At 37.0% G+C, this 57,671-nt stretch carries 47 protein-coding genes and 1 tRNA gene (2 of these 48 running past the window's edge); 37 read left to right on the forward strand and 11 right to left on the reverse strand.

Annotated features, from left to right (window positions below; genetic code table 11):
• From D9782_RS11480 to carB, 11 genes are all read left to right on the forward strand, one after another.
• Positions 1-699: the 3' portion of a sensor histidine kinase gene (locus tag D9782_RS11480; RefSeq protein WP_240455728.1), read on the forward strand. The gene continues 465 nt to the left of window position 1, outside the view; the window shows 699 of its 1,164 coding nt (coding positions 466-1,164); the start codon falls outside the window, past its left edge; the stop codon is at positions 697-699.
• Between the two features lie 16 nt (positions 700-715).
• Positions 716-1,357 carry a response regulator transcription factor gene (locus tag D9782_RS11485; RefSeq protein ID WP_026679958.1) on the forward strand — a complete coding sequence of 214 codons (642 nt, stop codon included), beginning with the start codon at positions 716-718 and terminating at the stop codon, positions 1,355-1,357.
• Between the two features lie 193 nt (positions 1,358-1,550).
• Positions 1,551-2,483: an ABC transporter ATP-binding protein gene (locus tag D9782_RS11490; RefSeq protein ID WP_121604817.1), complete on the forward strand. Its 933-nt coding sequence runs from the start codon at positions 1,551-1,553 to the stop codon at positions 2,481-2,483.
• Positions 2,484-2,495: 12 nt separating this feature from the next.
• Positions 2,496-3,749, forward strand: coding sequence for an ABC transporter permease (locus tag D9782_RS11495; protein ID WP_026679956.1), 1,254 nt, complete (start codon positions 2,496-2,498; stop codon positions 3,747-3,749).
• Positions 3,746-4,861, forward strand: a complete 1,116-nt coding sequence (locus D9782_RS11500; RefSeq protein ID WP_026679955.1) for an ABC transporter permease — start codon at positions 3,746-3,748, stop codon at positions 4,859-4,861. Before D9782_RS11495 ends, D9782_RS11500 begins: the two co-directional genes overlap by 4 nt.
• A gap of 510 nt (positions 4,862-5,371) precedes the next feature.
• Positions 5,372-7,534, forward strand: coding sequence for a YhgE/Pip domain-containing protein (locus D9782_RS11505; RefSeq protein ID WP_026679954.1), 2,163 nt, complete (start codon positions 5,372-5,374; stop codon positions 7,532-7,534).
• 51 nt (positions 7,535-7,585) lie between these two features.
• Positions 7,586-8,074 carry a DinB family protein gene (locus D9782_RS11510; protein WP_051388248.1) on the forward strand — a complete coding sequence of 163 codons (489 nt, stop codon included), beginning with the start codon at positions 7,586-7,588 and terminating at the stop codon, positions 8,072-8,074.
• A 569-nt stretch (positions 8,075-8,643) separates the two neighbouring features.
• The gene (locus D9782_RS11515; protein ID WP_026679952.1) at positions 8,644-9,600 is read left to right on the forward strand and encodes an alpha/beta hydrolase; all 957 of its coding nucleotides are present in this window, start codon (positions 8,644-8,646) and stop codon (positions 9,598-9,600) included.
• A gap of 594 nt (positions 9,601-10,194) precedes the next feature.
• Positions 10,195-11,076 (forward strand): AraC family transcriptional regulator, encoded by an 882-nt coding sequence (locus tag D9782_RS11525; protein WP_026679950.1) that lies wholly within the window; start codon positions 10,195-10,197, stop codon positions 11,074-11,076.
• Positions 11,077-11,833: 757 nt separating this feature from the next.
• A complete protein-coding gene (locus tag D9782_RS11530) occupies positions 11,834-12,934 on the forward strand; it encodes a carbamoyl phosphate synthase small subunit (RefSeq protein WP_026679949.1) in 1,101 nt (366 codons plus the stop codon).
• On the forward strand, positions 12,913-16,146 hold the full coding sequence (gene carB, locus D9782_RS11535; RefSeq protein ID WP_121604819.1) for a carbamoyl-phosphate synthase (glutamine-hydrolyzing) large subunit: 3,234 nt from the start codon (positions 12,913-12,915) through the stop codon (positions 16,144-16,146). Before D9782_RS11530 ends, carB begins: the two co-directional genes overlap by 22 nt.
• A gap of 291 nt (positions 16,147-16,437) precedes the next feature.
• Here the strand turns inward: carB and D9782_RS11540 are convergent, their stop codons facing one another.
• Both D9782_RS11540 and D9782_RS11545 read right to left on the reverse strand, forming a co-directional pair.
• Positions 16,438-18,441, reverse strand: coding sequence for a S9 family peptidase (locus D9782_RS11540; RefSeq protein ID WP_121604820.1), 2,004 nt, complete (start codon positions 18,439-18,441; stop codon positions 16,438-16,440).
• An 89-nt stretch (positions 18,442-18,530) separates the two neighbouring features.
• Complete coding sequence (locus D9782_RS11545) at positions 18,531-19,034, reverse strand: DNA topology modulation protein (RefSeq protein ID WP_121604821.1); 504 nt, start codon at positions 19,032-19,034, stop codon at positions 18,531-18,533.
• 74 nt (positions 19,035-19,108) lie between these two features.
• Between D9782_RS11545 and D9782_RS22900 the strand changes: the two genes are divergently transcribed.
• Positions 19,109-19,255 carry a hypothetical protein gene (locus D9782_RS22900; protein WP_162986387.1) on the forward strand — a complete coding sequence of 49 codons (147 nt, stop codon included), beginning with the start codon at positions 19,109-19,111 and terminating at the stop codon, positions 19,253-19,255.
• Between the two features lie 48 nt (positions 19,256-19,303).
• Here the strand turns inward: D9782_RS22900 and D9782_RS22905 are convergent, their stop codons facing one another.
• From D9782_RS22905 to D9782_RS22910, 3 genes are all read right to left on the reverse strand, one after another.
• Positions 19,304-19,465, reverse strand: coding sequence for a hypothetical protein (locus D9782_RS22905; RefSeq protein WP_162986388.1), 162 nt, complete (start codon positions 19,463-19,465; stop codon positions 19,304-19,306).
• A gap of 302 nt (positions 19,466-19,767) precedes the next feature.
• Positions 19,768-20,643 carry a D-amino-acid transaminase gene (dat, locus tag D9782_RS11550; RefSeq protein ID WP_121604822.1) on the reverse strand — a complete coding sequence of 292 codons (876 nt, stop codon included), beginning with the start codon at positions 20,641-20,643 and terminating at the stop codon, positions 19,768-19,770.
• Between the two features lie 123 nt (positions 20,644-20,766).
• Positions 20,767-20,946: a hypothetical protein gene (locus D9782_RS22910; protein WP_162986389.1), complete on the reverse strand. Its 180-nt coding sequence runs from the start codon at positions 20,944-20,946 to the stop codon at positions 20,767-20,769.
• Between the two features lie 173 nt (positions 20,947-21,119).
• Between D9782_RS22910 and D9782_RS11555 the strand changes: the two genes are divergently transcribed.
• From D9782_RS11555 to D9782_RS11595, 9 genes are all read left to right on the forward strand, one after another.
• Positions 21,120-21,193, forward strand: a tRNA-Gly gene (locus tag D9782_RS11555).
• A 420-nt stretch (positions 21,194-21,613) separates the two neighbouring features.
• Positions 21,614-23,317, forward strand: coding sequence for an ABC-ATPase domain-containing protein (locus D9782_RS11560; RefSeq protein ID WP_121604823.1), 1,704 nt, complete (start codon positions 21,614-21,616; stop codon positions 23,315-23,317).
• Positions 23,318-23,337: 20 nt separating this feature from the next.
• Positions 23,338-24,483: a tRNA epoxyqueuosine(34) reductase QueG gene (gene queG, locus D9782_RS11565; RefSeq protein ID WP_121604824.1), complete on the forward strand. Its 1,146-nt coding sequence runs from the start codon at positions 23,338-23,340 to the stop codon at positions 24,481-24,483.
• Between the two features lie 85 nt (positions 24,484-24,568).
• Positions 24,569-25,411 carry an amidase domain-containing protein gene (locus tag D9782_RS11570; protein WP_121604825.1) on the forward strand — a complete coding sequence of 281 codons (843 nt, stop codon included), beginning with the start codon at positions 24,569-24,571 and terminating at the stop codon, positions 25,409-25,411.
• Positions 25,412-25,459: 48 nt separating this feature from the next.
• The gene (trmL, locus tag D9782_RS11575; protein WP_026683003.1) at positions 25,460-25,933 is read left to right on the forward strand and encodes a tRNA (uridine(34)/cytosine(34)/5-carboxymethylaminomethyluridine(34)-2'-O)-methyltransferase TrmL; all 474 of its coding nucleotides are present in this window, start codon (positions 25,460-25,462) and stop codon (positions 25,931-25,933) included.
• A 541-nt stretch (positions 25,934-26,474) separates the two neighbouring features.
• Positions 26,475-29,327: a 2-oxoglutarate dehydrogenase E1 component gene (locus D9782_RS11580; RefSeq protein WP_121604826.1), complete on the forward strand. Its 2,853-nt coding sequence runs from the start codon at positions 26,475-26,477 to the stop codon at positions 29,325-29,327.
• Positions 29,320-30,570, forward strand: coding sequence for a 2-oxoglutarate dehydrogenase complex dihydrolipoyllysine-residue succinyltransferase (gene odhB, locus D9782_RS11585; RefSeq protein WP_121604827.1), 1,251 nt, complete (start codon positions 29,320-29,322; stop codon positions 30,568-30,570). The genes D9782_RS11580 and odhB overlap by 8 nt, the downstream gene beginning before the upstream one ends.
• Positions 30,571-31,108: 538 nt before the next feature.
• Complete coding sequence (locus D9782_RS11590) at positions 31,109-31,306, forward strand: hypothetical protein (RefSeq protein ID WP_121603754.1); 198 nt, start codon at positions 31,109-31,111, stop codon at positions 31,304-31,306.
• A gap of 421 nt (positions 31,307-31,727) precedes the next feature.
• Complete coding sequence (locus D9782_RS11595) at positions 31,728-32,915, forward strand: NupC/NupG family nucleoside CNT transporter (protein WP_121604828.1); 1,188 nt, start codon at positions 31,728-31,730, stop codon at positions 32,913-32,915.
• A 293-nt stretch (positions 32,916-33,208) separates the two neighbouring features.
• Here D9782_RS11595 and D9782_RS11600 read toward each other — a convergent pair whose 3' ends face one another.
• The gene (locus D9782_RS11600) at positions 33,209-34,570 is read right to left on the reverse strand and encodes an MATE family efflux transporter (protein ID WP_026682768.1); all 1,362 of its coding nucleotides are present in this window, start codon (positions 34,568-34,570) and stop codon (positions 33,209-33,211) included.
• A gap of 104 nt (positions 34,571-34,674) precedes the next feature.
• Between D9782_RS11600 and D9782_RS11605 the strand changes: the two genes are divergently transcribed.
• Complete coding sequence (locus tag D9782_RS11605) at positions 34,675-35,751, forward strand: undecaprenyldiphospho-muramoylpentapeptide beta-N-acetylglucosaminyltransferase (RefSeq protein ID WP_121604829.1); 1,077 nt, start codon at positions 34,675-34,677, stop codon at positions 35,749-35,751.
• Between the two features lie 81 nt (positions 35,752-35,832).
• Here the strand turns inward: D9782_RS11605 and D9782_RS11610 are convergent, their stop codons facing one another.
• Genes D9782_RS11610 through D9782_RS11620 form a run of 3 tightly spaced genes read right to left on the reverse strand, consistent with a single transcriptional unit; the run spans position 35,833 to position 39,594 of the window.
• Positions 35,833-36,972 carry a Ger(x)C family spore germination protein gene (locus D9782_RS11610; RefSeq protein WP_080668752.1) on the reverse strand — a complete coding sequence of 380 codons (1,140 nt, stop codon included), beginning with the start codon at positions 36,970-36,972 and terminating at the stop codon, positions 35,833-35,835.
• A complete protein-coding gene (locus D9782_RS11615) occupies positions 36,962-38,083 on the reverse strand; it encodes a GerAB/ArcD/ProY family transporter (protein ID WP_121604830.1) in 1,122 nt (373 codons plus the stop codon). The genes D9782_RS11610 and D9782_RS11615 overlap by 11 nt, the downstream gene beginning before the upstream one ends.
• 8 nt (positions 38,084-38,091) lie before the next feature.
• Positions 38,092-39,594, reverse strand: coding sequence for a spore germination protein (locus D9782_RS11620; RefSeq protein WP_121604831.1), 1,503 nt, complete (start codon positions 39,592-39,594; stop codon positions 38,092-38,094).
• 681 nt (positions 39,595-40,275) lie between these two features.
• On the opposite strand from D9782_RS11620, the gene D9782_RS11625 reads away from it, so the two are divergent.
• The 4 genes from D9782_RS11625 to D9782_RS11640 all read left to right on the forward strand — a co-directional run bounded on the left by D9782_RS11625 (position 40,276) and on the right by D9782_RS11640 (position 45,684).
• The gene (locus tag D9782_RS11625; protein WP_121604832.1) at positions 40,276-42,024 is read left to right on the forward strand and encodes an ABC transporter ATP-binding protein; all 1,749 of its coding nucleotides are present in this window, start codon (positions 40,276-40,278) and stop codon (positions 42,022-42,024) included.
• Complete coding sequence (locus D9782_RS11630; protein WP_121604833.1) at positions 42,024-44,054, forward strand: ABC transporter ATP-binding protein; 2,031 nt, start codon at positions 42,024-42,026, stop codon at positions 44,052-44,054. Before D9782_RS11625 ends, D9782_RS11630 begins: the two co-directional genes overlap by 1 nt.
• Before the next feature lie 23 nt (positions 44,055-44,077).
• Entirely contained in the window at positions 44,078-44,893 is an 816-nt protein-coding gene (locus D9782_RS11635; protein ID WP_121604834.1) for a S1 family peptidase, read from the forward strand.
• Positions 44,894-44,958: 65 nt separating this feature from the next.
• On the forward strand, positions 44,959-45,684 hold the full coding sequence (locus tag D9782_RS11640; RefSeq protein ID WP_205388390.1) for a PRC-barrel domain-containing protein: 726 nt from the start codon (positions 44,959-44,961) through the stop codon (positions 45,682-45,684).
• A 461-nt stretch (positions 45,685-46,145) separates the two neighbouring features.
• On the opposite strand, the gene D9782_RS11645 is transcribed toward D9782_RS11640, so the two are convergent.
• On the reverse strand, positions 46,146-47,738 hold the full coding sequence (locus D9782_RS11645; protein ID WP_026682761.1) for a BCCT family transporter: 1,593 nt from the start codon (positions 47,736-47,738) through the stop codon (positions 46,146-46,148).
• Positions 47,739-47,987: 249 nt separating this feature from the next.
• Here D9782_RS11645 and D9782_RS11650 point away from each other — a divergent pair, with 249 nt between their 5' ends.
• The 6 genes from D9782_RS11650 to D9782_RS11675 all read left to right on the forward strand — a co-directional run bounded on the left by D9782_RS11650 (position 47,988) and on the right by D9782_RS11675 (position 53,562).
• Positions 47,988-48,548 carry a GbsR/MarR family transcriptional regulator gene (locus D9782_RS11650; RefSeq protein WP_121604835.1) on the forward strand — a complete coding sequence of 187 codons (561 nt, stop codon included), beginning with the start codon at positions 47,988-47,990 and terminating at the stop codon, positions 48,546-48,548.
• The gene (locus D9782_RS11655) at positions 48,541-49,434 is read left to right on the forward strand and encodes a beta-keto acid cleavage family enzyme (protein WP_121604836.1); all 894 of its coding nucleotides are present in this window, start codon (positions 48,541-48,543) and stop codon (positions 49,432-49,434) included. The genes D9782_RS11650 and D9782_RS11655 overlap by 8 nt, the downstream gene beginning before the upstream one ends.
• A 6-nt stretch (positions 49,435-49,440) precedes the next feature.
• Positions 49,441-50,424: a 3-hydroxyacyl-CoA dehydrogenase NAD-binding domain-containing protein gene (locus tag D9782_RS11660; RefSeq protein WP_121604837.1), complete on the forward strand. Its 984-nt coding sequence runs from the start codon at positions 49,441-49,443 to the stop codon at positions 50,422-50,424.
• Complete coding sequence (locus tag D9782_RS11665) at positions 50,411-50,914, forward strand: thioesterase family protein (protein ID WP_240455729.1); 504 nt, start codon at positions 50,411-50,413, stop codon at positions 50,912-50,914. Before D9782_RS11660 ends, D9782_RS11665 begins: the two co-directional genes overlap by 14 nt.
• Positions 50,915-51,628: 714 nt before the next feature.
• Positions 51,629-52,357, forward strand: coding sequence for an RNA polymerase sigma factor SigI (gene sigI, locus D9782_RS11670; RefSeq protein ID WP_034678168.1), 729 nt, complete (start codon positions 51,629-51,631; stop codon positions 52,355-52,357).
• Positions 52,354-53,562 (forward strand): anti-sigma factor domain-containing protein, encoded by a 1,209-nt coding sequence (locus D9782_RS11675; RefSeq protein ID WP_026679648.1) that lies wholly within the window; start codon positions 52,354-52,356, stop codon positions 53,560-53,562. Before sigI ends, D9782_RS11675 begins: the two co-directional genes overlap by 4 nt.
• A 124-nt stretch (positions 53,563-53,686) precedes the next feature.
• Here the strand turns inward: D9782_RS11675 and D9782_RS11680 are convergent, their stop codons facing one another.
• Entirely contained in the window at positions 53,687-53,923 is a 237-nt protein-coding gene (locus D9782_RS11680) for a YhdB family protein (RefSeq protein WP_026679649.1), read from the reverse strand.
• A gap of 161 nt (positions 53,924-54,084) precedes the next feature.
• On the opposite strand from D9782_RS11680, the gene D9782_RS11685 reads away from it, so the two are divergent.
• The 5 genes from D9782_RS11685 to D9782_RS11705 all read left to right on the forward strand — a co-directional run.
• Positions 54,085-54,672 (forward strand): YhcN/YlaJ family sporulation lipoprotein, encoded by a 588-nt coding sequence (locus D9782_RS11685; RefSeq protein WP_026679650.1) that lies wholly within the window; start codon positions 54,085-54,087, stop codon positions 54,670-54,672.
• 137 nt (positions 54,673-54,809) lie between these two features.
• Complete coding sequence (locus D9782_RS11690; protein WP_121604839.1) at positions 54,810-55,448, forward strand: class I SAM-dependent DNA methyltransferase; 639 nt, start codon at positions 54,810-54,812, stop codon at positions 55,446-55,448.
• A gap of 13 nt (positions 55,449-55,461) precedes the next feature.
• Entirely contained in the window at positions 55,462-55,923 is a 462-nt protein-coding gene (locus D9782_RS11695) for an S-ribosylhomocysteine lyase (protein WP_121604840.1), read from the forward strand.
• 15 nt (positions 55,924-55,938) lie between these two features.
• Positions 55,939-56,859, forward strand: a complete 921-nt coding sequence (locus D9782_RS11700; protein WP_121604841.1) for a PLP-dependent cysteine synthase family protein — start codon at positions 55,939-55,941, stop codon at positions 56,857-56,859.
• Positions 56,860-56,920: 61 nt separating this feature from the next.
• On the forward strand, positions 56,921-57,671 hold the 5' portion of the coding sequence (locus D9782_RS11705) for a bifunctional cystathionine gamma-lyase/homocysteine desulfhydrase (protein ID WP_026679654.1). Its footprint extends 383 nt past the window's final position; the window shows 751 of its 1,134 coding nt (coding positions 1-751); the start codon lies at positions 56,921-56,923; its stop codon lies beyond the right edge, outside the window.

A 57,671-nucleotide genomic window follows, 5' to 3' on the forward strand; every position in this document is an offset into this window, starting at 1 on the left:
ATCATTCTTATTTTATCTTTAAATCATCACGTGGTGATGCGACACGAGCAAAGAGAGTTGTATGATCAATTATTGGGAGAATATCGTAAATCGAAACGTTTAAACCTTTCTGCACAACGAAATGCACGCTTGGAGGAAAGAACAAAAATTGCAAGAGATATGCATGATTCTGTTGGTCATCGATTAACAGCTTTGATTATGAAATTAGAAATGTTATCCATAACACATCAGGATGCAGATTATCAGGATTTAAAAGAGATGGCAATGAAAAGTCTGGAGGAAACTAGACAGGCAGTATCGGCATTACAAACAGAAGAGCATGAGGGTATTTCTACAGTTGTCCATTTAATTCGCAAATTAGAAGCAGAAAGTCATATGCTTGTTCAATTCACAGTGAAACAGGGTGTCTTATCCATACCGTTAACCAATCAAAAAAGTGTTGTTCTATACCGTGTTATTCAAGAAGCATTAACAAATGCAATGCGACATGCCCAGTCACGGGAAGTCGACGTTACCTTAGGAAAAGCAGCTACTGGAGCTGTTTCATTTGAAATTAGTAATGCTGTATTTGACTCTGAACCGTTCACTGAAGGGTTTGGATTAACAAATATGAAAAAACGGGTGGATGAAGTTAAGGGGAGTATGGAAATATATCGCACAGAAAAGAAATTCATTGTTTCTGGAATGATACCTGTTTAGTAAAGGGGAAAATTAAATGTGGCGTGTTCTATTAGTTGAAGATCAGGTTATGGTGCGACAAGGGCTGAAAGTCATCCTTGAGCAGGATGAACAGATTCGCGTGACACATGAAGCAAGTAATGGAAAAGAGGCAATAGAGATATTACATAAGCATTTCATCGATTGTATTATGATGGATGTACGTATGCCTGTCATGAATGGGATCGATGCTACTAGAGTCATCAAACAAAATTGGCCAAATGTAAAAATTCTTATATTAACAACATTTAATGATGAGACTTATGCATTGGAGGCTCTTAAGGAAGGCGCAAATGGATTTTTATTGAAAACGTCTGAATCAACAAAGCTCATTGATTCTGTATATAGCTGTATGCATGGAGGTATGACACTTCATGATGAGGTAGCAGCAAAAGTAGTACCACAATTACTCCAACGTTCCCGTGAAGAGCAAGCATCATTAGATGTTTCTTTAACTGAAAGGGAACTATGCATTACCAGATTAATTGGTGAAGGAAAAACAAATAAAGAAATTGCTTTGGAGCTACATCTATCTATTGGAACAATTAAAAATTACCTTACGCAAATTTTACAAAAAACGGGGTTGAGGGATCGTACCCAACTGGCCATATTTGCAGTTAAACATGATATTACAGAATAAGTTTTAGGGAGATCAAAACGTGCTTAGGGATATCTATTCTTTATCCTATAGCACGTTTTTTAATGTGTTAGATAGTATGTTTCTAATACTTCATGGTGACCTCCGTCATATAAATTACCAGATAATCCATGACTTCAGATAGTATGGTATTTGTGGCAATTCACGTAAACTAAGGATAAGGGAGGAGATGCAGGTGCTTGAATTAGTAGATCTAACCAAAAGATTTAAACAGCAATATGCAGTCAAAAATTTAAATATGTTTATTGAAAAAGGGGAAATTATAGGACTGCTTGGACCAAACGGTGCAGGAAAATCGACAGCTATATCCATGATGTCATCATTGGTTGAGCCAACAGCAGGAGATGTCCGATTTAATAATAACAGTATACTAAAGAAGCCAGCTCAACTTCGAAAGGTAACAGGTATTGTACCACAGGAAATTGCACTATATAACGATTTAACTGCTGAAGAAAACCTACAATTCTTTGGAAGAATTTATCGATTAAAAGGAGCGGAATTAAAAAGAAGAATGGATGAAGTATTAGACCTTATTGGTCTAAAAGATAGAAGGAAAGATATTGTAAAGAAATATTCTGGAGGAATGAAACGCAGATTAAATATTGGTGTATCACTATTACATGACCCAGAATTAATTATTATGGATGAACCAACCGTTGGAATCGATCCCCAATCTCGTAATTACATTTTGGAGACAGTTAAACGGTTGAATGCAGAACGAAATATTACCGTACTTTATACAAGTCACTATATGGAGGAAGTAGAGTTTTTATGTGATCGCATTTATATTATGGATAAAGGAAACTTAATTGCTTCTGGTACAAAGGATGATATCAAGCGAATTTTATCCGCGGAGAAGACAATATCTATTAAAGCTGACCGACTGAATGAAGCGTTTATAAAGGAAATAAAAGAGCACCCTTTGGTAAATAACATTCAAGTAGAAGAGAAAGAAATAACGATAATGGTAGCTAAAGAGGTTAATATTTTCTCAACTCTAATTAAAATGGCAGAGGACGCATCCTTGGAATTAAGTTCGGTAGCTATTAAAACACCTACACTAGAGGACGTATTCCTCCATCTCACCGGAAGAGCATTACGAGATTAGGAGGATATGGATATGATAGGTCAAATTATAAAAAAACAAGCATTGTTATTAATAAGAAATCCTGTTCAGTTATTACTCCTTATTGGCTTACCGATTATATTGATTCTGATATTAGGGAATGCGCTAGGCAGTATGATGAATGGTGATAGTTCTGGTTTAAAGGTAAAATTAGCATTAATTGAGCATCAGCCTGAGAACGAGCAAGTGGAAAACTTTTTAGCAAGTATCGACAATCCGAAAGGAACAAAGGTAGAACAAAGCGATGTAACTAATATCGCGCCGATTCAAACATTAAAATCAATTCTAACGAATGATGAATTAAAGGGAGTGATTGATGTTAGAGAAGTACCTTTTAGCGAGAAACAAGCGGTTTTAGATGATAATACCTATACTGCTGTTATTGAAATTCCTCGGAAATTCACACACGATTTTTTGTCGTATACAATTTTTGGGGAAGGAAATAAACCTAAATTACAACTATACGAAAATGAACAGCAACAAATTGGAGCAGGTGTTATTCGTAGTTTACTGGAAGATCTACAGCGACAATATACACTAGCCTCATTTTTACAAGAAAAGGAAATCGACCAACAAGTGCTTGCTGTAGAAACAGCTCTATTGAATAATAATCAACAATCGATTAATCAAAAAAATCCGGTGACCTCTAAGGGGTATTATACAATAGGAATGGCTGTTATGACTGTGTTATATATTGCTGCTACAATTGGTTCGCTTGCCTTTATGGAGAAAAGAATATTTGTATTTAACCGAATAATTATTGGAAATATGTCTCGTTGGGTATATTTTACTGGCATATTGCTGTCAGGTATGATTTTTGGATGTTTACATCTTGGAATTATATTCAGTTTTGCTTGGATTACCTTTGGAGTTAGTTGGCCCAATATCATGGCATTACTGCTAGTCACGTTTGCATTTTCTATTGCTGTAGGAGGGATTGCAGTTCTGTTAACCGCAATAAGCTATCGTTTGCATTCTGAGACCGTAACTAATTTCTTTTCTGGTATTGTTGTTTCTCTTATGGCTTTGATGGGAGGAAGCTTTTATCCAATTGGAGATAATTCAACTTTCATTCAGACACTTGGCAATTTAACACCAAATGGTGCTGGAATGTCAGCATATCTAAGCATTTTAAGAGGAGACAATATTTCAGTGATAAGTTCAAATATTCTTTTTCTTTGCTTATTTGGAATGGCAATGATTCTAATTGCAGCGAGTACTTTCCCTAAAAGGGGGGAAGCGGTATGATTGGTATTTTATTTGCGAAAGCTAGACAATTTATTCGAAATCCATGGACTTTCCTTATCTTCACTGGCATGTCTATTGGTTTTGCCTTAATTATGGGGATAACTGGAGGAAGTAATGCAATTAGGGTTCCAGTAACGATAGTGGATGAACACTTGCGAGATACTACAATCATGTCTGAATTAAAAGCATCTACGTCCTTTGACCTTCAAGAAATGAAGAAGGAAGAAATGTTGAAGCATCTTAAAAACGGAAAAGCTGAAGTAGGTGTAATTCTAAAAGAGGAAAATTATCAAGTTATAGTTGGTGTTGACTCTGTTCGTGTTCGTATGGTAGAAAATATGGTTCGTCAGGCATATATTCATTATTATCAGCAACAAAATATAGTGGATGCTGCCAATATGGTTAGTAATAAGCAAAAGGATTTATTGCTTTATGACATGGAAGAGTCTATGAATGATCCCGTATTTACTGTTGATTCTAAGGGGTTTACGAGTTCTGATGCTGTTGTGTATAATCCGACATTTCAAGTATTGTTTGGATTTAGTTTATTCTTTGTCATTTATACAATTGCTTATAATGTATTACCAATATTAACAGAGAAAAACGAAGGATTATGGGATCGGATCATATTGTCTCCGGTTAAGAAGTGGGAAATGTATGTTGCCAATATGCTATATAGTTTCTTTGAGGGTTATTTACAGGTGCTTGTGATATTCTTACTGTTCCGATATGGATTTGGAGTTAATTTTAATGGAAGATTCTACGATACACTATTATTAATAATTCCATATGTTTTTGCAGTCATAGCATTAGCACTATTGATTACCGCACTAGTAAAAAATGTTCAACAGTTTAATGCAATTCTACCAATTATAGCTGTTAGTATGGCAATGATTGGTGGTGCTTATTGGCCAATCGAAATTGTTGAGTCAAATGCATTAATAGCACTATCAAAGATTAATCCATTAACATATGGAATGGAAATATTAAATGGGGCAGTTGTCTATAATTACTCCATACAGCATTTACTCTATCCGATCAGTATTTTAATTTTAATGGGCGTTGTTATGATAGGTATAGGTATCCATTTAATGGAGCGAAGACATATTTAAGGAAGAGGGTCGGCATTTAAAGTCGATCTTCTTTTTACTGTAATAAAGAAGAGTATGATATGGAGAAAATTTCATACGATATAACTAACTGTTTTAAAAATTAGTTCAGATTATTATGATTATTATGATATATTTAAATAGCTGGATTTACAGGTTCTAGGTTGTTATAATCATGCATTATACATGATCGTTTTTAGAAGTATCTAAAGGCTATTTCATAATGAGGATTGGAATGGACTTCTACGAGAGGAATGGGTATTAGTGAAACCACATACTATATCAGCATGAAAAGGCTCATCAGTCGCTAAAAAGCGAAGTGGATTTCTAGAGAGAACAGCTTCGTTGCACGAATCATCATGCTAGTTGTTCGTTATTAATTTAAAACACCTTTGTCCCCGCCTCATGAAAACTATAGATGTTACTATGATTGTGCTATCTATTCTTTTGGGCACGCGTTTCGTGTAAAGTGAATGTCCATTCACTAATTTTACAGATAGAAGGTTGATGAAAATGAAAAACACCTGGAAGATTTTTTCGAAGGATATGAAAAATATTAGTACAAATTGGGTCGCTGCCATCTTAATAGGTGGCTTAATTTTATTACCATCGCTATATGCATGGTTGAATATTAAAGCTTCATGGGATCCCTATGGCCAAACAGACCAGATTCCAATAGGTATTGTAAATGAAGATGAAGGAGCAACAGTTCGAGATCAGGATATCCATGCGGGTAATGATTTGGTGGAAAACCTTAAAGAAAATAAATCAATGGATTGGAAGTTCACCGATCGAGAAACAGCCATGGATGAACTGGAATATGGAAATTACTTTGCTGTTATCGTTATACCGAAGAATTTTTCTCAAAAGCTTGGAACAGTAGTTGAGGATGAACCAGAGAAGGCAGATATTGAATATTATGTGAATGAAAAAATTAATGCTATTGCACCTAAGATTACATCAAAAGGTGCCTCGGTAATCGTTGATCAAATTAGCAGTACATTTATTTCGACAGTTAATGGTGTAATCTTCGATTTATTTAATGATTTGGGCGTTGAATTGGAAAAAGATTTACCAGACATTAAACGATTTGAGCAGTATATTTTTAATATGGAAGAAAAATTACCAGAGATTCATGATTTATTAAATGATTCAATGACAGATGCGAATAGTGCTCAAGCTATCATAAATAAAGCTCAAGGTCTGTTGCCGAAGGCTGAAGGCGTAACAAACGATGGATTGAAAACCATCGATAATACAACAGCATTTCTTAAAAAGGCAGAAACTCGATTAGAAGAAATGGCACCGAAAATAGAAGAAGATTTAAATCGAGTACAAGAAATAGCAGATAAAACAAATAAATTTATCCAAGACATCCAAAACGCAGGGATTGATTTTAGTAATGGTTCGCAGCTTACGGAACAAATAAATGAGCAGGTTAATCAAAGTATCAAAACAATTGATACCGTACAACAAGCGCTGGAAGAATTACAAAAACAAAATAATGAAGAGGGAACGAGTAACGAGCAGATTGAGAGGGCTCAAGAACAATTAGCAGCTATCAGGGACCGATTAGTAGCTGTACAGGATAAGAATAAAGAAATAGAATCGTTTATTAACGAGAAGAAAACAGAAGTAGATCAGACGATTAATGACTTACAGCAACTATCGGCAAATACCGCTACGAATATTGATGCTTTTGTAAAGGATTATAAAGAAAATATTGAGCCAACTGTTATGGCAGAGATTGACCGTGCTAAAAACACCTTAGCCGATGCACGAAATATCTTGGTAGAAATTAAGGACACCATACCTGAGGTTAAACGTATCTTGTCTAGTACGGAAGGAAATTTAAGTGACGGGAAAAAAGTATTAGAAGAGGTATTAAATGAGTACCCTTATGTAAATAGCAAAGTGAACGAACTGGCAGATCGGATTCGTGATATTCAAGGCGAAACGGATATTAATGAGATTATCCAACTACTACAGAATAATCCAGAGGCAGAGAGAGGCTTCTTTGCTGAGCCTGTTCAGCTTAATGAGAATAAGTTGTTCCCAATTGCGAATTACGGTACAGGTATGACGCCTTTTTACACAGTTTTAGCCATTTGGGTTGGGGGGCTATTATTAATTTCCCTATTAGCTGCAGATGTTCACCATCAAGAAAATCTCACCGGAAGGGAAATGTATTTTGGACGGCTATTCACCTTTATTACAATTGGTTTGTTACAGACGCTAATTGTTACGTCAGGAGATATGCTGTTATTACATGTTGATGTAGCACATCCAATATGGTTTATACTTTTTGGACTGCTCATTAGTGCCATCTTTATGCTAATTATCTATACACTTGTATCGGTCTTTGGTGATGTTGGGAAAGCAATGGTTATCGTACTACTTGTACTACAAATTGCTGGTGCTGGTGGAACATATCCAGTTGTATTATTGCCAGAGTTCTTCCAAGCAATTAATCCATTCTTGCCGTTTACGTATGGTATCGATCTGATGCGAGAAGCAGTAGGCGGAATTGTTTGGGAACGAGCAACGAGAGATATATTATTCCTATGTATATTTGGTCTAGCAGCTGTATTCATGGGTGCATTCTTAAAACCAATTATAAATCGTCAAACAAATAAACTGAAAGAAAAATCGAAGGAGTCTGGATTGTTTCATTAAAATAATTCAAGGGTATTGTTTTAAGATAGCGATAAAGGGAGGTTGATTCAGTTGCAAATTAATGAACAAGCACGAGAAAGTCTTTTATCAGAAGTTAACGGATTAACAGATGAAGAAATAAATAAAAAAGCCTCAGCAGATAGATGGTCAGTAAAACAGATCATGGAGCATCTATATCTTATGGAGGTTGCAATTACAAAAATAATACAACAACAACTCATTACTGGTGATACGGTACATGTTTCAGAAAAGCCAATTCATTTTACAGTTAATCGTTCCGTAAAAGTTGATTCGCCTGATTTCGCAGTACCTAGTGAAGATTTTGTAACATTAGAGGAAATGAAGCAGAAGTTAGCTGCAAGTCATCAAGGATTAAGGCAGTTAAATGAGACAGCGGATAAGAAAACACTTAGGGAGAAATCATATCCACATCCAGCATTTGGAGATTTGAGCCTTGAACAATATATTCCGTTTGTTGGGTATCATGAAAAGCGACATATTGAACAAATTAAAGAAGTGAAAGCAGCGTTCAATAATTGATAAGCTACTTTATTAGGTTCCTTTGGTTCCTTCCTTTTATATCTAATCTAAAAGCCATGGTAATATGCAACCTTTATAATAAGAGCGTAGGGTTCAGTCGTGTTATAAGGAGCTGTCGGGAAAAGTCTCGACAGCTTTTTTATATTCTAAAAAAATATAAAATTTGCCCATATGGATTAATATGAGCGTGTTGAGTTGTGTCCAGCTCCAGCGCCCAGAAACGAGGTGACATCATGAATCGCCTTAATCTAAGTCATTATCGGATCGCAAGCACATCGTGATTCATTTATCTCCGTTGACTCGCGCCAGTCGTTAGTTTCTAATCAGACGCTTGCGCTTTTGTTCTTTCCTTTTAATTATTCATCACGTTAACTCAGTTCCTTTTATAGCTTTTAAGGAAACGCTTTTGATAAAAACGGCCCGTTGACGATTTCGCATACCGGGGTTGATTTAAAGGGTAATTTTGTCTTTAGCTCTTACTGTTAACAAGTACCAGTGAAAAAGGGTTATCTACTAGCTTGTTCTCCTGTATAATTAAAAGGTGAGGCTAAAAAAGGGGGAGAGTGAGTTTGAAGAAAAAACGATGGATACGTATCGGGTTAGGTCTGCTTGCGATCCTGCTAATAATAGATGTGGTAGCTAGTTTTTATTTTTATAATTTAGCGATTGCTAGAAATGAGAAGGACTTTCTTCAAGACAATTCTGATTTGGAGGTTTCGGCAGAGGCATTAGATGAAATGCTCCAGGGGGATTGGAGGGATTGGGTTCGTGACCAGGATTTTGAAAACTGGGAAATGACTTCATATGATGGTCTTCAATTACAAGGTTATTACCTAAAAGCAGAAGAGGAGACAACTAAAACAGTTATCTTTGCTCATGGTTATTTAGGTCGTGCTACAGATATGGGAATGTTTGGTCAATACTATTATGAGGAATTGGGCTATAATATGTTCACTGCTGATCTAAGAGGCCATGGCGATAGTGATGGTGACTACATTGGTTTTGGCTGGCATGATCGATTAGATTATTTAGATTGGATAAATAAAGTGATCGAAGAACAAGGGGAGGATACGGAAATTGTTTTACACGGTGTTTCTATGGGAGCTGCTGCTGTATTAATGGCAAGTGGGGAAGATTTACCGGATAACGTAAAGGCAATCGTAGCAGATAGTCCGTACACAAGCGTATATGATATGTTTAATTATCAAATGGGAAGAATGTTTCACTTACCAGCTTTTCCAATGCTCCCAAGTACTAGTGTCGTTACTAAAATAAAGGCAGGGTATAGCTTGCAAGAAGCTTCTGCTTTAGAACAAGTAAAAAAGTCGGAAACTCCTATTCTCTATATTCACGGAAATGGAGATACATTTGTTCCAACCCAAATGAGTAAGGAATTATATGAAAATACGAAAAGCGAAGCAGATATGATTACTTTTGATCATGCAGGACATGGGGAAGCATTTGTAACGCATAAAGAAAGATATATAGATAAGCTAACTAGCTTTCTAGATAAATATATCCAGTAATATTAAAAATTTAAAATAATCCTTTGAAGTGAGAGACTGGGAAAATTGACATCATAATCCGAACGGATTTTGATATGCTCCCTTTATAGTAGACTGAGAAATAATAAAAATTCCCGTACTACTATGAAGGGGGGATTTATTATATCAAGGACAACGTGAACGAAGCTTTTTCATTATTTCAGCAAACGCGGTCATGGGTTTAGCTTCTTCCATATAAAGACCGCTTTCTTGCGGGACAGGGTCGTAAGCTTGTGCTTTTCCTGCAGGATAAGGAAGGCTTTGGCAGTGGACATTGCACGCAGAAAAAGTGTTCTTCTTTTTCAAGGGTTCTCCGTATTTTGACTACGCCTCGTATGAACATTTATTTTCATACGAGGCTTTTGAGTTAACTATTTTGTTTCGTCTCAGCTTCCTTCCTAAGATATGTCTGTTAGACCTTAATATGGCTCTCTAAATTTAGCTACGACGAAGGAAGCGTTGCAGTTCGGTTTATGAATGATTAGAATAATAAAGAATTTCCCGATTTATTTGTGCACGAATAATCGGATGACGGTCTCTTGTTCCTGTTATTCTATTGATAAAGGAGGTCATAAGATGGATTCGCTAAAACGGATGAACGATGCGGTCGACTATATAGAAGCCAATCTTATCAATACGATCGATTATAAACAAGTTGCGAAGTTGGCTTATTGTTCAGAGTATCACTTTAAACGGATGTTTTCTTTCCTTGCAGGTATTTCATTATCGGAGTATATCCGTCGTAGGCGCTTAACTCTAGCTGCCTTTGAGCTTAAAGACAAAGAAGCTAAAGTCATTGATATTGCACTTAAGTATGGATATCATTCCCCCGATTCTTTTACCAAGGCATTTCAAAATTTACATGGCTTAACACCTACAGAGGCAAGAGATCATGGGCGTTACCTAAAAGCGTATCCTCGGATGACTTTTCGATTATCAATACATGGAGGAATTGAAATGAATTATCGTATCGAAGAAAAAGCTTCTTTTTCAATCGTTGGACTAAAGAAAAGAGTACCAATTATTTTTCACGGTGTTAATCCAGAGATTGCTGCTATGTGGAAATCGTTATCTGAGGAGAGAATGGATCAACTGAAGGAGCTGTCTAATGTAGAACCAATAGGGATGATTCAAGCATCAACGAGTTTTTCTGAAGGCAGAATGGAGGAAAAAGGGGAACTGGATCATTATATTGGTGTGGCAACTACGAAGGTTTGTCCGGCAACTTTCGTGAAGCTCCATGTTCCTGCGTCAACATGGGCGGTATTTGAAGCAATCGGACCATTTCCAGAAACCTTACAGAGTACTTGGGGACGTATTTATTCTGAATGGTTTCCATCTTCCAATTATGAGCAAGTGGAAGGTCCAGAAATACTTTGGAATGAAAATAGCGATATTCATTCACCTACCTTTAAAAGTGAAATATGGGTACCTGTAAAAACAAAAAGCGTTAAATGATCTGAATAGACTAAGAGGGAAGAGGCTGAGACAAAAGAATGAAGAAATAAACGAACGATGATTTGTTGAAATTAATTATCGTTCGTTTTTTGATCAGAATCATTCTTTAGCACCAAGTGGACCTTCGGACTCATGCTGTTCCCGAGCCGTGCCCGCGAAAAGCGCGTATATTTTCACTGTGCGGCGATGATACTCCTATTGATAATATGATTATTCGTATGTTGAGTAAAGAAAATGTGTTTGACCCAGCCTCTTTTTGTAGTGTTGGAATTTATAAAATCAGCCCATGTGGAAAAATGTGGGCGTGTTGAGCCGCGTTCAGCTCCAGCGCCCAGAAACGAGGCGCTTCAGGAATCGCCTTAATCTAAGTCATCATCGGCTTGCAAGCTACTGTGATTCCTTTATCTTCGTTGACTCGCTCCAGTCGCTACGTTTCTAATCGGGCACTTGCGCTTTTGTTCTGCTGTAGGAGAATCACTATAATCTCATGCAAGTCGTTGTTTCAAAGACTGCTCTATCTACACAACTGCAATATTATGATTACTGTTGTCAATGTTCTGCCTGCTTATCCTCCAGGGGCTTCACTATCACACCCAATCATGACCGGGTTTAAATATTCAGTGATTATACAATATTTCCAGATTAAAATACAATTTAATGAATAAATATTTATAAAAATTCATAAATATACTTGAAGGTTGATTGTTAAACTTCTATAATAATGAATAATCTAAAAAAACGCAGAGGTGAGAATATAATGACAAAAGGTTTTCTTGTTTTAGAAACGGGTGAAACTTTTCCGGGTGATTGGATAGGTTATGAATGCGAAGTTTCTGGAGAAGTAGTTTTTAATACAAGTATGACTGGTTATCAGGAAATGCTTACCGATCCTTCCTATGCTGGGCAAATATTAACTTTATCCTATCCTATTATTGGAAATTATGGTGTTAGTTCAGATAGTCATGAAAGTAATGATCTGCATGTAGCTGGGGTTATCTTAAGTGATATATGTGAAACACCAAGTCATTTTCAATCAGAAATTACATTATCAGAAAGTTTAAAGCAAGCAGCTGTTCCAGGACTTAAAAATGTGGATACACGAACCTTAGTTACCATTATTAGAAAACAGCAAACCGTACGTGGTAAGCTGATTTTAGAAAAAATAGTTCCTGGTTATGGGCATAAGTTTTCTCTTCCAAATAGTCATAAGTTGATAGAACAAGTCAGTGTTAAGAAATCTATTGTTTTAGGAGCAGGTAGCAGCTGTCATGTGGTATTGGTTGATTTTGGCTATAAAAAATCGATTGTGGATGCATTGATAAAACAAGATTGTAAAGTGACAATAGTTCCACATTCCAGTTCGTTTGAAGATATCGAAAAGCTAAATCCTTATGGGGTTATTATTAGTAACGGTCCCGGTGACCCAGAAGATTTAGAACGTTACTTTCCTTTAATAAAAAGACTAACGAGACGTTACCCAACCTTAGGAATTTGTTTAGGGCATCAACTTATTGCTTTAGCATATGGAGGAAAAACTAAGAAAATGTCCTTTGGTCATCGAGGAGCTAATCACCCTATTAAGGATTTATTTACTGGAAAAGTGACAATAACTTCGCAAAATCATGGGTATGTAGTAATAAAGGAAAGTTTAAACCCCAAGTATTTTCAGCTGTTATTTCAAAATGTTAATGATGGTTCTGTAGAGGGACTGAAGCATGTGTCACTTCCGGTGATAACGGTACAGTTTCATCCCGAAGCGCATCCTGGACCGAGTGATGCACATTATATATTCACAGATTTTGTTGAAACAGCCAGAATGACAAGGGGGAAGCAACTATGCGCAACTGTTCATCCTTAAAGAAAGTGCTGGTTATTGGATCAGGTCCCATTGTTATTGGCCAGGCGGCTGAATTTGATTACGCTGGTACACAGGCATGTTTAGCATTGAAAGAGGAAGGTATAGAGGTTATTCTTGCAAATAATAATCCGGCAACAATAATGACCGATAAACACATTGCAGATAAGGTTTATATGGAGCCGTTACAAGTGGAGTCTTTAGCGACTATTATTGCTAAGGAAAAACCAGATGGATTAATTGGTACGTTGGGTGGTCAAACAGGGCTAAATCTAACGATTGCGCTCCATGATCAAGGGATATTAGAGGAACATCAAGTGAACATTCTTGGTACATCTGTACAATCAATTCGTAAAGGGGAAAGTCGTGAAGAATTTCGTCAGCTAATGCTTGATTTACATGAGCCTGTTTCGCAATCAAAGGTAGTTGAAACATTAGAGGAAGGACTTGATTTTGTAAAAGAAATTGGTTATCCCGTTATATTACGGCCAGCCTATACACTTGGAGGTGAGGGAGGAGGATTTGCTTATAATGAACCTGAATTAATGGATCGTTTACAGAAGGCGTTAGAACTAAGTCCAATTCAGCAAGTTCTAGTAGAGAGAAGTATTAAAGGCTGGAAGGAAATAGAATACGAAGTTATACGTGATGTCAATGATACATGTGTGATTGTTTGTAATATGGAAAATATAGACCCTGTTGGAGTCCATACAGGTGATTCTATGGTGGTAGCACCATCCCAGACATTATCTGATACACAGTACCAATTACTTCGTTCTTCTTCCTTAAAAGTCATTAGAGCTCTGGGGGTAGTTGGAGGTTGTAATATACAATTTGCCTTAAACCCTCATTCAAATGATTATTATATTATCGAAGTAAATCCCCGGGTAAGTCGTTCGTCTGCATTAGCTTCCAAGGCCACAGGCTACCCAATTGCTAGGATTGCAACCAAATGTGCTATAGGGCAACAATTGGATGAAATTATCAATCCAATTACAGGGAATACATATGCATCTTTTGAGCCAGCTCTTGATTATTGCGTCGTTAAACTTCCACGATTTTCTTATGATAAATTTACTGAAGCTGATCGTACACTCGGTACACAAATGAAGGCTACGGGTGAAGTAATGGCTATTGACAGGACATTCGAAGGTGCATTAAACAAAGCAGTACGATCATTAGAATTAAATGTTAATAGTATGCATTGGCCAAAGATGACTCAAATTACTTTTCGCAGGCTTCAAGAATTATTAGAAACACCTAATGATTTACGATTGTTTGCAATCAATGAAGCGTTCAAGCGTGGTTGGAATGTATGGCAAATAAAAGAAATGACACAAATAGACCTGTGGTATTTAAGGAAAATAGAACATATTGTTTTATTCGAGCAATGGGTAGCCAAAAAATCGATTGCCACTATTGACAGAGAAGCATTACAAAAGGCGAAGCGATTTAATATAAGTGACGAGCGCATTGCTTTTTTATTAGGTGTAACGTCAAAGGAGATTAGAGCGAGATACGAAGAAGTCCAGTTAAAACCGGTATATAAATTAGTAGATACATGTGCAGGTGAATTTGATGCTGTAACTCCATACTATTACTCTACGTGGCATGGACAAGACGAAGTAGCAATTAAACGTGATAAGAAAAAAATACTTGTGCTAGGTTCTGGACCAATCCGTATTGGCCAAGGTGTTGAATTTGATTATTGCTCCGTACACGCAGCTTTAGCAGTAAAAAAATTAGGCTATGAAGCAATAGTGATTAATAATAATCCAGAAACAGTCAGTACAGATTATTCCATCGCTGATCGACTTTATTTTGAGCCTTTAGCATTAGAAGACGTGCTTCACGTCGCTCGTAAAGAGGGAGTGGAGGGGGTAATCCTGCAATTTGGTGGGCAGACAGCTATTAATCTAGCAAATGATCTCAAGCGTGAAGGAATAAAAGTTATGGGTACATTACCTGAGCATATTGATCAGATGGAGGATAGAGAACAGTTTTATCACTTGCTTGACACGTTATCGATTGATCATATGAAAGGTGATATTGTTAAAAATTTAGATGAATTAACAGTATCAATAAATGAATTAGGCTTTCCTGTTCTTATACGTCCTTCTTATGTAATCGGTGGACAATCGATGTTTATTTGTAACAATAAATCAGAATTGCATGATATTGTGGATCGAATTCAATATGACACGAATGATCGTTGCTGGCCATTGCTTATCGATTCTTATTTACCGGGTAAAGAATGTGAGATGGATGTCATTAGCGATGGTAGCGATATAGTAGTCCCAGGAATATTTGAACATGTCGAAAAAGCAGGTGTTCATTCTGGAGATAGCATGGCTATGTTTCCACCATTTTCTTTAAGTAAATCTGAAAAGGAAGAAATGACTTTCATTGCTAGACAAATAGCGAGTTCAGTGCCGATTATTGGTATAATGAATATTCAGTTTGTGATTCATAAAGGTGTGGTTTATGTATTAGAAGTTAATCCGCGAGCTTCTAGGACAGTACCTATTATGAGCAAAGTTACGGATATAGCGATGGTTGAGTTAGCAGTAAAGGTTCAGTTAGGTCATTCCATAAAAGAGCTGTCAAGTCAATTGAATTTATGTGCTGAACCAAGTTATGTTACGTTGAAAGCACCAATTTTTTCGGCTGGCAAGCTTAAGGGAGTGGATCATCTATTAGGTCCAGAAATGAAGTCTACTGGTGAAATCATTACCATATCTCAGACAAAAGAGGAAGTTTTTTCGAAGGTCTTATCTATTCATATGAAGTTACATACTACTAAAAAACCACTTATTTTTGTGTCGATTGCTGAGCGAATGAAAGCAGGAAGTTTAGCACGGATTCAGTCATGTATACAAACAGGTGCTAGCATTATGGCAACGCAAGGCACAGCCGATTATCTAGCTTCACATGGATTGACTGTAATAGCTATTCCAAAGGATCGAGAGAGTATTTTTACCGCAGTGGAAAAGCTGAAGCCGGACATTATTTTAAACATTCCGGAACAAGGAAGAAAAAAGGGGAAAATGGGATTCTATCTCCGCGAGCTAGCAGTTCGCTTTCAAACACCTTGTTTTACCAGTTTGGAAACATTTGAAGCACTGGTCATGGGTGGGCAAACAATAAAAAATAATGCTGTGCATGCATTACAGGATTATTTAAACTGCGATTCAAAAAAAGTCAATTCTAAATAATCTAAAGGGAGTAGAGTTGGACATAACTGAAATGGTTCATTCTAAAGATGAATAAATGTACAACTCCGGAATATACGTAGATTCCTCGAAAAAAGAAGCGTGTATTTTTGCGTGCGGTGTACTGCTGCCTTTCCCCTCTCTTATCCTGTAGGAGGAAGGCAGCGGTGAGTTCCCAGTGCGTGAGCTCGGAGACACCGCTCGCACATCATTTCTAGTTGTTCGTTTTTTCTTTGATGAAACACTTTTATACCCATTTCATACTTTATGGTGTGTCCAGATGGAAGCGATGCTTTAAATATATTGTTCGAACCAACGACAAATATGATTGAGTCGTTCTATACGCATCTCCGGCTTGCCGCTACGACTTAATTCATGACTTGCTTCAGGGAATCGTATAAACTCTACTTCTTTTTCTAAATGCTTTAATGTAATATACCATTGCTCGCCTTGCTCTATCGGGCATCGGAAATCTTTTTCTCCATGTAGGATTAATAACGGCGTTTCCACGTCAGCCGCATATTTTAATGGTGAAATTTCCCAGAGCTTTGCCGGATCATCTAACAAATTCAAACCATGCTCCCATTCTGTAAAGAAAAAACCAATATCGCTTACGCCATAGAAGCTAAGCCAATTGGAAATAGAACGTTGTGTTACAGCAGCTTTAAATCGATTTGTATGACCTACAATCCAATTTGTCATAAATCCTCCATAACTTCCTCCAGTTACACCTAGGCGATTCTCATCGATAAAACTATATGTATGAACAGCGTAATTGACAGCCTCCATCACATCCTGATAATCGCCACCACCATAATCCATACGGCATGCATCGACAAATTTTTGCCCATAACCGTAGCTTCCTCGTGGGTTCGTATACAATACAATATATCCTTTTGCAGCCAATAATTGAAGTTCAAAAAAGAAGGTTTGACCATACATGGCGTGCGGACCACCATGGATTTCTAAGATCATTGGGTATTTTTTTCCTTCTGTAAAGCCGTATGGCCGAAGTAGCCATCCCTGTACTTCCCAGTTATCTTGAGTATTTATTTTTAACGATTCAGGTTCCCCAAAGGCTATTTCGTTCAGTAAAACTTCATTTCCATTGGTAAGCTGAGTAAGCGTTGCATCTTCGTTTAATAAATAAAAATCACCAGGATTAATTGGTGTACTAATACCAAGAATAAGTTTGTCATTAACGCTATTATACGTAAATCCAAAAACATGATTATCTTTATGATAAAGCGTTTGATATTTGCCCTTTAGGTTAATTTGATACAACGCAGTTGCTCCGTAACTAGTTGCAATGAAGAATAGGTGCCTCCCATCCTTATGCCAGGTTGGTCCCGTTGTTGAATCACCTAAACGAGTATCGCCAATCATCGCATCGCCAAGCTGCATATCCCAATCTGTAGTAAGACAAGTTTGCTTAGACGTATGGAGGTCAAAAACATACAATTCCGTTAAGGTTGCGCTCTTATACGCAAATTCGTGACCAAAATACGCAATCTTAGCCCCATCTGGAGAAAAAGAAGCTTGATGATAGGAACCCTTACCTTCAGTCAAATTAGTTATTTCTTTCGTAACTGTATCTAATAAATAGAGATCGTTTGATAATTCGCGATCAGCATTTTCATTTAGATTAGCTGCAAACAAAATCTGCCTTCCATCTGGAGAAACATCTTGAAAGAAATGATCTGTATCAGCATATGTTAATTGCTCTAAAGACCAATCATCGACATTCATTCTAATAATTTGCGTGTTTGTTGTATCATGGAATCCTTTTGCATCTGATTTATATTTTAAACGGTTAACAATAAGTGGTTGTTTGCTTTTTGTTTCTTTTATTTTTTGTTTTTCTTCGCTTGATAATTCCTTTTGGTTATGTATATCGTCATCATTTTCTAATGAAGTGTGAAATAGAATAGATTTTCCATCCTTTGACCAGGTTGGACTTGTAGCCCCATGCTTAAAAGTAGTTAGCTGTTGTGCTTCGCCGCCATCCGTATTAATTAGCCAAAGCTGTGGTAGCCCACTTCTTGTTGATTGAAATACTACTTTTTTGCCATCTGGAGAAAAACGAAGATGGCTGTTACTGTCAGCACCGAATGTCCAGGGTGTTGTTTCGCTTGTATCCATCTTTTGATACAAAAGTTGAGATTGATAGTCGTTCTGCTCATTGATAGTAGTAGAAACGAAGGTGAAAGCCTTACCATCTGGAGAAAATTGTGGATCACTGAAAATTTCAAGTTTAGTAATGTCATTTGATGTAAGCGCACGTTTGTGGCTATTCATCATATTACCTCCTTTAAGTATACATGGCAGATAGCTCTGTTTTAATAGTTTAAACTATTTAGAAAAGAGAATCAATTAGTGCTGCTTTGCTAAAGCAGTGTATGTACAAAATGATTTAGATCTTTTCGTCTTTTAAAAATGAGGATGTGTTTATCCTGATAGTTAGAGAGCTTATGGTATATAGTAGGGGCTTTTTTCTTATTAAAGGTACGTACCCAATTAAAAAATTCCCAATCAAGCTTCTCCGGACATCCTTTTCCCATGTCTGAACGTGTTCTATTACGGTATTGAATCCGTCTTTTTACAATTCCGTAAAGACAGTGGATAGTTCGGTAATGTAAAAAAATGATGGTATCTGCTTGTTGCATTCGAATCTCCATTGTCGCGTTATAATTTCCATCAATGATCCACTTATCTTGGCCCATTATCTTTTTTGTCTCTCTAATTAACGTATCTCGATCGATCGGTGTCCAGCCAGGCTTCCAAAATAGTGCGTCCATATGGTAGACGGGAATTTCTAACATTGCTCCTAACTGTTTAGCAAGTGTTGATTTTCCAGAACCACCATTGCCGATAATCATTACTTTCTGCAAAGCTTCTTCCTCCTTCAACTTTTAGAATAAAAAAATAGTATACCACAATATTCAGAAAAGTAGGGGGATATATCTTGAACGTAGGAGAAATATCCATTCTTCTCTTGACGAACGTTTATTTCAATAAGAAAAACGGAGCAAAATTCGCTCAGTCCTTATCACTACATGCTCAGATTTACGCTTCCTCTAGTAGCTATTATGGAATAATAGCTACTGCTTGACCACCACTCCGGCTGCCCACTTCCCTTTCCGTGGGGTTTGTCCTTCAGCTAACTTTTTAGCAAAACCCGCTCAAAAAAGTGGATCTTCAGGTCAAACATTTCCCACAGGAGTTGAAGTGGCCGCCCTTCGCTATTATCAGGCTCTACAACGCTAGCATGAAGTAACACAGCTGCTTTTATCTCACGGATAGCGATTTTCACTTTACCCATTGTAAAAAAAGTCAACCTATTACTTATGACAAGAATTGTTGCACCTTCTCATAGCGAAGTAATTAGTCGGAGCATTGCCAATATACATCTAACATTTCAAAATAACTACTAAGCTTAACGCAGTCATCGCACTGATTTTATACTTTCTTAACTTATAAAAAAGACTGTCGTTTTTCCGACAGTCTTGAATAATACTCTTTGATTCAGTTTTTTTTAACAATATCTCTGACAATCAATACATCCATTTCATACATAATTATTGTAATAAGGATGATGAGATTAATTTAAGAGAAGTAATTCATTTAAATCGTGTGAGTGATCTTGCCTTCTGTTATATTAGCATCGTTTTCATATGCTTCCTGCAATTTTCTCGTTATTGGTCCAGGTGTACCGTCCTGTACTTGTTTATTATCGATCATCGTTACAGGCATTACTTCAGAGGTACTACTAGATAAGAATACTTCATCAGCCGTGAAAAGATCTTCTTGTTTAAAACCATTTTCATTAAACGAAATGGATAGGTCATTAGCAAATTGCTCTACGCGCATTCTTACGCACCCATGAAGAATTCGATTAGTAGCAGGATGGGTGTAGATGTCACCATCTTTTACCATATAAATATTAGATGAACTACATTCTGTCACCAAGTCATCACGGTGTAAAATAGCTTCATAGCAGCCATGCTCTTTCGCTTCTTGCTTGGCTAAAACATTTGGCAATAAATTTAAACTCTTAATATAGCAATTTTCCCAGCGTACATCAGGCTGAGTAATGACAGATACGCCCTTTTGTAGGTTCTCCAGGTTGCGTGGGAGGTCTTGAGCATATGCATACATGTTTGCAGGGATACCTTGAGGAAAGACGTGGTCGCGTGGTGCTGATCCACGAGATACTTGTAAGTAAACTTTTCCGTCCCCTGTCATTTTATTTTTTTCAAGTAATTGTAATAACAAATCAGTTATTTCTTCTTTTGTAGCAGCAAGATTAATTTTTACTGCATCAGCAGAACGGAATAGACGATCTACATGCTCTTTTAGTAAATAGTATGAGCCGTCATAAATACGTATTACTTCATAAATACCATCACCAAACTGTAACCCTCTTTCTTCAAAAGGGTATTTCAAGTTATCTTGATGTGTAAAAGTTTTCTGTGCTAAAACAATTGGATATATAGCCATTCTTTCTCGCCTCCCTAAAACTTATGACTATTCTATAACTTCTTTTCAAGGTTGTAAATCCTTACGATGAAAATAGTAAAAAGTATTTCAGAAGGTTATGGCGTAATGATAATCTGTGTGAATTCAAAAAATGATAGCATACAAAAATAAGCGGTTTAAATTATCATGTGATTTTCGTTCATCTATTCCAAAAATAACTGGTAGTAATACCTCCACCTCAAGCAATAAAGTGAAACCAATATGGGTAAGAGAGGGAACGACTACCAGTAAATGTCCAATAGGTTCAACTGATTGAACTTTCACTTTATAGTAGTCGGTTTAGTTAAAAGAATTATACATGTTACAAGTTTAAGAGAATATTAATTTTTTGTCGAAAAAAATTAATATTACTATTGACCTGTCTAAGTCTAATTGCTATAATAAATATTGCGTTCGAAAAAACGATAAATAAATTACATAATTTCTCCAATTTGTTTGCGGGTGTAGTTTAATGGTAAAACCTCAGCCTTCCAAGCTGATGACGAGGGTTCGATTCCCTTCACCCGCTCCATACATATGTCTTAACGCAGTATTTCGTAATGAATGGTACGAAGTATTGCGTTTTTAATTTTTATCTCACATAATAACGGCAGTAAGCCCCCGACCTTAAGGAATAAAGTAAAAGTAATATAGATAAGAGAGGGACCGACTGACATAAAATGTCCGATTGGTTCGAACCCTACATGGGAGTAGATCGCAAAGGCGTTGCCACAGGATGTGGCGATTTAACCCTTTGTACGTGTTTGTTTCAGTGAAAACCGGATTGAAGTTTCACTTTATTGACTGTTTTACTTCTTCTATATAAACATGTAAAATTTTTGGCGTAGACACGAATATTAGTTATATGATTCTTCTAAGGTTGCGTGTTTTTACGCAACTAGTGGCTTATCATTCGCTTATTTCTAAATTCTAACGAAAATGAGGTGTTTATATGAAGCAATTATTATCCACACTTAAACAAATTGATCATAAAGGATACAAAGCATATAAAAGTATACAAGGGCATTATGGTTATACTAATTTTAATTTAGCTATTGATTACGTTCAGGGAGATCCATTTGCATCTCCTTCTAAGATAAGGATGATTATACCCGCGAGCAAACGGCCGATAAAACAAGAATGGCTAAAGACATATTCTAGAAAAATTGCGACCGAAGATGTAATTGCTAGAGTAGTAGGTGAGGCTGTTACAAACCAGGTTTCCACAGTAAAGGGGTCAGGTAAGAGTGGATTGATTATGTTTGATCAACCGGGACAAGAAAAGCTGGAGCGCAGTGCAGTACAAGTTAATTCCTCTTCTATAACCATTTGTATGTCTATCGGTCTTCCTGCAAATGGGAGAAAAATTAATGGGCGGGAAGCGGAGAAATTGTTCGCGCAAGCTCTACCTTCTATTATGAATAGTTCTGTATTTACAATAAAAGATGAGGAAATAGAACAGGCAAATATCCTCGCTGATCAACAAGATTCCATCCGGCAGCAAATGCGGGAGCATGGCTGGATTGCTTTTTTGGCAAACGGGTCAATCTTACCACGTGAGAGTGGTATTAGTAATCGCCCCTTAAAGGATGCAGTAGCTTTTCAAAGCCCATTAAAAAACGAAGTAGAGTTATCCATTCCCCATAGCAGGGAGCCTATTAGAGGAATGGCGATTAAAAAAGGGATCACACTAATTGTAGGTGGAGGATATCATGGGAAAAGTACAGTGTTACAGGCAATTGAAAGAGGTGTGTATTCCCATGTAGAAGGTGACGGACGAGAATTTGTCTTAACGGATGTGGATGCGGTAAAAATCCGAGCGGAGGATGGACGTAAAGTAAGTGGAGTGAATATTTCACCATTTATAAATAATTTGCCCCATGAACAGGATACAGCTTACTTTTTTACAGAAAATGCCAGCGGGAGTACTTCGCAAGCAGCTAATGTCATGGAAGCATTAGAAGCAGGTGCATCTACACTGTTAATTGATGAGGATACAAGCGCAACAAATTTTATGATTCGCGATCATCGAATGCAGTTACTCGTTCATCAAAACAAAGAACCAATCACTCCGTTTATTGATAAAATAGCACAGCTTCGTGATCAATTAGCTATATCTACCATATTAGTAATGGGTGGATCAGGAGATTATTTTGCGGAAGCTGATACAGTAATTCGCATGGAAGATTATCTACCTTTTCATGTAACTGATGAAGCTAAATCGATAATGGAAAAGTACCCATTGGAACGGTCTGCTGCTGATGCAGGAACCTCTTTCGGTGATGTAACGAGTCGATATTTTCATCAGCGGTCCTTACAGACGAAAAAAGGGAAACGTGCAAAGGTGCAAGCAAAAGGCTTACATCATATTTTGATGGGAAAAACGGATATTTCTTTTGCTTACACGGAACAAATCGTTGATTCATCACAAACAAGAATGATTGCTGAGATTATTCAGTTCTTAGATAGAACACAGCGTTTGCAGGATACCACGCTTTATCAACTTCTTGATAAAATTGAGCATCAAATGACAGAAAAGGGATTGAGTTCTTTTACAGCTTTTCCAAATCAGCATCCGGGAGATTTAGCGCGTCCACGTAGATATGAAATTGCAGCTGTTTTCAATCGAATGCGGACTGCTGTGGTAAAGCAGTAATAGGAGGTTGGACATAACCAATGCATACAGATCAATTAAAGCAAGAGATTATCGAATACAGTAAAAAAATCGGTATTGATAAAATTGGTTTTGCCTCTGCTGATGTGTTTGGAGAATTAAAAGAAAGACTTCGGAGGCAACAGGAATTAAAGTATCAATCCGGTTTTGAAAAAGGAACGATTGAAGAACGGACTGAGCCTAAACGTTTACTTCCGGAGGCGCAATCCATTATCTCCATTGCGTTAGCATATCCATCTCGAATGAAAGATGCACCGAGAAGCACAAGGGAAGAAAGACGGGGTTTGTTTGCGAGGGCCTCTTGGGGTGTTGACTACCATATTGTTATGCGTGATCGATTAGAAAAATTGGCTGCGTTTATTCAAGAAAAAGTACCTGATGGCAAAAATAAAGTAATGGTGGATACCGGTGAATTATCAGACCGGGCTGTTGCAGAACGAGCTGGCATTGGTTTCAGTGGTAAGAATACGTCCATTATTACACCTGAATTTGGATCATTTGTTTACTTAGGGGAATTGATTACAAATGTTCCATTTGTACCAGATGAGCCAGTAGATGATAGCTGTGGGTCATGTACGAAATGTATTGATGCTTGTCCTACTGGCGCGATCGTTCAAGGTGGACAATTAAATGCGCAGCGCTGTATTGCCTTTTTAACGCAAACAAAGGATTTTCTCCCTGACGAATTTCGCTCTAAAATTGGTAACCGAGTTTACGGTTGTGATACATGTCAGGTTGTTTGTCCCAAAAATCACAAGGTGGATTTTCACATTCACCCAGAATTCGAACCAGAGCATGAAGTTGCTAAGCCAAAGCTTATTCCAATGCTACGTATGTCTAATCGTGAGTTTAAACGTACATTTGGACATATATCAGGCTCTTGGCGAGGTAAAAAACCAATTCAACGTAATACACTGATTGCACTTGGACATTATAAAGATAAAACTGCAGTCGAAGAAATCATTGATGTCATGTTATCTGACCCCAGACCAGTCATTCGTGGGACGGCGGCATGGTCACTTGGCAAAATTGGAACAGAAGAAGCATTTCAAGCTATTAAACGAGCGATGGATAATGAAGATGATGAGCAAGTTCGATTTGAAATGGAAAAGGGATTAGCGTTTCAACAGCCCTCTTCTACCAAGTAGCTGAATAAATCGTTACATTACACTGAAAATATTTAGCTGTTTGACAAGCATTCCCTCCATATACTGCTATTGGAGGGGATTTTCTATGGAAAAATTAAAGGAACTGTGGCTCCATTTTTTTAAGAGCAATCGGTGGCAAGAGGCTTGGTGGGAGAGAAAGCAATCATTATTTGAGGAACGAAAAGCAAAAATTGTACAAATTAAAGGAAATGGTCATATGCATAGAAAGCTACGCTATGATCATGCTTCACACTATGATTATAATTTACATTTATCATTTTTAGTTAAGCAAAAGGATCAATTATATTTAGAGGAGACTGTCTATCCATATACATTTCGACTAGATCAAGGAGAGATTGTTGGTCATTCGTTAAAAAGAGTACTTCATGAAGAAAAAGTAAGTAAAGTGATGCCCGATGATATTATTGGTGGCGATGGAGATGATCGTTTTTCCTATGATCGAAATGCTGCGGTTCGTTACGCTGAGCGATGGTGGAATAACTATAATCCAGCGTTTAAACAGTTCGATGTAGATTGCACTAATTTTATTTCTCAATGCTTACTTGCAGGTGGTGCGCCAATGAAGGGAGCTCCAGATAGGGCAAGAGGCTGGTGGTATGGAAATAATAGCTGGAGTTACAGTTGGGCGGTTGCTCACTCTCTGCGTTGGTATTTAAGTGGTTCAACACAAGGACTAAAAGGAGAAGAGGTGGAAACGGTAGCAGATTTAATTCCGGGTGATGTTATCTGTTATGATTTTGAGGGGGATGGACGGTGGAACCATAATACAATTGTTGTCACAAAAGATGCTTATGGTATGCCATTAGTGAACGCACATACAGATAATAGTAGGCATCGCTATTGGTCTTATGAGGATTCAACAGCATGGACACCTGAGATTAAATATAAATTTTTCCGGATTTATTAAAGTAGTGCTATACTAGGAAAGTAGTACGTAGGTAAGGAGAATGAAAAAGTGAGTTTACACGTTGTTTTATATCAACCAGAGATACCAGCAAATACTGGAAATATAGCTAGGACTTGTTTGGCTACTAACGCAACATTGCATTTAATCCATCCTCTTGGATTTTCAACAGATGATAAGATGGTACGAAGAGCTGGATTAGATTATTGGAAAGAAGTAGACATCCGTGAGTATCCTTCAATCGAAGAGCTGTACCGCACATATCCAAAGGCTTCTTATTATTATATAGAAAATTTTGGGACCAAGCATTATACAGATTATGATTTTAGTAATATAGAAGAAGAACTATTTTTTGTATTTGGTAGGGAAACAAATGGCATTCCACATGAATTATTGCATGGTAAGGAAGATCGTTGTTTACGAATTCATATGGGAGATCAGGTGCGATCATTAAATTTATCAAATACGGCAGCAATTATCGTATATGAAGCATTGAGACAGCGAGGATTTCCAGGTTTAAACTAATAACATACATTACTACCAGGATTTATAAAAAAGGCAATCGTTAGTATTCCAGTAAGGGAAAAACGAAACGAATGCCTTTTTTTGTTAGATCATTTCCAACTATTGGCTATTTTTCGGTATACCAGGCTTTGATTCGTAACCAGATGTGAAAATAGAAACTAGAAATACGATTATAACACCCATTAGTAACGCCAATTTCATGTGGACATCCTCCTTTTATGTAAGAGACCATTATAATTAATGTTTCCTCTATTATAACGAATTATTTAGAAAAAGTGAACAAAGTCTCTTCTAACTTAAAAGAAAACCTATATTTAGTAGTTTTGGTGAATACTTATTCAATTATAGGCTATATGGCATTTCTATTAGAGTTAATCATTTGAAAATTACAACTATATTAATGGTTGGAACAATATATTGTTTCCACTAATAAAATAGGGTATATTAGTTGATGTAATCATTCGTCAGTTCTATAATGTAGAATGAATAATGTATACCGTTTCATAACGGATAACGCTAACTTCTAATGGGGGTATAAAAGGTGGCACAGAGCGAAGAATCTAATGAGAGATTCTGGTCAGAATTTCATGGTCCAAATATGGGGTATATTGAAGAGCAATATGATTTGTATAAAGAGGATCCAGAGGCAGTAGATCCATCCATAAAGCAGATGTTCAATGAGCATGGAGCCCCTCAATGGTTATCTCATGCAAATGATTCAAATCAGGCAGTACAGGCTACATCAATAAATGATGTGAAGAAGCTTACCTCAGCAATGAAACTTGTTGAGGCTATTCGTCGTTTTGGACATTTGGAAGCAGATATTTACCCGGTTGGACTCAAAGAACGTAAATCAGAGTTGGTAGAGCCAGCTACGTATGGTTTAACTAATGAGGATTTACTAAATATGCCAGCCAATTGGCTATGGGAAAAAGCACCGAGTAAAGTTGAGAATGGATTAGATGTAATTAAAGAACTTAAAAAATATTATTCCGGAACAATTACATTTGAATATGATCATGTCAATAATGATGAAGAACGAAAATGGTTACTGGATTTAATTGAATCAGGAAAAGCTCGATTAGACTTGTCTAAAGATGAGAAAATTCAATTATTAGAGCGACTTACACATGTAGAAGGATTTGAAAGCTTTCTACAAAAAACCTTTGTAGGGCAAAAGCGTTTCTCAATAGAAGGACTAGAAGCAATGGTACCAATGCTTGATCAAATTGTTACGTATGCTAGAAAAGATAAGATTGAGAATATTATGATGGGGATGGCTCATCGTGGACGTTTAGCTGTACTAGCACATGTTTTAGGAAAACCATATGATAAGATTTTCTCTGAATTCCATCATTCTCCAAACAAAGAATTAATTCCATCAGAAGGATCAATGGGGATTAATTATGGATGGACTGGAGATGTGAAATATCACTATGGGGCGACAAAGGAACCAGTAGGTGATGAAAACCATACACGGATTAGACTGGCTCATAATCCATCGCACTTAGAATTTGTAAATCCGGTTGTTGAAGGTTTTGCACGTGCTGCACAGGATGATCGTTCAGAAAGTGGTTATCCAAAACAGGACATGAATAAAGCGATACCGGTTGTGATCCATGGTGATGCAGCATTTATCGGAGAAGGTGTTGTTGCAGAAACGCTTAATATGAGTGGCTTACCAGGATATTCAACAGGCGGATCACTTCATATCATAGCAAATAACCTAGTTGGTTATACAACAGATCAAGTTGACGGACGTTCTACACGTTATGCAAGTGATTTAGCTAAGGGATTTGAAATTCCTATTATTCATGTGAATGCTGATGATCCAATTGCTTGTGTTTCTGCTATGAAAATTGCTTACGAGTACCGTCAAACGTTTCATAAGGATTTTCTAATTGATTTGGTAGGGTACCGTCGCTATGGACATAACGAAATGGATGAGCCGAGAATGACGCAACCTGACCTTTATAAGAAAATTGATAAGCATCCGACAGTAGCAAATGTATATGCTAAGGTGCTTGAAGATAAAGGTCTTATAAATGAGAATGAATTTAATGAGCTGAAGAAAAGTACGGAAGCAGAACTTCAGGAAATATATAATAGTATGAAAGAAAATGAAACCGGCAAATGTAATCCAATGCCAATGCCAGAAGCATTGACAAACGGACTCGATCAATTTGAAACAGCTATTGATGTGGATACATTGAAAGCTTTGAATAAAGGGTTAATGCAACGCCCTGAAGGATTTAATAGCAATAGAAAGCTAGAGAAAATTCTTAAGCGACGTGAAAATGCGTTAGAAGAGGGTGGCAAGGCTGATTGGGGTACTGGAGAAGCGCTTGCTTATGCTTCCATTCTCCAAGACGGGATTCCGATTCGCTTGACTGGTCAAGATACGGAAAGAGGTACCTTTGCTCACCGCCATCTTGTCCTACATGATGTAGAAACAAATGATAAATTTAGTCCGATGCATGGGTTGAAAGAATCTAAAGCATCATTTGATATACGAAATAGTCCATTATCTGAAGCTGGTGTGTTAGGGTATGAATATGGCTATAGTGTTCAGGCTTCTAATACATTAGTTATTTGGGAGGCACAATTTGGTGACTTTGCCAATGCTGCTCAAGTAGTTTTTGACCAATTCATCTCCGCTGCACGTGCGAAATGGGGAGAAAAATCAAATATGGTCATGCTGTTACCGCACGGTTATGAAGGTCAAGGTCCAGAGCATTCGAGTGCTAGACTAGAACGGTTCCTGCAAATGGCAGCAGAGAATAACTGGATTGTAGCTTACGTGACTTCATCTGCTCAATTCTTCCATCTTATTCGTAGGCAGGCTGCTTTGCGTAATAGAGAGGAAGCTAGACCATTGGTTGTGATGACACCAAAGAGTAGTTTAATTCGAAATCAGCGTATTGCTTCAGAAGCGGAAGAATTTACACAAGGTAAATTCCAGCCGATACGTCAACAGCCTAACTTAAAGGTGAGCAAGAAGAATGCAAAACGCTTGCTAATTGGTAGTGGTAAGGTCATGGTGGATATTGAAGAGGCAATAGAACATTCAGAAGAAAAATTTGATTGGTTACGTGTACTACGATTAGAACAAATCTATCCATTCCCTAAAAAGGAACTGGAAAAAGAGCTAAAGGCCTTGCCGAACCTGGAAGAAATTGTATGGGTTCAAGAAGAGCCAAAGAACATGGGAAGCTGGGATTTTGTTGATGATTATTTAAGAGATCTGTTACAGGATGGTCAGAAACTTAGATATATTGGACGCCCAGACCGTTCAGCTCCAGCTGTAGGAGTGCCTAACGTGCATAAAACAGAGCAAAATGAAATCGTACAAAAAGCGATCAACCCATCAAAAGGAGGAGATTCCAATGAATGAAATTAAAGTACCAGAGCTAGCTGAATCCATAACAGAAGGAACAATTGCAGAATGGTTAGTAAAAAAAGGTGACAGTGTTGAAAAAGGTGATCCAGTAGTAGAATTAGAAACAGATAAGGTCAATGTGGAAGTCAACTCCGATTTCGCTGGTGTTATTACCGAAATCATTCGTGAAGAAGGCGATGATGTAGAAGTTGGCGACGTTATTGCGAAAATTGACGAAAATGGGGAAGCGGGCAACAGCAGTTCTACTTCTGAAGAAAAGAGTGAACCGCAAGAATCTAAAACCGAAGAAGTTAAAGAAACGAAGAAAGCTGAAACACCGGCAAAAGAAGATTCCAGTGCTAAAGGTGATGTGATCGCTTCTCCAGCTGCCCGTAAACGAGCACGTGAACATAATATTGATTTAAGTGCGGTTAGCCCTCGAGATCCACTTGGTCGAATTCGTCCAGAGGATGTGGAAGCTGCTGCTAGCGGTGCGAGCAATACATCTAAGCCTGCTAAAGAGGAGAAAAAACCAGCTGAAAAAACAGAATTTGCTAAGCCTGTGGAGCGAGTTAAAATGTCTCGCCGCCGTCAAACAATTGCTAAGCGCTTAGTTGATGTTCAACATGAAGCAGCGATGCTTACGACGTTTAATGAAGTTGATTTAACCAATGTCATGAAACTTCGAAGTGAAAGAAAAGAGAAGTTTATCGAAAAGCATGGGGTTAAACTAGGATTTATGTCCTTCTTTACAAAGGCAGTAGTAGGAGCGCTTAAAGACTTTCCTTTATTAAACGCAGAAATTCAAGGTAATGAATTAGTTATCAAAAAATTCTATGACATTGGCATTGCAGTTTCCACTGATGATGGACTCGTAGTTCCGGTAGTTCGTGATGCTGATCGCCTTGACTTCGCAGGAGTTGAGAAGGAAATTGGTAGCCTTGGTAATAAGGCTCGTGATAAGAAGTTAGAAATGAGTGAGTTACAAGGTGGATCATTTACCATAACGAATGGTGGTACTTTTGGTTCTATGCTATCAACTCCAATTTTAAATGCACCACAGGTGGGGATTCTAGGGATGCATAACATCCAAAAGCGGGCCATGGTAATGCCTGATGACACAATTGAAGTACGCCCAATGATGTATCTTGCACTTTCATATGATCATCGTATTGTAGATGGTAAGGAAGCAGTTCAATTCCTAGTTAGAGTGAAACAACTGCTTGAAGACCCATATGATTTATTACTAGAAGGCTAATTACAATTCTAGAACAAAACCTTGCTTTGATGTTTATCGAAGCAAGGTTTTTTGTAGAGGAAATTATAAAATTTGTCCATATGAATAAATATAGGCGTGTTGAGCCCAGTCCTGCTTAAGCGCTCAGAAACTAGGCAACTTCACGAATCGCTTTAATCTAAGTCATCATTGGCTCGCAAGCACACCATGATTCCTTTATCTCCGTTGACTCGCTCCAGTCGCTAATTTTCTAATCGGGCGTTTGCGCTTTTGTTCTAAGTTAAGAAAGTATAAAATCAGTGCAATGACTGTGTTAAGCCAAGTAGTTATTTTGAAATGTTTGATGTATATTGGCAATGCTCCGACTAATTACTTCGCTTTCGGCGGGCACGGCCTCAACTAACTTTGCAAAGAAGAACACGTTGCAAAGTGGATTTTCGGCTCGCGCTAATCCCGCAGGAGTCTACGTAATTAGTCTCCGCTATGAGAAGGTGCAACAATTCTTGTCATAAGTAATAGGTTGACTTTTTTACAATGGGTAAAGTGAAAATCGCTATCCGTGAGTATAAAAGCAGCTGTGTTACTTCATGCTAGCGTTGTAGAGCCTGATAATAGCGAAGGCCGGCCACTTCAACTCCTGTGGGAAATGTTTGACCTGAAGATCCACTTTTTTGAGCGGGTTTTGCTAAAAAAGTTAGCTGAAGGACAAACCCCACGGAAAGGGAAGTGGGCAGCCGGAGTGGTGGTCAAGCAGTAGCTATTATTCCATAATAACTACTAGAGGAAGCGTAAATCGGAGCATGTAGTGATAAGGACTGAGCTAATTTTGCTCCGTTTTTTTAATAGTCTAGAAACTATAAAATTAGCCCGTGTGGAAAGATATGGGCGTGTTGAGCCGCGTCCAGAAACTAGGCTGCTTCATGAATTGCACGAATCTCAGTCATCATCAGCTCGCAAGCTCACTGTGATTCCTTTACTTCGCTCTAGTCGCTCGCTTCCGCTTTTGTTTTTGGGATAGAAGCAAAATAATTTGTTTTTTCTATTTAAAAAGGGGAACAAATAAAACAGGATATTTAAATTTACAGAAAAAACAATCTCTTGCATGACGTCTGACAACTTGGTACAATGACCTATGTATCAGAAATAATGAAAACAGTTACAATAGGGAGGAAATCAGTGTGGGAATACTTCTAGGATTACTGGCGATCGTCGTTGTCCTGGGACTAGCATTTTTAATGTCTAATGATAAGAAAAATATAAATTATAAAGGTATTATCATTATGTTAGTCTTTCAGCTGTTGATCACCTTTTTTATGTTCGAGACCAAAATTGGTCAAACGATTATTACAGGAATTTCAGCTGGTTTTAATAAATTAATTGAATTCGGTACAGAAGGGATCAATTTCGTAGTAGGTGGATTCGTATTAGAGGAAGGCGGCGTATTCTTCTTCAATGTCCTATTATTAATCATCTTCTTTGCTACGTTGTTATCCGTTTTAACATATTTACGTATTCTTCCACCACTTATTAAATATTTGGGTGGGTTAATATCAAAAGTGACAGGGCTTCCAAAGGTTGAGTCATTTAATGCTGTAAACAGTATATTCTTTGGACAATCTGAAGCATTGATTGCTATTCGTTCACAATTTCATCATTTAAATGCTAATCGGCTTTATATTGTAAGTGCTTCCGCCATGGGGTCTGTATCCGCGTCGATTGTTGGAGCATATTTGCAAATTTTGCCTAATGACTATGTATTAGTTGCACTGCCTTTGAACATGTTAAGCGCATTAATGATTTCTTCAATAATTGCACCGGTTAAAGTACCGAAAGAAGAAGACGTTGTGGATATTAAAGATGTGACGAATGATAAAAGTATTTTCGAGGCGATGGGGAATGGTGCGCTAGAAGGCGGAAAGATAGCTTTAATTGTAGCGGCAATGTTGATTGCGTTTATTGCTTCATTAGAGCTTGTAAATTGGCTGATTCAATTAATCTTTTCTGGAGCGACACTTCAACAAATTTTGGGGTATATTATAGCTCCTATTGGTATTCTGATGGGGATATCTCCAGGTGAGGTCGTCCAAGCTGGATCAATTATGGGAACAAAAATTGTAACAAATGAATTTGTCGCAATGTTACAATTCCAACCATCGATTGATTCTCTGTCAGAGAAAACCGTTGGTATCGTTTCTGTTTTCTTAACAAGCTTTGCAAACTTCTCCTCCATCGGTATTATTGCTGGAACTGTTAAGGGAATTGATGCAAAGAAAGCTGTGAGCGTATCTGGCTTCGGGCTAAAATTGCTCCTTGGTGCAACTTTAGCATCGATCTTATCAGCTACCGTTGCCGGCTTATTCTTATAAGATATGATAGGTAGGATGATTGGAGTCTAAGACAAATGTAAATAAGAAACAATCAAAAACGAACGATGATTAGTTGAATGAAATTAATTATCGCTCGTTTTTTGATTAGAATAAATATTTTAGCACCTGAAATAAGCGAGATTCCGGTGAAACAGCACGAGTCCGAAGATCCATTTGGTAACGTGTTTTTTTCTTTAACTAGTTAGCTGGTTAATAATGATCACATTTCAAAACATGAACTGAGCTACGATCCGAATAACTTCATACATTGGGACTCGCTTTCATCATCCATGCTAATGCAAATGGGAGGTATGGACAAATTTCCGTTGTAGATAAAGTAAACGCCATAATAGAGCGATAGCTCCCACAGTCAATCCAGTAATTATACCAACCCAATAGCCAAAAGGTTCAAGAACTGTATAGTTTGCTAAAATCCAACCAACCGGTAAACCAATTATCCAATAGGAGATTAACGCCATGATTAACGTAACATTAACATCTTTATAACCGCGCAATGCTCCTTGGATGGGTGCACCAAATGCATCAGCTAGCTGGAAGAAGATAGCATAAAAGATAAATTGCTTTGTAAGCTGGATAACTTCAGGATTTGAATTGTACATGGCGGCTACCCAATCTCTTGTAATATATAATACAAATCCTGCAAAAAGGGCGATGAATATGCCACCACTAATACCGATATATCCATACGTACGTGCATCTAAATATCGTTTGGCACCTATTTCGTAACCTATAGCAATAGTCAGCGCCATTCCAACGCTTAATGGAATCATATAGAGCAAGGATGCGAAATTAATTGCTGCTTGGTGGGCGGCGATAGTATAGGTACTATATACACTCATAAATAGCGTAACAGCAGAGAAAATGCTTGTTTCAAAAAACATGGCAAAACCAATTGGGATACCTATTTTTAATTGCTCCCACCAATCCTTTGCAGATGGTTTTACCCAATTCGTCAAAATAGAAAATTTACGAAAAGGGGTAATTTTATAAATAACGGCTAGTGCCAAAATGGATACAAGCCAATAGGTTATCGAGGTTGCAATTCCTGCGCCAATTCCGCCATATGCTGGAATCCCAAATTTACCAAAAATAAAGATATAGTTAAAAAATAAGTTAAGCGGCAAGGATATAAGAATAATGAGCATGGATATCCGTGTTTGCCCTAGTGCGTCGATAAAGCATCTTACTGTATTAAAGATAAAGAGAGGAATTACTCCTGTCCCTAAGGCGATAAGATAATATTTCGCAGTTTGTCGAACCCCAGCTTCGAGTTCCATTAGGTTTAAAACAGGGTTTAGTAATATACCACCAATAGTACATACAATTATGGCAAGAACAATTGATAAATATATTGCCTGCTGTACACTATTGGTAACTTTATTTTCAGAGCTAGCTCCTGTGAGATGTGCAATTATGGGAGTAATGGCAAGTAAAATCCCATTTATACCAGTGAAAATAGGAACCCATAAGCTCGTCCCGATCGCGACACCTGCTAGATCTACTGCACCAGCACGACCTGACATGACAGTATCAAATATATTCATTAAGTACATACTCACTTGGGTAATTAGTATAGGAATTAATATTACAGCGAATAATTTTAGTTTTTCCTTTAGCGTTGTTGTCTGATACATAATTCTCTTCCTTTTTCATGTATTTTCTAATAGGATAGAAGAGGAGCGTAAAAATTATTATACCGTTTTATAGAGCAGTTTGGAAGAAAGGACGTTTTCACCTAATGAAAAATAAACGAATACTATTTACTGGAGGCGGATCTGCAGGGCATGTCATTGTTAATTTAGCTCTGATTCCGTACTATCGAGATAAAGGCTGGGACATTGATTATATTGGTTCAAAAGATGGTATCGAACGAAAGCTTATAGGAGAAGTGGATGGTGTAACTTATCATCCTATTTCAACAGGAAAGCTTCGTCGTTATATGTCGATAGAGAATTTGAAAGATCCATTTAAAGTTTTGAAAGGAACAATGCAAGCAGTGAAAATAATTAAGAAACGCAAGCCATCCGTTATTTTTTCCAAGGGTGGATTCGTATCTGTACCTGTCATGCTGGCTGCAAAACTAACTGGTGTACCGGCAGTAGTTCATGAGTCTGATTATACACCTGGTCTAGCAAATAAAATAGCTATACCATTTGCTAAAAAAGTACTAACAACATTTTCAGAAACGAAAAATTATGTGCCAGAAAAAAAATCAGAATATGTTGGAGCAGTAGTACGAGATGAACTATTTCAAGGGAATAGAGAAAAAGGTCTTGCTTTAACAGGGCTTACAAAGGAAAAGCCGATCTTATTAATCATGGGCGGAAGCGGAGGATCACAAAAAATAAATGAAACCGTTCGGGGTAGCTTGCCAAAGCTAGTACCATTATTTCAGATCATTCATATTTGTGGTGAAGGTAAAATTGACCATCAGATAAAAGAAAATGGCTACGTCCAATTTGAATATATTACAGATGATTTAAAAGATATCTTTGCAATAAGTGACTATGTTCTATCGCGTGCAGGGTCTAATGCTATCTTTGAATTTCTTGCACTGCAATTGCCGATGCTGCTAATACCATTATCTCGTCAAGCTAGCAGAGGAGATCAGATCATAAATGCAAAATCCTTTGCCGAGAAACGGTATGCAAGAGTGTTAGAAGAGGAATCGTTGTCAGAAGACACGCTTGTACATGAGCTGGAACAATTAAAGGAATTTGCACCAATTATGATCGATACAATGAAGCAATATAAGAGCGAAGAGGCACGAGATCGCGTTATTGAGATACTTACAGAAGTACAGAATGGAAAATAATCGTAGAGCCACTGTCACAAAGGGATAGTGGCTCTGTATTTTTGATCTGTGGCTGTATTTAAATGTTCAAATAGCTCGACCCTATCTAATTGTTCCGTATTCAACGATTTTTACATCGACATTGTAATTCACGTCAATATCTGGGTATTTCTCACGCCATTCATTTTTCTCTAACTCTCCGTTAGCTTTATGCTCTCGGTAAATTTCGCCATATCCAAATGGGTCAGCCTTCATTTCCTGTGTTTTCTCTAAAAGCGCTTCATATTTCTTCTTGATCTGTTTTTCGATTTGTTTTTCCAATTTAGCAATGACACCTTTATTTTCTAATTCCAGTTCTAAAGACATCTCCAGCAAATTCATCTGAATGGTAATGTCTGTTTGAAACCGCAACTGGTTTTTATCCAGCAATTGTGTATTGTTTTTTCCTTTAATAATTCTACCATTTAGATGAATTTCTTCCTCCTTTTGACCGGAAAGACTTTTTTGAAAATAAGGTTTAAGGGGTTCTGATTGTACGCTAATATCAAATGGAGCAGAGTGAATGGTCTTTTGAAATAAATTAATTAGCAAGGCATCATGCAACGTCAGCCTATCGACATAGCTATCATTTTGAAACATAGCTATTCCTGAAAACTTTGGTGTTCCTTCAACTGAGCTGATGATAGGCAGTACGGGGTCCTGCCCCTTTTCAAAATAAGCATGTGTAAAATCATAGAGCTCTGTCTTAGGTATACTATCATCTTGGATCTTTTGATTAATTAGTCCGTTCATAAATAGTCCCACATTTATATTTGTTTCCTCTTGTCCTTTTGTTATTACTTCTTTGGCAGTTGTATCTGTTATTGCTAATAGTACTCTGTCAGATGTTCGAGCATCACGAACTAATGTGTTTAAATAGGGGAAAATTCCCTTTTTAGCTACATCCATTCCATAAAGTTCGAGGCGAATCTGCCCGGGAGTTAGTGAGAAACTCGTTTTCGTATTTGCATCGTATCTTGCTTCTTTAATTGTTTTTCCAGTACCAGAAGCAATTTTAGAAATATCTTTTGTCTGTGTATCAAATTGGAAAATAACCAAGGTAGTATCAATTAAATCTTCACCTGAAAGATCAACACCTCTTGCGTTAATAATAGCTAATCGTTCAATTGGTTTCATTTGCATACATCCTGTTACTAAAAACAGGGAGGCAGCTAAAGAAAAGAGCATTCCTTTATTTAGCATGAGTCAGTCCTCCATTCCGTTTGTTTATTCGTTTTTTTACGATGACAAGAATAAGCAATAGAAATGGATACACATAAACGAGCCAAAAACCAAGTTGTGCAGTAAAATTAATGATGAACTGTATAAGATAGTGCTCTTTTGTAAATATACTGGCAACTGCAAGTATAGCTGCTAAGACATAGAGAGAGTATTTTTGTGGGAAATAATATAAGCGCTTAAGCCCATAGGTAATAGCCCAGCAGCAAAGAATCATATTTGGTAAGGTGACCATCATCCATGCAGTTACGACGATATAGTCAAACCGTTCTACAAAAGAGAATGATTGAATTTTGAACAAACCGAGGACAGACCATTCTCTTGCACTGATCTCCTCAGGTGTAAAAAAACCAGTAACAATAACTGTTGCAGCGAGTACTAGTAGGGCAGACCAGAGTGCCCCTAAATATACAGGTAGTTTTACACTTTTCTTATTTATAACAAATGGATAGATTAAAAACAGGAGCTCTAGCCCACTGAACGTATAAGCGGTACTCCGTGCACCCTTTAGTAATTCTGTTAAGGAGGATTGAAACATTGGCTGGAAATGAGACCAGTCCATTTCCCAGATTGGTTGTGCTAATAATAGGACAAGCCAATGAGAGAGAATGAAAAAAAGAAAACAAACACCAACAACTACTCGAATACCTCCCATAACACTATAAATAATTAAGGCAATTAATAATAATGCCATCAAAAAATTATTTAACCCTGGAAAAATAAAAATCGTTACTACTTCAATATACGTAATCAAAACAGTGAATAGACATAATCCGAAATATACAACATAAATGGCTCCGAGAAGCTTGCCTATCCATGTGCCAAATAGATCTACTTGGATTCCAAAAATATCTGCATTCTGATACTGCTTTAAAATCAAGAACATAGCTATGAGAAGAAATAGGATATAGATGAATGCAATAATGACAGCCAACCATGAATCCCTACCTGTCTCTGCAAATATAATTCTAGGTACTCCCATAATCCCTACACCAATTTGGATAGAGACAATCATAAAGAATAGGTAGAAGGATCGTAGCTGTAGATTGGGTTTTACAGTTAAATTTACTCTCACGCTTTCACCTACTCATCTATATCTTTTTTGCGCTTCGCTTTTTCTTTACTAAAACGGTATAGATCTTTTAAACGGAATGAAGAAAATCGCTTTGTTTGCATATTATAAGGCAGGCGAAATAAGGTTTTATTTAAGTCCTGCCAATTAAGCGGATACACAGGCGATAAATATGGTCTTCCTAATGATGTTAGTTTTAGTAAATGAATAATCAGAAAGCAGATGCCAAACATGATTCCAATAATACCTAAGACACCTGCAAGAACGATCATGGGAAAGCGCAAAACACGAATTGTCGTTCCCATCAGATAACTTGGAGCTGTAAACGAAGCAAGCGCACTTAGTGTAATAAAGATAATTAGAATGTTACTGGTAAGACCAGCCTGTACAGCAGCTGTTCCAACTACAACACCGCCAACGATACCCATCGTTTGTCCAACTTTTGTCGGTAATCTCGCTCCTGCCTCTCTCAGTAATTCGATGAGTAACTCAAGTAAGAAAGCTTCAAAAATAGGAGGAAAGGGTACGTTTGCCCGGGATTGCCCAAGTGAAATTAATAATGGGATCGGAATAATTTCATAATGATACGTTACTGCTGCTACATAAAAAGGAGTTAATAATACAGAAATAAACATGGCAATAAAACGGAGAATTCGAAAGAAACTACCAATATTCCAACGCATGTAAAGATCCTCCGTTGATTCAAAAAAGCTGAATAAAGTAACTGGTGCAATTATACCAGTTGGACTATTTTCAACGAGAACGCCAACGCGACCTTTGGATATAGAATAAGAAAAGCGGTCAGGTAATTCGGTTTCATAGAATTGTGGGAAGATACTAGCGGACGAATCCTCGATTAATTGAATTAAGACTGAACTATCTTCAATTTCATCAATTTCCAGGTCATTTAATCGCTGACGCATGGTTTGAATATCTGTTTCGTTCGCAATTGATTTTAAGTACGCTAAACGTATTTCCTTTGGTGAACGTTCACCAATAACAATCTTTTCTAAAACTAGATCATTCGATAAAATCCCTTTACGAGTTAAATTCATATTTGTGGCAAGAGATTCAGTAAATGCAACCTGTGGACCAAGTACCACGGATTCAGTTTCAGCCTTAGAAAGTGAGCGCTTTTCTTCTTTTTTCAAGGTATAAGAAATAATGGTGGAGTCTTGTTCAATGTAAATAAATACTTCACCTAATAAGATTCCTTTCAATATATTGTCCAAGTTGTCTACCGTTTTTCCAGAACTTAATGGAATATTATTTAATAAAGCTGTTATGGACCAGCTTTCTTTACGCTCTAAAAGTGGTTTTAGTAAAGAGTTTTCTACTTTATTTGTGTCGATGAGATAGGTGATATAAAATACAGCTATCCGCTGGTTTTGATGATTATAGATCGTATAGTTTAAATCGGAATTATGATCAAATTTTTGCTGAAGTATCGCCTGTAGATCCTCTAATTTGCTCGGGAAAATACTACTTGTCTTTTTCTTCTTAGCTCTTCTCATAATTGCCTCCAAATTGTTCCGTTCCTATAAGCTTAGTATGTCTGAAAAGGAAGGAAATATGATTTGAGATTTAAATTTATCCCACATATAACTGGCAGTAAGCCCCCACTTCAAGTAATAAGGTGAAACCTAATATGTGTGAGTGGGAGATCGACTTTATATTCCGCATCCAACAATTATTTAAAAAATTTGTGAAAAACATATTGACTTAAAATTTTGCTAATACTATAATAATTGAGAATCTAAAAAGAAGGAGGTCACATACCATGCGAATCAATCAGCAACTAACAACAAAAAATTCTATATTCTCTGTGACCTCAAGCGTGAACATGTAAAATTGTTAACTTTGGTTAACGTTAGCATTATTTAATCTTTTGAAAGGTGTCACAGGTGTCTGTGACTCTTTTGTGTTGAAAAGGGAAGTTTTTTAATTACTATTTGCCTTTTTTATGAACGCATACGTCATGGACGTATGTGTTTTTCTTTGGGTTTTGATTCATTTTAGGAGTGATTTTAGAGCTTTTTAACATCCCTATAATAAATCGCGAACTCTTATTAATGGAAAGGCATCTGCACAATGGAAAAGAATGCTTTACCGTTTGCTTGTTATACAGAGAATATAGAGGAAATGAATGTATTATTTTTATAGACCTTATATATAGAGAAAAGAAGGTGTTTATTATGTTTAGTGTTTTTAGAAAATTAAATTGGTTTTTTAAACATTATTGGAAGCGATATGTATTTGCAATTATTGCTTTAATTATTGCTAGTGCTATTGGTTTAATCCCACCTAAGATAGCGGGGTATACGATTGATCATATTCAATTTGAAACACTTACCTTACAATTGCTAACTGCAATCATCGTGGGATACTTATTGCTAATCGTCATTCATTACGCCATTTCTTACCTATGGGATTATACTTTATTTAGTGGTGCCGTTATTTTAGAAAAATGGATGAGGAGCAATTTAATGCAGCATTTCTTAGCCATGACACCATCGTTTTTTGGGAGATATCGTACAGGAGACTTAATGGCTAGAAGCACAAATGATCTTAAAGCGATAAGCTTAACTGCTGGGTTCGGTGTGTTGACGCTTGTTGATTCAAGTATATTCATGTTAATGATAATAGCTATGATGGGATTCACGATTAGCTGGAAATTAACCATTGCTTCCTTAATTCCATTGCCAATTATGGCGATTGTCATGAACAAATATGGTGCCGCTATTCATGCTCGATTTACAAAAGCGCAAGAAGCCTTTGGTGAAATGAACAATGACGTGTTAGAGTCGATTCGCGGTGTCAGGGTACTTCGAGCATTTGTACAAGAAAAGCAAGATGCACAGCGGTTTCAAGCCATGACAACAGATGTTTATGAAAAAAATATAGAAGTTGCCAAGATAGATGCGTTATTTGAACCAACGATGAAAATTTTAGTCGGCCTATCTTATACGATTGGACTTGGATACGGAGCGTTTCTCGTATTTGAAAATATTCTTACGCTCGGTGACTTAGTTACATTTAATGTTTATTTAGGAATGTTAATTTGGCCAATGTTTGCTGTCGGAGAGCTAATTAATGTTTTACAGCGAGGGAATGCATCTTTGGATCGTGTAAATCACACACTTAATTACCAAGCAGATGTGAAAGATCCGACGAAGCCTGTTCATGTATCAGAAGTAACTTCCATTGATTTTTCATCTGTTTCGTTTTCCTATCCAGATACGGAAATGGAGCAACTAAAAGACGTTTCATTACACGTGCAAAGAGGAGAAACAATCGGTATTGTTGGTAAGACAGGGGCAGGTAAAACGACTATTTTTAAACTGCTCTTACGGCAATATCCTGATATGAAAGGAAAAATAACTGTTTCTGGGGAAGATTTACAACATCTTTCGCTTGAGCAAATACGTTCTTGGATTGGTTATGTCCCACAGGACCAAATGATGTTTTCAAAAACAATTCGAGAGAACATACAGTTTGGGAAGGAAGATGCAACTGACGAGGAGATCTTTCGAGTCATGCAACTTGCCCATTTTCTTGACGATATGAAACAACTACCAAATGGGTTAGATACACAGGTTGGAGAAAGTGGTGTTACATTATCTGGAGGACAAAAACAACGAGTGGCACTAGCGCGTGCATTTATTAAAGATCCAGAGATATTAATTTTAGATGATTCATTGTCTGCTGTAGATGGAAAAACAGAAGCTAGAATCATTGATCATTTACGTAAAGAACGAAAAAATAAGACGACATTTATTGCAGCACATCGTCTATCTGCTGTTACGCATGCCGACCATATTATCGTGTTAGAAGATGGAGTGATTATAGAGCAAGGAAACCATGAGCAATTAGTAAAACAGCAAGGATGGTACCAAGAACAATATAATCAACAACAGCTAGAAGATAAGGAGGTAACTGGCTAATGACTACTGAAAGAAGACTTTTTTCTTATGCACTTCGCTTTAAGAAGGGTATCATTATTGGCTTAATTTGTTTAGTTATTGCCGTATCTTTAGAATTAGCTGGTCCTTTAATCGCGAAAAAAGTAATTGATGATCATATACTTGGCGTAGAAGGGAACTGGCAGCAGGTCATTTTAAAGGACGATACGGATACGGTTGAATATGAGGATAAGTTCTATAAACGAGCAGACCGCTTGGAGAACGAAGATGAAGTAGTGGGTGATACTGCTACCATCATAGGAATTGGTTCTACGTATTACTTTGTTCATGAAGAAGTTCCGTTACAAGGAAAACGATCTGTTGATGAAGGAACGATAACGATTACTACATCAACAGAAAAGATTGAAGTAACTGGAGAAAAACTTTCATTATCAGAGATCTATCCATTCTTTAAACCAGAGCGAAAACCGATATTATTATTACTATGTCTATATATGATACTGCTTATCATTGCTGGATTTTTTCAGTTTTATCAGACCTTTCTATTACAGCAAGCTTCTAATAAAATAGTAAAACAAATGCGAAACGACTTATTTGCTCATACGCAGCGTATACCAATTAATTACTATGTGAATCAACCAGCTGGTAAAATAGTGGCAAGAATAACCAATGATACGGAAGCGATACGAGATCTTTACGAGCGGGTTTTATCAATTGTTGTAACAAGTGTCATCTATATGGCTGGTATTTTTGTAGCACTATTTATTTTGGACGTAAAGCTTGCTGCTCTATGTCTGTTAATTATTCCATTAATTATTGGTTGGATGAAGGTATATAAGTACTTTGGTACGAAATATAATACTGTTATTCGTTCAACTATTAGTGAAATCAATGGGAATATTAATGAAGCAATTCAAGGCATGCCCATTATCCAAGCATTTCGCAGAGAAAAGAAAACAAAGGAGGACTTCGAGGTATTAAATGAGCGCCATTTTACTTACCAACGAAAGCTGGTAAAACTGAGTGCACTAACCTCTTATAATCTAGTTACTGTTTTTCGAAATCTTGCTTTTGTAGCATTTATTTGGTATTTTGGGTCATTTTCTTTAGAGCCTACTAGTGTTATATCTATTGGCCTACTCTATGCATTTGTCGATTATCTAAACCGGCTTTTTGAACCCGTTACGGATATCGTTAATCAGCTTCCTTTAATTGAGCAAGCCAGAGTGGCAGGAAATCGAGTGTTTGAATTAATGGACTATGATGGAGAGGAAGTAATGGATGACCAAGTAAAACGATATCGTGGTAATGTAGAATTTGATCATGTTTCATTTGCTTATAATGATGATGACTATATATTAAAGGATTTATCCTTTAAAATTAAAGCAGGTCAGACTGCTGCGTTTGTAGGTCATACCGGTTCTGGTAAAAGTTCAATTATGAATTTACTATTCCGTTTCTATGATCCGCAAAAAGGAAAGATTACAATTGATGGAATCTCTACAAAAGAATGGTCTCGCCAGCAAGTTCGTAGTCATATGGGTATCGTCCTACAGGATCCATTTTTATTTTCTGGTACTATTTTGTCTAATGTAACGATGAATGACCCTAATATAACTACTGATGCAGCAATTCAGGCATTAAAAGCAGTTGGGGCGGATCGTTTTATAGAAAAATTACCGAGGAAATATGAGGAAAAGGTAACAGAAGGAGGAACAACTTTTTCATTGGGGGAAAGACAATTAATATCATTTGCACGTGCATTGGCTTTCGATCCAGCTATACTGATTCTTGATGAGGCGACAGCTAATATTGATACTGAAACAGAAACAATGATTCAAGAGGCGCTAGAAGTTTTGAAATCAGGAAGAACAACCTTAGTTATTGCGCATCGTTTGTCAACGATTCAACAAGCTGATACCATATTTGTACTTGATCGTGGTACGATAAAAGAGCATGGTAATCATGAACAATTAATGATAGAGCAGGGTTATTACTATCAAATGTATCAAATGCAGCAAGGGAACAAAGCAAAGTCTGTTGTTTCATAAATATCGTAACGATGAGGTGGATTATGGATCAGAAGGATAAACAGCAGCAGGATATTATCGATGAAGATCTATATGAAGAAATTGATGATGAAGCGCTTTTTGATTTAGTTGAAGAACAACGACAAAAGGTTTTGGCCAGGGAAAAAGAAGCAAAGGAGCAATTGGAACCAAAACGTCCATTTCCAAAGTGGGCGTTTTGGCTAATTGCAGTTGTGCTTCTTTTTAATGTTATTGCTTTAATACCACGCACATTTTCCATACCCGCAATAGAGTTTTTAAAGACATCCGCACGGTTATCACTTCAAGAAGAAATTCAATTGTATAAAGAAGCAGTTGTTACAATAGAAACAGAAGATTCAAAAGGTACAGGTTTTGCAGTTTCAGCTGATGGAACCATTTTGACAAACTATCATGTGGTTGAAGGAGAAGAAAATGTAACTGTGGTATTTCCTGAGCTTGGTTTATTTAATGCAACCGTAGAAACAACGCATCCATCTATTGATTTAGCAATTTTAAATGCGGATGCCGAAAACGTACCTTATTTAAATTTAGCCAAACGAGCTTCCGTGCAGAAAGACGAACAAGTTCAGTTTATAGGAAACCCATTACGATTTAACGGGATAGCAAATGAAGGGAAAATTATCGGCTATACTAAATTAACCTCATGGGAAGAAAAAGTCATTATGATTGAAGCTCCCGTATACAGAGGTAATAGTGGTAGTCCTGTAATAAATAGGGAAGGAAAGGTAGTTGGGATTATTTTTGCTACTTTGGACCATGATTCATACGGTAAGGTTGGTTTATTTTATCCTATTGACTATTATTATCAATATCAATAATACGGTTGGTTTATTAATTTTTATAAAGGGTAATACATTTGTAAACGTCTAAGGAGGCGATTACAATGTTTTTAACATCTGAATTAAAGAATTATAAAATTCATGCTTCAGATGGAGTGATGGGAAAGGTTAAGGATCTTTACTTTGATGATAATAAATGGGCCATTCGTTATGCAGTTGTAGATACACGAAAGTGGTTGCCAGGCAGACGTGTGCTTATGTCACCAGCGTCCTTTCGAGCTCTAAATGAACGAGAAAAACATGTAGAAGTAAAGCATGATAAAGAAGTAATTCGAAATAGTCCAACCATACCTGAAGAAAATGCAGTTACTAAGGATGATGAAAATTCGCTGATTAGTTACTATGGATGGGCAAGATACTGGGCAGGTAGTATGATTTGGGGAGTAGTAGATCAACCAATGACCTTCCCGCGATCAACAAATGATAGTTCAGATAACTATGAGAATCATGTGAGTGACTGGCAAACTTATAATCTTCGAAGTGAAGATGAAACCATTGGTTTTAAGGTTCATGCAAATGACGGTAAGATTGGTCATATTGCTGATTTAATTGTTGATACTAATTATTGGAAGGTAAGCTATGTAATTGTACAAAATAGTGAGAAATTCACAGAAGAAGCTTATTTTATTTTTCCAATTGAGAAAATTCAACAGGTGGACTGGTTTGAAAAAGACATGTATTTAAATACCTCTCTTTCAGATGTAAAATTAAAAAAAGAATATTATACGAAAACGTCCATATTAGAAAGCTTTGAAATAATACAAAATTGAATATTGCTTCCTTCAGAGGAGTGAAAAAGCACTTTCAAATAACTCTGCTCTCTTTTAACACAACTGGAGTACACTCTCCTTCCCTGGGAAATGTTTATTTTCCCTGCAAGCAAAGAAGCTCCATTCCGAGATTTGTACTGTTTCTCTTTTATAACTGTAGTCTCGTATATTTCAGTTGCTGAATGTAAACGAAATGATGATACACCACCTTCAGTTTGTAGAAAACGCCTAGTTTTTTCTTGGGCAATTTGTGAATAATTTCACGACGAACGTTAGAGCCTCCTTGCGAAATGTATGTTGCTTGGAGGCCTGTCTGGTCTAGTTTTTGCTTTTATTGCTATAGCGAAGTTATGATGGTTATTATTGTCTCTACATAAAAATAACTGCCGAGAAAAAATTCCTCAGCAGTTATAGAAAATAAAGTCTATATAGATTATTTGTGTTCATGAAATGATAATTGGCTAGTATTTTGATTGGTTGGATCTTTCCTCTATTTCCTTTCTATTTATGTGGATGGTGGGAGATTTAAAATCTCTAGATGCTTGCATATCGTAGTTAGAAGCTTTCATAAATGACCATGCTAACAGAAACATAATCAAAATAAGTGGGAATCCAGCAACAATACTTGCTGTTTGTAATGCTTTTAAATCACCAATAAACATTAATACGAGAGGTAATAGACAAAGGGTGAACGCCCAAAATAATCTGTTCCAACGTAAAGGCTCTCCTTTAATTCGCTTCTGAACAACTGCTGCCAAAATATAGGAAGAAGAATCAAAGGTTGTCGATAGAAAAATGACGGCAAGAATAGTGAATAAACCTACAATCATATCAGCCATTGGTAATTGATGAAGAATGGCAATAATTGCAGCAGGTGCACCATTATCATTCATAAAGCCAATGACATCAAACGATCCCGATAATTGTAAATAGAGACCAAAGTTTCCAAGAATACCAAAGAAGAGAATACAACCAAATGTTCCATAAATCATTGTACCGAGAATCATTTCTCTAATCGTTCTCCCTCGAGAGATGCGAGCAACAAATAGACCTACAAATGGTGCATAAACAACCCACCATGCCCAATAAAACACGGTCCAAGATTCAGGGAAGCCTGTTTCTGTAAAACCACCAAAATTTCGAAATGGTTCTAGCCATGTTGCCATTCGGAAGAAGTTATCTGCAAGAATTCCGAGGCTTGAGAAAGTTGTTTCACTAATAAAAAGGGTTGGTCCGAATATAAAAACAAAAGCCATTAAGATAATAGTTAGCCAAATATTGATATCACTTAATATTTTTATTCCTCGACGTAATCCAGAATAAGCGCTAATTGCAAAGATTAAAGTACATAGTAACATAATCCCTGCTTTTAAACCTAATGTCACCGGGATCCCTGTTAGATCATGGATACCTTCAGCGATCATCGGTGTTCCTAACGCTAATGTTGTGCCAGCACCTCCCATTAACCCAAACATGAATAATATGTCAATGATTACTCCTACTGGTCCATCAACAAGATTACCAAGTATTGGTCTAACAGCTTCACTAATTTTTAAGACTGGCTTTTTACGTACATAATAGAAGTAAGCGATTGGCAATGCAGGTAATGTATAGATAGCCCATGCAATCGGACCCCAATGAAAAATACCGTATGAAGATGCCCACTGGATTGCTTCTTTTGACTTTGCTTCCACTCCAAACGGTGGTCCTTGATAATAGTATGCCCACTCGATCATACCCCAGTAAAGGATACTGGATCCGATACCAGCTGCAAATAACATGGCAGCCCAAGAAAAGGTATTAAATTCCTTTTTCTCTTCTTTATTTCCTAACTTAATTCTACCATTCTTACTGAAGGCCACAAATAATAAAAAGATAAATGATGCCAAACCTAACAGTAAATAAAGGATACCAAAATTACCTGTCATAAATGCGTTCGCTTCATTTATAACTTCAGCTCCAGCCTCAGGGAAAATAATAAGTGGAAGTGATACTCCTAATAATATGACAAGTGCCCCTAAAAACGTTGGCCAATCAATTAATTTAAAATTCATATAAGAATCAAAACCTTTCTTTATTATAATGCTTTTTCCGATTTTAAGGACTTATTAATCGTAGCAAACAGGGGAAGAGCAAACAAACGGCAAATAATACGTAAACTTTATAAAATTTATTATTTATAAAGTTTATATAATGTCAGCTTCAATATTCTCTTATATACTCCATAATGCTACAAAAAATCTTGGTTTCGAAATTTCTTCTGCCATGATACAGTTTCCTAAGATTAAAAAAGGATGGTTAATATGTCGTCACAATCAAATAAAGGAATAGTAGAAATTCAATCACACTTTGTGGAAAAGATTGCAGATAATATGCAATCTTTTGGAGTGTCTACAACAGTTGGACGTGTCTTAGGAATTATTTATATGCAGGGCAAGCCAATGACCTTGGATGAACTCTCTGCGGAAACAGGTATGAGCAAGACAAGAATGAGCCAGGTTGTCCGTGAAATGATTGACTTAAATATCGCAGAACGTGTTTTTAAAAAAGGCGTTCGAAAAGATTTGTATCAGGTTGAGCAAGACTATTATCAAACTTTCACGTCACTGTTTACTTCAACGTGGCATAATGCAATCAATAAACATATCCATTTTGAACAAAAGTTAAAAGAAAAGTTGCATGATCTAAATCATGTAGAAAAGCTACCTGATACAAATGAGCAGTTAATAACTGAAATTACAATTGAGTTAAAAGCGTGGATGGATTATTATGACTGGATCAAACGATTAATTTCTTTCTTTGAGAGTGGCGAAATATTTCAACATGTTCCCAAAAAACAAGCAGGGGGTAATAAATATGAATAGAAAAGTAATTCTATCTTGTGCAGTAACCGGAGCAGGAGAGACTGCAGAAAAAAGTCCGCACGTTCCTGTGACACCGAAGGAAATTGCTGATTCAGCGATTAAAGCGGCAAAAGCAGGTGCAACCATTGCACATATACATGTGCGTGACCCAAAATCTGGTAAATTAAGTCACGATGTTCAATTATTCCAAGAAGTAGTTGAACGAATCCGTGAGTCTGATACAGATGTTGTTCTAAATCTTACAGCTGGTGGAGGTGGTGACTGGCTACCAAGTGAAGCAGACCCGACAAAAGGTGGGAAAGGTACAGATATTCAAACGCCTGAGGAACGACATGAGCCAGTTGGATTATTACTTCCTGAGATCTGTACATTGGATTGTGGCAGTGTTAATTTTGGTGATCAAATCTATATTAGTCCTGCTACTTGGCTACGTAAACAAGCTAAGTTAATAAAAGAGAGCGGGGTTAAACCTGAGCTTGAATGCTTTGATACGGGACATATTCGCTTTGCTAATCAATTACTACAAGAGGGACTTATTGATGGTGATCCGATGTATCAATTTTGTTTGGGAATTCCTTGGGGAGCAGACGCAGACGCAGAAACTTTAGCATATATGAAAAATCGTTTACCTGAAAATGCAAAATGGGCTGCGTTTGGTATTGGCAAAATGCAATTGCCAATGGTCACTGAATCTGTTGTTCAGGGAGGAAATGCACGAGTAGGTTTAGAAGATAATTTATACTTGAAAAAAGGAAAGTTAGCAACGAATGAACAACTTGTCGACAAGGCTGTTGAAAAAATCCAAGGATTGGGACATGATGTAATGAATCCGCAAGAAGCACGAGAATATTTAAAACTAAGAAACCCATACAGTAAAGGGGAATAAATCAGCATGACAATAGAAGCTTTAGAATCAACAAAAAAAATCAAAAATATCACCGTGGTTGGAACTGGTGTTATTGGTAATGGATGGATCACGAGATTTTTAGCAAATGGATATCGAGTTACAGCAAGTGATCCAGATCCAGCAGCAGAAAAACGGACAAGGGATGCGGTGAATAGAGCTTGGCCGGCAATGAAGGAAACAGGATTAGCTCCAGGGGCATCACTCTCTAATTTATCATTCGAGAAGGATCTACAAAAAGCAGTATCAACTGCAGACTATGTACAAGAAAATGTTCCAGAGCGTGAAGCATTAAAACGTAAGGTAATTGCAGAAATAGATCAGCATGCTTCAGAAGCTACTATAATTGCTTCAAGTACTTCAGGTATTCTACCAAGTACATTACAGGCAGATTGTTTGTATCATCCTGAAAGAGTGATAGTTGCACATCCGTTTCATCCTGTATATTTAATGCCTTTAGTTGAAATAGTGGGTGGTAATAAAACAGTTGGATCTACTATTGAAAAAGCAAGAAGCTTCTATGACCAAATGAGTATGAAGCCACTTGTCATTAAAAAAGAAATTGAAGGACATGTCGCAGATCGATTAATGGAAGCAATTTGGAGAGAAGCTTTGCATATCGTAAATGACGGTATAGCAACGACTGATGAGGTCGACGCTTCTATTGTATATGGACCTGGTTTACGCTGGGCATTAATGGGACCATTCATGACCTTGCATATGGGTGGGGGAAAAGAAGGCATGAAGCATCTTCTTGAACAGTTTGGTCCAGCATTAAAGCTACCATGGACCAAGCTTGTAGCGCCAGAGTTAACGGATGAGCTTACAGAGAAAGTAATAACTGGCTGTGAAAGCCAAACCGCTGGGACCACAATGGAAGAATTAGAAGAACGTAGAGATCAATTTTTAATAGAATTACAGGAGTTATTAAAGAAATACTGGCCTGCTGCTATAATTAATGGCGACATATAGAAATGAGGGAATGTTAATGCCAAGCTCGATTATTTTACAAGATCGTGTTCGAGAAGAATGGATTGATTATAATGGCCATATGAATGATGCAGAATATGTTCGAGTTTTTAGCCGAGCTGTGGATAAACTTATGTATACTATAGGTCTGACGGAAGAAGTACGTAATCAAGAAAATTATACATTATTCACATTAGAGACACATGTTTGTTATTTGGCGGAAATGAATGTTGCTGAGCCAATAGAAGTATCGTTTCAGATGTTGGATTATGATAATAAGCGTGTACATGCTTTCTTCGAATTATATGGTGAAGACGGAAAAAGAGCTGCGACAAGTGAGCAGTTACTGATGGGGATTGACCATTCAACTGGGAAGTCTGCACCGTTTCCAACAGCTATCCTTTCGAATGTTGATGAAATCGCAGATAGTTGTATGCCTGAAGAAAAACCAAAGGAAGCAGGACGCGTTATCGGTATTCGAAGAAAAAAATAAAAGGTGGAAGCAAGAAAAACCTCTGGTGAGTTCCAGAGGTTTTTTTGTGGTTTAGGAATATAAAATTTTCCCATGTGGACAAACTTGGGCGTGTTGAGCTGCGTCCAGCTCCAGCTCCCAGAAGCTAGGTGACTTTACGAATTATCCTAATCTAAGTCATCATCGATTCGCAAGCACACCGTGATTGCTTTATCTGCGTTGACTTGCTCCAGTGATTACGTTTCTATTCGTGCGCTTCCGCTTTTGTTCTAAGAAAAATCAAATTGAATATGAGCAGAAAGTCATAGGTAAAAATTGATTAAAGACAATGTGAACAAAATGTTACATAATAGAGATAGGCTAGTAATTTTATTTTAAACAAAATGTAACGGTTTTGTCCTAGCCACTTGTAAAACCTTACGTTAAGATATAATAACTCGTGCTATGAGAATATACACGTATATTTAATACATAACTGATGGTTTTGGGACTCGCCCCGCTTTTGTAAATATAAACAATAGCGTAACGTATGGAAAAAGCAGTCAACTACTGCTATGAAACAATCTGAAAAATTGTGAAAGACTTTTTTGATACTCTGAATAAAGATGGTGAATACATCGTGAATAATATATATATAAATGATGAATATGGAATGAAACGTAAATATAAAAGGCCTACGCCCAAAAACGATTTGAAAAGAACGAAAACTATAATGGCTGGGGGGGCTTCAGTTTGATGATGAGCAAGTCATTAAAGGATACTCCCCTAGAAGAAATGATTATATGTGCCCAGCAAGGAGATCAAAACGTACAAAATTATCTTTTAAAAACATATCAACCCTTCATTGCGAAGTGTGTGTCTGAGGTATGTAAACGGTATATTGATCCAAAAAAAGATGATGAATTTAGTATTGGTCTTTCCGCTTTCAATGAAGCGATACAATCGTATGTTCCGGAAAGGGGGAGCTCGTTTTTATCTTTTGCAAAATTAGTTATCAAGCGAAAGGTAATAGACTATATTCGTTATACACAAAAACGTCCAGTTGCAGTATCTTTAGATGAAACCTATGATGCTGAACAAATGGAGAATCCAACAGAAATATTGGCTGTTAAAGAAATGTATCAATTAGAACAGGATGCGTGGTATCGGAAACAAGAAATAATGGATTTTAAAGAAAAATTAAAACTGTACAAGATGAGCTTAGCTGAATTAACAGAAGTATCTCCTAAGCATAGAGATGCGCGTGAGTCAGCGATTCGTACCGCAAGAATCTTGTATGAGGATCAACAAATGAAGGAGTATGTATTAGCCAAACGGAAGCTGCCAATTAAGGATTTAGTTAAAAAAGTAGATGTCAGTAAAAAGACGTTAGAACGTAATAGAAAATACATTTTAGCTATATTTATTGTACTTACGGAGGACTATCTATACCTTAAAGATTATTTGAAGGGGGTGGGTCAGTGAAAAAAGGGATCATCATGGAACAGCATCGCAAGTATATGATTGTATTAACAGAAGAAGGGGCTTTCTATAAAGCAGTACCGGTAAAAAATGCTGAATTAGGTACCGAAGTGTCATTTAAACCAATGAAGGCGAAAAAGGGATTACTGTTCTCTTTTGGTGGGAATAAAATGAATGCTTCGCTTCGTTTGCTTGCTCTAGTAAGTGTCATGCTTTTATTTGTGCTACCTTTTTATTTTGTTATGGAGAAGAGTAAAACATATGCTTATGTAAGTATTGATATTAACCCTAGTATAGAGCTAGAGGTAACTGAAAATATGCTGGTTCAATCAATAAGACCAGTTAATGATGATGCTGAACTAATATTAGATAAATTAACTAATTATGAAAATAAAAACCTCGATGAAGTTATACATATGATTATGGATAAAAGTGAGGAAACAGGTTTAATAAATAATCAAAAGAATATGTTGGTAGGTGTAAGCCTAAAGGATCCAGATACATCTATTTTGGACAGTTTAGACGGCTATTTCCCTGAAGGTGATTCCGATTGGAAAATTGCAACCTTTTTCGTACCAGAAAAAATTAGAGAAGAAGCGGAGAAAACCAATAAATCCATGAATGAAATAATGGCTCAAGCTATCCAAGATAAAGATGAAGTGGTCGATACGTCTAATTCAGAAAAAATGATGAATGATCAAGATAAAGCTATAATTAATTCATTTTATAATTCAAAGGAAAACGATCATTCAGAGTCCACTACTGAAGATTCAGGGGAAACGAATTCATCTAAAAGTAACAACACTTCTAAGGAACAGGCACCAATAACACCTGATATTAGTAAACAGAGAGCTGTCCCTGAACAACACGAAAAAAAGAAAACATCTGTTGAGAAAAATAATGCTAATCATAACAAAGACAAAAAAAGAATGAAGTACGAAAAAAAAGATAAGAAGGATCCAAAAAAACATAACCAGAATAAACAAAAAAACAAGTCCAAACAACGAAAAAATAACAATGATCCTAGGGATAAGCATCAGAATAATCACCGTAATTGGGATGATGATGAATGGCATCATCACCGGGATAAGGATGAAGATGAAAACGACTACAAAGAAGAGGATTATGAAGAAAGGGGTAGAAGCGGTCAGCATTATCATAAAAATGAAAAACATCAAGATAGAGAAGAGCGTTATGGTGACGATTAAATAGGAGCATTGGTTCGAAAAATAAAAAAAGAGAGCTGTCACATATCATGCACGTATGAGATACATGAAATATTTGACAGCTCTTTTTATGCGCGCTTAACATAGTAATCACTTTGAAACAAAATTATAGTTCCATGGCAATGGATGGCTCATGCTTCATGGCATGGTCTAAATAATAAAGCAGGTTATCATGGGAATTCATAATTTTACGTTCGTCTATTGAATAATGGTAAGCATGTAGAAATCGCTGAATTTTTTTTGAAAGTAAATCATCCTTTGTACGTACCATTAGTACGAGTAAATCATCCCATTGTCCCCAAAGTGTGTAGTACAACGCTTTATCGTAATCAGGAATGTCCATTTTACCCCTCCTTAAATTGTAAGGGTTAGTCATAGTGTCCCCGCATAATATATATATTGTCTGAAACAAAAATGGTGTGTCTGCCAGATAAAGGTAGTAAAAAAAAGTATAATAAATCTTCGTCGATTCATACTAAGAACAAAACAAAGGAGGGTATTTAAATGAAATCAAAGTTTTTCACTCTTTTTGCAGTACTTAGTATTGTGTTGATGGGTTGTGCAAATACGGATGATAATAATAATCAAGATGCAGCTGAGGATAATGTAGAGCAGACTAGATATAATAATGCTGGTGATGGCATGGCTGGTGAACGTGATTATGAGATGAGAAGAACCTCAGAACGTGATCAAGAAACGAATAACAATGACCGTTATGATATCTCAAAAGAGGCTGCTGATAAAATAACAGATGAAATTGCCGAAATTGATCGCGCATATGTCGTAACGACGGATAATAATGCTTATGTAGCTGCAGGACTAGATGCTAATGATAACCCAAATATGGAAAATACCAACACAAATAATAATGAAGATAATGGCAATGAAGTTACGGATGAAGTAAAGTCCAAAATCAAGAAAATTGTACAATCGGTTGACGGAGATATTGACAATGTATATGTCTCTACGAATCCTGATTTTCTTAACCTAACACAAAATTATGCAGATGATGTTGATAATGGTGAACCAATAGAAGGGTTCTTTGACCAATTTGGAAACATGATTGAAAGGTTATTTCCAGAAAATCAATAATTCATTAAACGAGTGATTCTTTAAGGAGTCACTCGTTTTTCTTTTAAAAATATGTCACATCATGTATACTATTACATATATTCATACTATACATAGTGTTTTACTATGAATTATTCCTCGGTTGGAGTTGAATATAAATGGGAAGAGAGTTCTTATCGATATTTGATGATTGGGCAAACACCTATGATTTAAGCGTAGCTGGTGTAGATCAGCAATATGCTGCAGTTTTTTCCAATTACGATAAAATTTTAGATGAAGTTGTTGAACATTCAGAAGGGAATGTTCTTGAATTTGGAGTTGGAACTGGTAATTTATCCAAAAAGCTAATAGAGGCAGGACATTCGTTTATTGGGGTGGAACCATCCTTGGCAATGCGAGAAATTGCAAAAGAAAAACTTGGAGATGTAGAAATTCTTGATGGGGATTTTCTAAGTTTTCCAGCCATTTCTGAAAGTATAAATACGATTGTCAGTACTTACGCCTTTCATCATCTAACAGACAAGGAAAAGGAAGTAGCAATTTCTAACTTTTCACAAATGCTACCGAAGGATGGGAGGATTGTATTTGGGGACACGATATTTCAATCTGATCAAGCGAAGGAACTGATGATTGAGCAAGCAAAACGACAAGGGTATCTGGACTTAGCAGATGACTTACAACGTGAGTATTACCCGACGATAACAGTTTTAAAAAATATATTCACCCTGTATAATTTTAATATAGCCTTTCATCAAATGAATGATTTCGTTTGGTTACTCTTAGCAAAAAAGAATTAAAGGAGCGGGTATCATGACTAAAAAAATGAATGTAGAAAGCTTTAATTTAGATCATACAAAAGTAAAAGCACCCTATGTGCGATTAGTAGGAGTGACAGAAGGCACAAATGGGGATAAAGTGTATAAATACGATATTCGATTTAAACAACCTAACAAAGCACATATGGAAATGGATGGTTTACACTCCATTGAACACTTAATGGCAGAAAATATACGAAACCATATGGATAATGTTCTTGATATCGGTCCGATGGGCTGTCAAACTGGATTTTATTTAGCAATTATGAACCACGATAATTACGATGAGGTGTTAGACACCATTGAGAAAACATTGCAAGATGTCTTAAAAGCTGATGAAGTACCGGCATGTAATGAAGTACAATGTGGGTGGGCGGCGAATCACAGCTTAGAGGGCGCAAAAGAAATTGCTAAGGAGATGTTAGAACATCGAGATGAGTGGCATCAAGTTTTTTAAAGGCAGGAGAGATGAATGGCAGTTTATCGTTCAATTCAAGGCTTAATTGGCAATACGCCGTTACTTGAAATTACGCAGTTCTCACTACCAAGTGGGGTCCGTTTATTTGCAAAGTTAGAATTTTTTAATCCAGGTGGAAGTGTAAAGGATCGATTAGGACAGATATTAATTAAAGAGGCCATGAACAAAAGGCTTCTGAATCCAGGTGATACCATTATTGAACCTACTGCGGGTAATACAGGAATTGGATTAGCGATTGCTGCTATATCACATGGTTTTTCAGTAATATTATGTGTTCCAGAACACTTTAGCCAAGAAAAGCAGACGATTATGCAAGCCCTCGGTGCAACAGTTATTACTACTCCTAGGGAGCTAGGCATGAAAGGTGCTATTGCTAAATCACGAGCGTTGTTGAAGGAAATACCGAATAGTTTTTCACCACAGCAATTTTCTAATCCTGCTAACCCGATCACTTATTATCAAACTTTAGCACCGGAAATCTGGAATGATTTAGATGGTAATATGGATACATTTATCGCTGGAGCAGGTTCAGCGGGAACGTTTATTGGCTCTTCAAAATATTTTAAAGAGAAGAATCCAAATGTAAGAGCAGTAATTGTTGAACCAGAAGGATCGATAATTGCTGGGGGGAAGACTGGATCTCATCGAACGGAGGGAATTGGTATGGAATTCTTTCCAAATTATATGGATAAAACGTTAATTGACGAAATATATACCGTATCAGATGATCATGCCTTTGAATATGTAGCAAAATTAGCTAAAAAGGAGGGATTACTCGTGGGGAGTTCATCTGGATCTGTAATGTTTGCAGCAATTCAGGAGGCACAACGGGCGACACCAGGTTCTACCATCGTAACCGTATTTCCAGATGGAAGTGACCGTTATTTAAGTAAAGGAATTTATACTTCATCATAATGATGTATTTACCTCATACAGAAGCTTGGGGAATGATTGAATAGAGTAAAGGAGAATAGCGATGCGAAAAAAGACAAAAATGATTCATGGGGGGATCACTGGTGATGAACGAACTGGAGCGGTGTCCGTTCCAATTTATCAGGTGAGTACCTATCAGCAGGATGAGATTGGGAAGCATCGAGGTTACGAATATTCTCGCACAGGAAATCCCACTAGACATGCGTTAGAGACCGTAATTGCTGACTTAGAGAATGGTGTGTCTGGATTTGCTTTTGGCTCAGGAATGGCTGCAATAACCTCAGTAATGATGCTGTTTCAAGCGGAAGACCACATATTAATGACGGATGATGTGTATGGTGGTTCATATCGAGTGATGACAAATGTGTTGAATCGATTCCATTTAGAGCATACATTTATTGATACGAGCGATCCAGAGCTAGTAGAGGCTGCTATTCAGGATAATACAAAGGCATTGTATATTGAAACACCGACGAATCCATTATTAAAAGTGTCCGACCTTAAGAAAATGGCTGAAATAGCTTCTAAATACAATCTTTTATTAATTGTTGATAATACCTTTGCTACACCTTATTGGCAATTACCTTTAGATCTTGGTGCAGATATTGTAATTCATAGTGCTACGAAATATATAGGGGGACATAGTGATGTTGTCGCAGGCTTGGTCGTTGTAAATTCCGATGAATTAGCAAAGCGAACGCATTACATCCAAAATTCAGTTGGTGCTGTTTTAGGACCTCAGGATTCCTGGTTACTGTTACGAGGTATCAAAACAATGGCGCTACGTATGGAAG

The sequence above is a fragment of the Virgibacillus sp. Bac332 genome (assembly GCF_003667785.1).
Classification (GTDB): domain Bacteria; phylum Bacillota; class Bacilli; order Bacillales; family Amphibacillaceae; genus Virgibacillus; species Virgibacillus salarius.

Coding starts and splice junctions, on each gene's coding strand:
- D9782_RS11630 (WP_121604833.1), top strand. CDS start 42,024: ATGACTACTGAAAGAAGACTTTTTTCTTATGCACTTCGCTTTAAGAAG.
- D9782_RS11495 (WP_026679956.1), top strand. CDS start 2,496: ATGATAGGTCAAATTATAAAAAAACAAGCATTGTTATTAATAAGAAAT.
- dat (WP_121604822.1), bottom strand. CDS start 20,643: ATGGCTATATATCCAATTGTTTTAGCACAGAAAACTTTTACACATCAA.
- queG (WP_121604824.1), top strand. CDS start 23,338: ATGCATACAGATCAATTAAAGCAAGAGATTATCGAATACAGTAAAAAA.
- D9782_RS11655 (WP_121604836.1), top strand. CDS start 48,541: ATGAATAGAAAAGTAATTCTATCTTGTGCAGTAACCGGAGCAGGAGAG.
- D9782_RS11660 (WP_121604837.1), top strand. CDS start 49,441: ATGACAATAGAAGCTTTAGAATCAACAAAAAAAATCAAAAATATCACC.
- D9782_RS11645 (WP_026682761.1), bottom strand. CDS start 47,738: ATGAATTTTAAATTAATTGATTGGCCAACGTTTTTAGGGGCACTTGTC.
- D9782_RS11560 (WP_121604823.1), top strand. CDS start 21,614: ATGAAGCAATTATTATCCACACTTAAACAAATTGATCATAAAGGATAC.
- D9782_RS11625 (WP_121604832.1), top strand. CDS start 40,276: ATGTTTAGTGTTTTTAGAAAATTAAATTGGTTTTTTAAACATTATTGG.
- D9782_RS22905 (WP_162986388.1), bottom strand. CDS start 19,465: ATGGGTAAAGTGAAAATCGCTATCCGTGAGATAAAAGCAGCTGTGTTA.
- D9782_RS11695 (WP_121604840.1), top strand. CDS start 55,462: ATGACTAAAAAAATGAATGTAGAAAGCTTTAATTTAGATCATACAAAA.
- sigI (WP_034678168.1), top strand. CDS start 51,629: ATGATGAGCAAGTCATTAAAGGATACTCCCCTAGAAGAAATGATTATA.
- D9782_RS11505 (WP_026679954.1), top strand. CDS start 5,372: ATGAAAAACACCTGGAAGATTTTTTCGAAGGATATGAAAAATATTAGT.
- odhB (WP_121604827.1), top strand. CDS start 29,320: ATGAATGAAATTAAAGTACCAGAGCTAGCTGAATCCATAACAGAAGGA.
- D9782_RS11700 (WP_121604841.1), top strand. CDS start 55,939: ATGGCAGTTTATCGTTCAATTCAAGGCTTAATTGGCAATACGCCGTTA.
- carB (WP_121604819.1), top strand. CDS start 12,913: ATGCGCAACTGTTCATCCTTAAAGAAAGTGCTGGTTATTGGATCAGGT.
- D9782_RS11525 (WP_026679950.1), top strand. CDS start 10,195: ATGGATTCGCTAAAACGGATGAACGATGCGGTCGACTATATAGAAGCC.
- D9782_RS11500 (WP_026679955.1), top strand. CDS start 3,746: ATGATTGGTATTTTATTTGCGAAAGCTAGACAATTTATTCGAAATCCA.
- D9782_RS11485 (WP_026679958.1), top strand. CDS start 716: ATGTGGCGTGTTCTATTAGTTGAAGATCAGGTTATGGTGCGACAAGGG.
- D9782_RS11650 (WP_121604835.1), top strand. CDS start 47,988: ATGTCGTCACAATCAAATAAAGGAATAGTAGAAATTCAATCACACTTT.
- D9782_RS11635 (WP_121604834.1), top strand. CDS start 44,078: ATGGATCAGAAGGATAAACAGCAGCAGGATATTATCGATGAAGATCTA.
- D9782_RS11620 (WP_121604831.1), bottom strand. CDS start 39,594: ATGAGAAGAGCTAAGAAGAAAAAGACAAGTAGTATTTTCCCGAGCAAA.
- D9782_RS11600 (WP_026682768.1), bottom strand. CDS start 34,570: ATGTATCAGACAACAACGCTAAAGGAAAAACTAAAATTATTCGCTGTA.
- D9782_RS11530 (WP_026679949.1), top strand. CDS start 11,834: ATGACAAAAGGTTTTCTTGTTTTAGAAACGGGTGAAACTTTTCCGGGT.
- D9782_RS11610 (WP_080668752.1), bottom strand. CDS start 36,972: ATGCTAAATAAAGGAATGCTCTTTTCTTTAGCTGCCTCCCTGTTTTTA.
- D9782_RS11540 (WP_121604820.1), bottom strand. CDS start 18,441: ATGAATAGCCACAAACGTGCGCTTACATCAAATGACATTACTAAACTT.
- D9782_RS11605 (WP_121604829.1), top strand. CDS start 34,675: ATGAAAAATAAACGAATACTATTTACTGGAGGCGGATCTGCAGGGCAT.
- D9782_RS11680 (WP_026679649.1), bottom strand. CDS start 53,923: ATGGACATTCCTGATTACGATAAAGCGTTGTACTACACACTTTGGGGA.
- D9782_RS11665 (WP_240455729.1), top strand. CDS start 50,411: ATGGCGACATATAGAAATGAGGGAATGTTAATGCCAAGCTCGATTATT.
- D9782_RS11685 (WP_026679650.1), top strand. CDS start 54,085: ATGAAATCAAAGTTTTTCACTCTTTTTGCAGTACTTAGTATTGTGTTG.
- D9782_RS11690 (WP_121604839.1), top strand. CDS start 54,810: ATGGGAAGAGAGTTCTTATCGATATTTGATGATTGGGCAAACACCTAT.
- D9782_RS11640 (WP_205388390.1), top strand. CDS start 44,959: ATGTTTTTAACATCTGAATTAAAGAATTATAAAATTCATGCTTCAGAT.
- D9782_RS11570 (WP_121604825.1), top strand. CDS start 24,569: ATGGAAAAATTAAAGGAACTGTGGCTCCATTTTTTTAAGAGCAATCGG.